78 protein-coding genes (1 of these 78 only partly in view) are annotated in these 54453 nt (G+C 46.7%); 66 read left to right on the top strand and 12 right to left on the bottom strand.

The genetic code is table 11. The annotated features are described in order from the left end of the window. Window positions 1-80, top strand: the end of a protein-coding gene (locus V3851_RS04625) for a GNAT family N-acetyltransferase (RefSeq protein WP_331845350.1). The gene continues 475 nt to the left of window position 1, outside the view; the window shows 80 of its 555 coding nt (coding positions 476-555); its start codon lies off the left edge, out of view; it ends in the stop codon at window positions 78-80. Window positions 81-186: 106 nt separating this feature from the next. Here V3851_RS04625 and V3851_RS04620 read toward each other — a convergent pair whose 3' ends face one another. After that, window positions 187-2253, bottom strand: coding sequence for an ABC transporter ATP-binding protein (locus V3851_RS04620; RefSeq protein WP_331845349.1), 2067 nt, complete (start codon window positions 2251-2253; stop codon window positions 187-189). Between the two features lie 14 nt (window positions 2254-2267). Further along, window positions 2268-4013, bottom strand: coding sequence for an ABC transporter ATP-binding protein (locus V3851_RS04615; RefSeq protein WP_331845348.1), 1746 nt, complete (start codon window positions 4011-4013; stop codon window positions 2268-2270). Between the two features lie 475 nt (window positions 4014-4488). Here V3851_RS04615 and V3851_RS04610 point away from each other — a divergent pair, with 475 nt between their 5' ends. Beyond that, entirely contained in the window at window positions 4489-4782 is a 294-nt protein-coding gene (locus V3851_RS04610; protein ID WP_331845347.1) for a HesB/YadR/YfhF family protein, read from the top strand. 67 nt (window positions 4783-4849) lie between these two features. Here the strand turns inward: V3851_RS04610 and V3851_RS04605 are convergent, their stop codons facing one another. Next, window positions 4850-5365: an ADP-heptose synthase gene (locus V3851_RS04605; protein ID WP_331845346.1), complete on the bottom strand. Its 516-nt coding sequence runs from the start codon at window positions 5363-5365 to the stop codon at window positions 4850-4852. A 117-nt stretch (window positions 5366-5482) separates the two neighbouring features. On the opposite strand from V3851_RS04605, the gene V3851_RS04600 reads away from it, so the two are divergent. From V3851_RS04600 to V3851_RS04590, 3 genes are all read left to right on the top strand, one after another. Further along, on the top strand, window positions 5483-6430 hold the full coding sequence (locus V3851_RS04600; protein WP_331845345.1) for a phosphotransferase family protein: 948 nt from the start codon (window positions 5483-5485) through the stop codon (window positions 6428-6430). A 45-nt stretch (window positions 6431-6475) separates the two neighbouring features. Further along, window positions 6476-8233: an ABC transporter ATP-binding protein gene (locus tag V3851_RS04595; protein WP_331845344.1), complete on the top strand. Its 1758-nt coding sequence runs from the start codon at window positions 6476-6478 to the stop codon at window positions 8231-8233. Between the two features lie 697 nt (window positions 8234-8930). Then, the gene (locus V3851_RS04590) at window positions 8931-11066 is read left to right on the top strand and encodes an S-layer homology domain-containing protein (RefSeq protein ID WP_331845343.1); all 2136 of its coding nucleotides are present in this window, start codon (window positions 8931-8933) and stop codon (window positions 11064-11066) included. 352 nt (window positions 11067-11418) lie between these two features. Here V3851_RS04590 and V3851_RS04585 read toward each other — a convergent pair whose 3' ends face one another. The 5 genes from V3851_RS04585 to V3851_RS04565 form a co-directional block, all read right to left on the bottom strand. Next, window positions 11419-12027, bottom strand: a complete 609-nt coding sequence (locus tag V3851_RS04585; protein ID WP_331845342.1) for a hypothetical protein — start codon at window positions 12025-12027, stop codon at window positions 11419-11421. 32 nt (window positions 12028-12059) lie between these two features. After that, window positions 12060-12326: a hypothetical protein gene (locus V3851_RS04580; RefSeq protein ID WP_331845341.1), complete on the bottom strand. Its 267-nt coding sequence runs from the start codon at window positions 12324-12326 to the stop codon at window positions 12060-12062. Then, the gene (locus V3851_RS04575) at window positions 12304-13050 is read right to left on the bottom strand and encodes a hypothetical protein (protein ID WP_331845340.1); all 747 of its coding nucleotides are present in this window, start codon (window positions 13048-13050) and stop codon (window positions 12304-12306) included. The genes V3851_RS04580 and V3851_RS04575 overlap by 23 nt, the downstream gene beginning before the upstream one ends. A 327-nt stretch (window positions 13051-13377) precedes the next feature. Next, a complete protein-coding gene (locus V3851_RS04570; RefSeq protein WP_331845339.1) occupies window positions 13378-13830 on the bottom strand; it encodes a DUF441 domain-containing protein in 453 nt (150 codons plus the stop codon). A 14-nt stretch (window positions 13831-13844) separates the two neighbouring features. Further along, window positions 13845-14861, bottom strand: a complete 1017-nt coding sequence (locus tag V3851_RS04565; protein WP_331845338.1) for a YpdA family putative bacillithiol disulfide reductase — start codon at window positions 14859-14861, stop codon at window positions 13845-13847. Window positions 14862-15091: 230 nt separating this feature from the next. Here V3851_RS04565 and V3851_RS04560 point away from each other — a divergent pair, with 230 nt between their 5' ends. From V3851_RS04560 to V3851_RS04545, 4 genes are all read left to right on the top strand, one after another. Continuing rightward, on the top strand, window positions 15092-15565 hold the full coding sequence (locus tag V3851_RS04560) for a DUF3939 domain-containing protein (RefSeq protein WP_331845337.1): 474 nt from the start codon (window positions 15092-15094) through the stop codon (window positions 15563-15565). Window positions 15566-15749: 184 nt separating this feature from the next. Then, a complete protein-coding gene (locus V3851_RS04555) occupies window positions 15750-16448 on the top strand; it encodes an HAD family hydrolase (protein WP_331845336.1) in 699 nt (232 codons plus the stop codon). Between the two features lie 436 nt (window positions 16449-16884). Further along, window positions 16885-17979, top strand: a complete 1095-nt coding sequence (gene rsgA, locus V3851_RS04550) for a ribosome small subunit-dependent GTPase A (protein WP_414859267.1) — start codon at window positions 16885-16887, stop codon at window positions 17977-17979. 120 nt (window positions 17980-18099) lie between these two features. Then, window positions 18100-18240, top strand: coding sequence for a hypothetical protein (locus V3851_RS04545; protein WP_331845334.1), 141 nt, complete (start codon window positions 18100-18102; stop codon window positions 18238-18240). Between the two features lie 178 nt (window positions 18241-18418). Here the strand turns inward: V3851_RS04545 and V3851_RS04540 are convergent, their stop codons facing one another. From V3851_RS04540 to V3851_RS04530, 3 genes are all read right to left on the bottom strand, one after another. After that, window positions 18419-18658, bottom strand: a complete 240-nt coding sequence (locus V3851_RS04540; RefSeq protein WP_331845333.1) for a hypothetical protein — start codon at window positions 18656-18658, stop codon at window positions 18419-18421. 142 nt (window positions 18659-18800) lie between these two features. Continuing rightward, window positions 18801-20054, bottom strand: a complete 1254-nt coding sequence (locus tag V3851_RS04535; protein WP_331845332.1) for a tyrosine-type recombinase/integrase — start codon at window positions 20052-20054, stop codon at window positions 18801-18803. A 17-nt stretch (window positions 20055-20071) separates the two neighbouring features. Continuing rightward, window positions 20072-20413: a helix-turn-helix transcriptional regulator gene (locus V3851_RS04530; RefSeq protein WP_331845331.1), complete on the bottom strand. Its 342-nt coding sequence runs from the start codon at window positions 20411-20413 to the stop codon at window positions 20072-20074. 154 nt (window positions 20414-20567) lie between these two features. On the opposite strand from V3851_RS04530, the gene V3851_RS04525 reads away from it, so the two are divergent. Further along, entirely contained in the window at window positions 20568-20783 is a 216-nt protein-coding gene (locus V3851_RS04525; protein WP_331845330.1) for a helix-turn-helix domain-containing protein, read from the top strand. Window positions 20784-20841: 58 nt separating this feature from the next. Further along, a complete protein-coding gene (locus V3851_RS04520) occupies window positions 20842-21027 on the top strand; it encodes a helix-turn-helix domain-containing protein (protein WP_331845329.1) in 186 nt (61 codons plus the stop codon). Between the two features lie 207 nt (window positions 21028-21234). Here the strand turns inward: V3851_RS04520 and V3851_RS04515 are convergent, their stop codons facing one another. After that, window positions 21235-21612: a DUF2513 domain-containing protein gene (locus V3851_RS04515; protein WP_331845328.1), complete on the bottom strand. Its 378-nt coding sequence runs from the start codon at window positions 21610-21612 to the stop codon at window positions 21235-21237. A gap of 71 nt (window positions 21613-21683) precedes the next feature. On the opposite strand from V3851_RS04515, the gene V3851_RS04510 reads away from it, so the two are divergent. From V3851_RS04510 to V3851_RS04240, 55 genes are all read left to right on the top strand, one after another. Beyond that, window positions 21684-22478 (top strand): phage antirepressor KilAC domain-containing protein, encoded by a 795-nt coding sequence (locus tag V3851_RS04510; protein ID WP_331845327.1) that lies wholly within the window; start codon window positions 21684-21686, stop codon window positions 22476-22478. 13 nt (window positions 22479-22491) lie between these two features. Beyond that, window positions 22492-23061, top strand: coding sequence for a hypothetical protein (locus tag V3851_RS04505; protein WP_331845326.1), 570 nt, complete (start codon window positions 22492-22494; stop codon window positions 23059-23061). A 19-nt stretch (window positions 23062-23080) separates the two neighbouring features. Then, window positions 23081-23338, top strand: a complete 258-nt coding sequence (locus V3851_RS04500; RefSeq protein WP_331845325.1) for a DUF7667 family protein — start codon at window positions 23081-23083, stop codon at window positions 23336-23338. 45 nt (window positions 23339-23383) lie between these two features. After that, window positions 23384-24256: a DUF7666 domain-containing protein gene (locus V3851_RS04495; protein ID WP_331845324.1), complete on the top strand. Its 873-nt coding sequence runs from the start codon at window positions 23384-23386 to the stop codon at window positions 24254-24256. A gap of 1 nt (window position 24257) precedes the next feature. Beyond that, a complete protein-coding gene (locus tag V3851_RS04490) occupies window positions 24258-24419 on the top strand; it encodes a hypothetical protein (RefSeq protein ID WP_331845323.1) in 162 nt (53 codons plus the stop codon). A gap of 260 nt (window positions 24420-24679) precedes the next feature. Continuing rightward, entirely contained in the window at window positions 24680-24868 is a 189-nt protein-coding gene (locus V3851_RS04485) for a hypothetical protein (RefSeq protein WP_331845322.1), read from the top strand. Window positions 24869-24930: 62 nt separating this feature from the next. Then, window positions 24931-25419: a siphovirus Gp157 family protein gene (locus tag V3851_RS04480; RefSeq protein ID WP_331845321.1), complete on the top strand. Its 489-nt coding sequence runs from the start codon at window positions 24931-24933 to the stop codon at window positions 25417-25419. Between the two features lie 4 nt (window positions 25420-25423). Beyond that, a complete protein-coding gene (locus V3851_RS04475) occupies window positions 25424-26071 on the top strand; it encodes an ERF family protein (RefSeq protein ID WP_331845320.1) in 648 nt (215 codons plus the stop codon). Beyond that, window positions 26061-26453: a single-stranded DNA-binding protein gene (gene ssb, locus V3851_RS04470; RefSeq protein ID WP_331845319.1), complete on the top strand. Its 393-nt coding sequence runs from the start codon at window positions 26061-26063 to the stop codon at window positions 26451-26453. Before V3851_RS04475 ends, ssb begins: the two co-directional genes overlap by 11 nt. A gap of 12 nt (window positions 26454-26465) precedes the next feature. Beyond that, window positions 26466-26852 carry a hypothetical protein gene (locus V3851_RS04465; RefSeq protein WP_331845318.1) on the top strand — a complete coding sequence of 129 codons (387 nt, stop codon included), beginning with the start codon at window positions 26466-26468 and terminating at the stop codon, window positions 26850-26852. 382 nt (window positions 26853-27234) lie between these two features. Then, on the top strand, window positions 27235-28008 hold the full coding sequence (locus V3851_RS04460; protein ID WP_331845317.1) for a DnaD domain-containing protein: 774 nt from the start codon (window positions 27235-27237) through the stop codon (window positions 28006-28008). Then, window positions 27905-28705 (top strand): ATP-binding protein, encoded by an 801-nt coding sequence (locus V3851_RS04455; protein WP_331845316.1) that lies wholly within the window; start codon window positions 27905-27907, stop codon window positions 28703-28705. Before V3851_RS04460 ends, V3851_RS04455 begins: the two co-directional genes overlap by 104 nt. A 3-nt stretch (window positions 28706-28708) precedes the next feature. After that, a complete protein-coding gene (locus V3851_RS04450; RefSeq protein ID WP_331845315.1) occupies window positions 28709-29164 on the top strand; it encodes a hypothetical protein in 456 nt (151 codons plus the stop codon). Window positions 29165-29332: 168 nt separating this feature from the next. After that, window positions 29333-29707: a RusA family crossover junction endodeoxyribonuclease gene (locus V3851_RS04445; RefSeq protein WP_331845314.1), complete on the top strand. Its 375-nt coding sequence runs from the start codon at window positions 29333-29335 to the stop codon at window positions 29705-29707. Window position 29708: 1 nt separating this feature from the next. Beyond that, window positions 29709-29933, top strand: a complete 225-nt coding sequence (locus tag V3851_RS04440; protein ID WP_331845313.1) for a LexA family protein — start codon at window positions 29709-29711, stop codon at window positions 29931-29933. Window positions 29934-30224: 291 nt separating this feature from the next. Continuing rightward, window positions 30225-30428, top strand: a complete 204-nt coding sequence (locus V3851_RS04435) for a hypothetical protein (protein ID WP_331845312.1) — start codon at window positions 30225-30227, stop codon at window positions 30426-30428. Continuing rightward, entirely contained in the window at window positions 30421-30648 is a 228-nt protein-coding gene (locus tag V3851_RS04430) for a hypothetical protein (protein ID WP_331845311.1), read from the top strand. The genes V3851_RS04435 and V3851_RS04430 overlap by 8 nt, the downstream gene beginning before the upstream one ends. Continuing rightward, on the top strand, window positions 30641-30904 hold the full coding sequence (locus tag V3851_RS04425; RefSeq protein ID WP_331845310.1) for a hypothetical protein: 264 nt from the start codon (window positions 30641-30643) through the stop codon (window positions 30902-30904). The genes V3851_RS04430 and V3851_RS04425 overlap by 8 nt, the downstream gene beginning before the upstream one ends. Next, on the top strand, window positions 30897-31253 hold the full coding sequence (locus V3851_RS04420) for a hypothetical protein (RefSeq protein ID WP_331845309.1): 357 nt from the start codon (window positions 30897-30899) through the stop codon (window positions 31251-31253). Before V3851_RS04425 ends, V3851_RS04420 begins: the two co-directional genes overlap by 8 nt. A 273-nt stretch (window positions 31254-31526) precedes the next feature. Next, window positions 31527-32327: an adenine nucleotide alpha hydrolase family protein gene (locus tag V3851_RS04415; protein WP_331845308.1), complete on the top strand. Its 801-nt coding sequence runs from the start codon at window positions 31527-31529 to the stop codon at window positions 32325-32327. Beyond that, entirely contained in the window at window positions 32327-32473 is a 147-nt protein-coding gene (locus tag V3851_RS04410) for a hypothetical protein (protein WP_331845307.1), read from the top strand. Before V3851_RS04415 ends, V3851_RS04410 begins: the two co-directional genes overlap by 1 nt. Before the next feature lie 90 nt (window positions 32474-32563). Next, the gene (locus V3851_RS04405) at window positions 32564-32842 is read left to right on the top strand and encodes a hypothetical protein (protein WP_331845306.1); all 279 of its coding nucleotides are present in this window, start codon (window positions 32564-32566) and stop codon (window positions 32840-32842) included. Then, the gene (locus tag V3851_RS04400) at window positions 32839-33120 is read left to right on the top strand and encodes a hypothetical protein (RefSeq protein ID WP_331845305.1); all 282 of its coding nucleotides are present in this window, start codon (window positions 32839-32841) and stop codon (window positions 33118-33120) included. The genes V3851_RS04405 and V3851_RS04400 overlap by 4 nt, the downstream gene beginning before the upstream one ends. A 57-nt stretch (window positions 33121-33177) precedes the next feature. Further along, window positions 33178-33396, top strand: a complete 219-nt coding sequence (locus V3851_RS04395) for a hypothetical protein (protein WP_331845304.1) — start codon at window positions 33178-33180, stop codon at window positions 33394-33396. 227 nt (window positions 33397-33623) lie between these two features. After that, window positions 33624-33899: a hypothetical protein gene (locus V3851_RS04390; protein ID WP_331845303.1), complete on the top strand. Its 276-nt coding sequence runs from the start codon at window positions 33624-33626 to the stop codon at window positions 33897-33899. Further along, entirely contained in the window at window positions 33892-34329 is a 438-nt protein-coding gene (locus tag V3851_RS04385; protein WP_331845302.1) for a hypothetical protein, read from the top strand. Before V3851_RS04390 ends, V3851_RS04385 begins: the two co-directional genes overlap by 8 nt. After that, complete coding sequence (locus V3851_RS04380) at window positions 34322-34585, top strand: hypothetical protein (protein WP_331845301.1); 264 nt, start codon at window positions 34322-34324, stop codon at window positions 34583-34585. Before V3851_RS04385 ends, V3851_RS04380 begins: the two co-directional genes overlap by 8 nt. Before the next feature lie 3 nt (window positions 34586-34588). Further along, window positions 34589-35227 (top strand): ASCH/PUA domain-containing protein, encoded by a 639-nt coding sequence (locus V3851_RS04375; RefSeq protein WP_331845300.1) that lies wholly within the window; start codon window positions 34589-34591, stop codon window positions 35225-35227. 36 nt (window positions 35228-35263) lie between these two features. Beyond that, window positions 35264-35545: a hypothetical protein gene (locus V3851_RS04370; RefSeq protein ID WP_331845299.1), complete on the top strand. Its 282-nt coding sequence runs from the start codon at window positions 35264-35266 to the stop codon at window positions 35543-35545. A 27-nt stretch (window positions 35546-35572) separates the two neighbouring features. Beyond that, a complete protein-coding gene (locus V3851_RS04365; protein ID WP_331845298.1) occupies window positions 35573-35755 on the top strand; it encodes a DUF7167 family protein in 183 nt (60 codons plus the stop codon). A gap of 459 nt (window positions 35756-36214) precedes the next feature. Next, window positions 36215-36406, top strand: a complete 192-nt coding sequence (locus tag V3851_RS04360) for a hypothetical protein (RefSeq protein WP_331845297.1) — start codon at window positions 36215-36217, stop codon at window positions 36404-36406. Continuing rightward, on the top strand, window positions 36387-36593 hold the full coding sequence (locus V3851_RS04355; RefSeq protein ID WP_331845296.1) for a hypothetical protein: 207 nt from the start codon (window positions 36387-36389) through the stop codon (window positions 36591-36593). Before V3851_RS04360 ends, V3851_RS04355 begins: the two co-directional genes overlap by 20 nt. 5 nt (window positions 36594-36598) lie before the next feature. Continuing rightward, window positions 36599-37075, top strand: a complete 477-nt coding sequence (locus tag V3851_RS04350) for a sigma factor-like helix-turn-helix DNA-binding protein (RefSeq protein WP_331845295.1) — start codon at window positions 36599-36601, stop codon at window positions 37073-37075. Window positions 37076-37166: 91 nt separating this feature from the next. Continuing rightward, a complete protein-coding gene (locus V3851_RS04345; RefSeq protein WP_331845294.1) occupies window positions 37167-37517 on the top strand; it encodes a hypothetical protein in 351 nt (116 codons plus the stop codon). After that, window positions 37518-37982 carry an HNH endonuclease gene (locus V3851_RS04340; RefSeq protein WP_331845293.1) on the top strand — a complete coding sequence of 155 codons (465 nt, stop codon included), beginning with the start codon at window positions 37518-37520 and terminating at the stop codon, window positions 37980-37982. Next, complete coding sequence (locus V3851_RS04335) at window positions 37975-38202, top strand: helix-turn-helix domain-containing protein (RefSeq protein ID WP_331845292.1); 228 nt, start codon at window positions 37975-37977, stop codon at window positions 38200-38202. Before V3851_RS04340 ends, V3851_RS04335 begins: the two co-directional genes overlap by 8 nt. A 103-nt stretch (window positions 38203-38305) precedes the next feature. After that, window positions 38306-38467, top strand: a complete 162-nt coding sequence (locus tag V3851_RS04330) for a hypothetical protein (protein WP_331845291.1) — start codon at window positions 38306-38308, stop codon at window positions 38465-38467. A 711-nt stretch (window positions 38468-39178) separates the two neighbouring features. Continuing rightward, window positions 39179-40372: a hypothetical protein gene (locus V3851_RS04325; RefSeq protein ID WP_331845290.1), complete on the top strand. Its 1194-nt coding sequence runs from the start codon at window positions 39179-39181 to the stop codon at window positions 40370-40372. A 10-nt stretch (window positions 40373-40382) separates the two neighbouring features. Beyond that, window positions 40383-40619 carry a DUF3310 domain-containing protein gene (locus tag V3851_RS04320; RefSeq protein WP_331845289.1) on the top strand — a complete coding sequence of 79 codons (237 nt, stop codon included), beginning with the start codon at window positions 40383-40385 and terminating at the stop codon, window positions 40617-40619. A gap of 56 nt (window positions 40620-40675) precedes the next feature. Then, the gene (locus V3851_RS04315) at window positions 40676-41005 is read left to right on the top strand and encodes an HNH endonuclease (RefSeq protein WP_331845288.1); all 330 of its coding nucleotides are present in this window, start codon (window positions 40676-40678) and stop codon (window positions 41003-41005) included. A gap of 106 nt (window positions 41006-41111) precedes the next feature. After that, the gene (locus V3851_RS04310; protein WP_331845287.1) at window positions 41112-41432 is read left to right on the top strand and encodes a P27 family phage terminase small subunit; all 321 of its coding nucleotides are present in this window, start codon (window positions 41112-41114) and stop codon (window positions 41430-41432) included. Window position 41433: 1 nt separating this feature from the next. After that, a complete protein-coding gene (locus V3851_RS04305; protein ID WP_331845286.1) occupies window positions 41434-43110 on the top strand; it encodes a terminase TerL endonuclease subunit in 1677 nt (558 codons plus the stop codon). 18 nt (window positions 43111-43128) lie between these two features. Further along, entirely contained in the window at window positions 43129-44274 is a 1146-nt protein-coding gene (locus tag V3851_RS04300) for a phage portal protein (protein ID WP_331845285.1), read from the top strand. Next, on the top strand, window positions 44274-45023 hold the full coding sequence (locus V3851_RS04295) for a head maturation protease, ClpP-related (protein ID WP_331845284.1): 750 nt from the start codon (window positions 44274-44276) through the stop codon (window positions 45021-45023). The genes V3851_RS04300 and V3851_RS04295 overlap by 1 nt, the downstream gene beginning before the upstream one ends. Before the next feature lie 24 nt (window positions 45024-45047). Next, on the top strand, window positions 45048-46208 hold the full coding sequence (locus V3851_RS04290; RefSeq protein ID WP_331845283.1) for a phage major capsid family protein: 1161 nt from the start codon (window positions 45048-45050) through the stop codon (window positions 46206-46208). A gap of 35 nt (window positions 46209-46243) precedes the next feature. Next, a complete protein-coding gene (locus tag V3851_RS04285; RefSeq protein WP_331845282.1) occupies window positions 46244-46462 on the top strand; it encodes a termination factor Rho in 219 nt (72 codons plus the stop codon). A gap of 5 nt (window positions 46463-46467) precedes the next feature. Further along, a complete protein-coding gene (locus V3851_RS04280; RefSeq protein WP_331845281.1) occupies window positions 46468-46770 on the top strand; it encodes a hypothetical protein in 303 nt (100 codons plus the stop codon). Further along, window positions 46760-47128, top strand: a complete 369-nt coding sequence (locus V3851_RS04275) for a phage head closure protein (protein ID WP_331845280.1) — start codon at window positions 46760-46762, stop codon at window positions 47126-47128. The genes V3851_RS04280 and V3851_RS04275 overlap by 11 nt, the downstream gene beginning before the upstream one ends. Beyond that, entirely contained in the window at window positions 47129-47506 is a 378-nt protein-coding gene (locus tag V3851_RS04270; protein ID WP_331845279.1) for an HK97 gp10 family phage protein, read from the top strand. It begins immediately after the preceding gene. A 3-nt stretch (window positions 47507-47509) separates the two neighbouring features. Continuing rightward, complete coding sequence (locus V3851_RS04265) at window positions 47510-47830, top strand: hypothetical protein (protein WP_331845278.1); 321 nt, start codon at window positions 47510-47512, stop codon at window positions 47828-47830. Between the two features lie 4 nt (window positions 47831-47834). Beyond that, window positions 47835-48422, top strand: coding sequence for a major tail protein (locus V3851_RS04260; RefSeq protein WP_331845277.1), 588 nt, complete (start codon window positions 47835-47837; stop codon window positions 48420-48422). An 11-nt stretch (window positions 48423-48433) separates the two neighbouring features. Beyond that, complete coding sequence (locus V3851_RS04255) at window positions 48434-48775, top strand: hypothetical protein (protein ID WP_331845276.1); 342 nt, start codon at window positions 48434-48436, stop codon at window positions 48773-48775. A gap of 200 nt (window positions 48776-48975) precedes the next feature. Beyond that, window positions 48976-51345, top strand: coding sequence for a phage tail protein (locus V3851_RS04250; RefSeq protein WP_331845275.1), 2370 nt, complete (start codon window positions 48976-48978; stop codon window positions 51343-51345). Further along, window positions 51346-52158 (top strand): distal tail protein Dit, encoded by an 813-nt coding sequence (locus V3851_RS04245; protein ID WP_331845274.1) that lies wholly within the window; start codon window positions 51346-51348, stop codon window positions 52156-52158. A 14-nt stretch (window positions 52159-52172) separates the two neighbouring features. Further along, a complete protein-coding gene (locus tag V3851_RS04240; RefSeq protein ID WP_331845273.1) occupies window positions 52173-54431 on the top strand; it encodes a metallophosphoesterase family protein in 2259 nt (752 codons plus the stop codon). Window positions 54432-54453: the final 22 nt, after the last annotated feature.

Raw genomic sequence — 54453 nt, 5'->3', positions numbered from 1 at the left:
TAAAAAACGATCGAAGACATTCGGACGGCAAATACTATAACACGGTTATCATGGGGAGATTCAAAGGCTTATTAAATTAGTCTATCCGTCCGATCCGTTTACCTACATAACGAAAAAAAGCCCGGTTGGAGAAACGGAGAGACATATCCGTTTCCAACCGGGCTTCTATATGTGATTGATTCGGCATTAAATCCGGTTCATGGCCGGCTGCATCGCCGAAGCAGCCGGAGCCGGCGCTTCTGTCGCGCCGAGCTGGAGGCGGTACATCTGATAGTAGCGCCCGCCGAGCGCGAGCAGTTCTTCGTGCGTGCCGCGTTCGACGATTTCGCCGCGATGCAGCACGAGGATCTGATCCGCGCTGCGGATCGTCGACAGGCGGTGGGCGATGATGAACGTCGTCCGCCCCCGCTTGAGCACTTCGAGCGCGGATTGGATCAGCGCCTCGGTCTCCGTGTCGATGTTGGCGGTCGCCTCATCGAGGATAAGGATCGCTGGGTCGAAGGCCAGCGCCCGCGCGAACGAGATCAATTGACGTTCGCCCGCAGACAGCGTGCTGCCCTTCTCCACGACCGGCTCATCCAGCCCTTTCGGGAGATGGGAGAGAATCTTCGTTGCGCCGACGTCCTCGAGCGCCTTCGCGATCGTTTCCCGCGAGATACGCTCATCGCCCAGGCTGACATTCGAAGCGATCGTGCCGGTGAACAGGTACGGGTCCTGCAGCACGATCCCCATATGCTGGCGGATCCACTGCTTCGGCAATTCTTTCACCGGCTTCCCGTCGATCGTGATCGTACCCTTCTGTGGGTCGTAGAAACGGAACAGCAGGTTGATGATCGAGCTTTTCCCCGACCCGGTATGGCCGACGAGCGCCACGGTTTGGCCCTGCTTGGCCTCGAAGGAAATGTTCTTCAGCACGTAATCGCGCTTGTAGGCGAACGAGACGTCCTTGAATTCCACATTCCCTTTATAGCGCGGCATCGAACCGTCGGTGACGGGCTCGCCCGGTTCGTCCATCAGGGCGAACACGCGGCCCGCCGATACCATGGAGGTGTCCAAAGCGGCTAGTTGGTTGACCATCCCGGTAATCGGCTGGAACAGCCGGCCGAGTACGTCGACGAAGGCGTACAGCACTCCGAGCGAGATGATGCCGACGCCGCCCAACTGAGCCGAACCGAAGTACCAGAGCACGACCGCGAACGCGAGGTTGCGGATGACATTGACCAGGTTGTGGGTCGTAAACGCGTTCAGATTCAGCATTTTGTTCTGGTGCTTCATATAGTCTTCGTTCAGATTCTCGAATTCTTCCTTCGTTTGCTCTTGGCGGCGGAACACGCGGATGATCGACATCCCCTGAATCGATTCGTTGATAATCGCGTTGATTTCGCTCAAGCGCGAGCGGATGATCGTATTGTATTTGGTGGCGAATTTCCGGTAGAGGACCACCCACGCCCAAATGATCGGCACGACGAACAGACAGATCAGGCCGAGCCGCATATCGAGCAGGAATAACGCCACATAGACGCCGAGCATATTGATGATACCCGAGAAAAAGTTGGAGAGAACGGCGATAAACAAATCCTTCACCGCCTCGGTGTCGTTCGTGACCCGGGACACCACTTTGCCGGCCGGCAGATTATCGAAGAAATTGACCGGCAAGCGCTGGATATGGGCATAGACATCGATCCGCAGCTTCCGGATCACCTGGTTGGCCGAAGATTGCAGCCAGTACGTTTTACCGAATTCCATTACGATCGAAATCGCCAGAAAGACGAAGTACCAGCCGACCAGGGTCATAATTCCGGGAATTTCCGGTTTGTAAAAAGCGAACACCTCGGCAGCGCCGAGCTTCTCGGCCGGATATTCCGCTATCTCGCCGTTATGGGCAAACGTCAGCACGCCGTCCTTGAAGCTGCGGTCGCCGGAGACATCGGCGACGGCGGAGTCCACGAAGACGAACGATTTGCCGACCTGCAGGATGCGGGCCTCGCCGCCGCGTTCCTCGTCCGCGGTAAAGCGGTCGCCGCGTTTGAAATAGCGTCCGTCGTAAGAAACGGCTTCATCATCGGCTTTCGCTGTCTCATAAAACGGCTTTTCGATTGCCAGCATGTGATCGTCGATCATCGACCTGGCGATGAACGGGCCGGCCAGATCGGCGGCTACGCCGACGGCCAGCATGATCAGCGCCAGGATGAATGTTTTCTTTGCCGTAAGCGCGTATTTAAACAGTAATTTACCTGTTTGATTTTTTTGCATGTAAGGGCACCTCCTTAGTCTGTCAGATCCGATTCCACCTGCTGGCGTTCGTATTGTTCGCGGTACCAGCCGCCGTGCTCCAGCAGGGTTTCATGAGTGCCTTGCTCGATAATGCGCCCCTTATCCAGCACGACGATCCAGTCGGCATGCTCCACCGCCGACAGGCGGTGCGTGGAGATAAGCGTCGTCTTGCCGGCGCGCTTGTTCCGGATATTGTCGATAATCCGGGCTTCGGTACGGGCGTCGACGGCCGAGAGGGCATCGTCGAGTATCAGGATGTCCGGGTCGGCGATAAACGCCCGGGCCAGCGAGACGCGCTGCTTCTGACCGCCGGAGAGGGCCACGCCTTTCTCCCCGACCAGCGTGTCGAGACCGTCGGACAGCGTGCCGAGGTCCTGGTCGAAGGCGGCGGTGCGGATCGCTTCCAGGATCGTCTCATCGGGCGCACCCGGCAGCCCGAACTGGATATTTTGCCGGACCGTCTTGGAGAACAGGATCTGCTCTTGCGGCACGTAGCCGATCCAGCCATGGAGGCGGTTCAAGGCGATCTCGCCGATCGGCACGCCGGAAATCGCGAGCGTGCCGGAGCCGGATGGGTACTCGTGCAGCAATTGCTTCAGCAGAGTAGATTTGCCGCTGCCGGTTCTGCCGACGACGCCGAGCGTTTCCCCGCGCTGAACGGTCAGGTCGATGTGCTCCAGATTGTTCACCGACGAAGTCGGGTACCGGAAGGTCACATCTTTGAATTCGATCGTGTCCGGCTTTGCCACCTCCGCCGGATGCGCCGCATCTTCGACATCGGGACGGACGCTCAGCGTTTCGTTGACGCGGTCCAGCGAGGCGCCGCCGCGCTGCATGACATTGATCAGCTCGCCGATGGCGAACATCGGCCAAATCATCATCCCCAGGTACATATTAAAGGATACGAGATCGCCCAGGGTGAGTTCATTGTGAAAGACGAGATAAATGCCGTAGGTCAGGCCGATCGCATAGCTGAGTCCGACGAACAGGCGGATGGTCGGTTCAAAGTAGGCGTCCACTTTGGCCACCGCCAGATTTTTCTTATAAACATCATCCGTAATGTCCGCAAACCGTTTCTCGTCGTTCCGTTCCTGTACATAGGCGCGGATGACGCGGATCCCGCCAACCGATTCCAGCACCTGGTCGTTCATATCGCCAAAGGCGTCTTGGGCGAGCGTATACCGCTCGTGAATGACCTTCCCGTAAATTTTCATCGCGAGCGCGATGAAGGGGAGGGGAATGATCGCGGCCAGGGTCAGCTTCCAGCTGATCAGCGTACTCATGGCGATAAAAATGACCGACAGGTAGGCGGTGGAGTCCGTCAGCGTCAACATCCCGAAGCCGACGGTCGCCGATACCGAGCGCAGATCGTTCGTCGCCCGGGCCATCAGGTCGCCGGTCCGGCTCCGTTCGAAGAACGGCGGCATCATGCCGAGCAGATGGTTCATGAAGCGGGTGCGAAGCAGCCGTTCCACCAGGTTGGATCCGCCGAACAATTTATGCATCCATATGTACGTGATGAAGTAGATGACGGCAAGTACAGCGAGGATGAGCACGATATATTTGGTCAGTGAAGCCCAGGTAACGGTGCCGGCGACGATGCTGTCGATGGCGCTGCCCAGCAGCCGCGGCGGCGCGAGTTCCATAATTCCCGCCAGGATGAGCAGGATCACGCCGACGGTATAGCGTTTTTTCTCTTTTTGGAAAAACCATCCCAAATTTTTAAGCACAGAAAACATAGCTCTTGGTTTCCTCCTTTTTCTCTAATCTCAAGGCAGCCTTAAGGCAAAGGCGTGCGGGTACCCTGAAAACAGCAAAAAAGGCACACCGTCCGTAGACGATATGCCTTCAATTCTTCAACATATGCCGCGTACGTTACTTGACTAACGCAAGTAACCGCTGCGAAAATGGGAAAGCTGCTCTCAAATCATGCCCGGAAATTCAGGGAGCATGAAAGACGATCGATGCAAAATCCGATTCATACCTGCAGGGGTTACTCCGGTATTAAGTTGTGTGCCGTCCGCATCGCGATATGCGGGAACTAGATGAATAAAGCTCTTAAACACCGTGCTCACCCTACCTTTCTTGGGAATTAATTCAAAAATCGATCTCGTATGTTGACGATTTTATCATCGCGTTTAAGGAGGTGTCAATTTATTTTTTGCAATTTACTTGAAATGGGCTAAAATAAGGAACATACAGGAGGGGACGCATATGATAAATATCACGAAGGAAGCCGCCCTTTGGTTCAAGAAGGAGCTTGATTTGAAAGACGGCCAGGCGGTAAGATTGTTCGCCAGATACAGTTCCGGCGGTAAAATTCATCCCGGCTTTTCGCTGGGCATCCAATCCGATGAACCGGTGTCGCCCGGTATTTCCTCGGAAGCGGAAGGGATCACCTTTTTCATGGAGGAATCGGACAAGTGGTATTTGGACGGATATAATCTGAAGGTGACATACAATGCCGCGGAAGACGATATCGAATACGAATACGAAAAGGGCAACTAAAGCCATTGCATAAGCTAGCGTAAAAAACCGTCCGGAATCTCCGGACGGTTTGTCTTTTGGGGAGCGGTCAATTGTGATTAGAGAAGATGCTGTCCTCCATCGCGAAGTCGAAATCACCGATATCGAACACCTGAACGGGCGCTTCGATCTCGATGATGCGGCGGATGAGCTCCAGTTGGTCGGTCAGAATCGGCGCGTTCTCCCGCTGGGCGGACAGGACGATCTCGGTCTCGATCGGATCGAGCGCTTCGCCGTATTGTTCGTTGTCGACCGCATTGACGACCGTCCAGGACACATTATCCCCGAACAAAATGGCCGGGCTTTTGGACCATGGAACGGTAAGCGCCCGCTCCAGCTTCTTGCGGTTCAGCGGCTCCTCCAAATAGGCGATCAGTTCGCCGATCTTGTTCTTGACATGCCGGTCGTCCTCGGGATCGTGCATCAGAGGCTCCGGGCTGTTTTGAAATTCATAGAGTTCCATGACGGTGGTGTAAGGGACTATATATTCGACAGGTGCCGAAGGCACGAGCAATTCACCGTAAATCGCCACCATCACGGCTTCGATCACAAATCGTCGTGACATGGTTTTCCTCCTATTGCAGGCACTAACATGATAATATGGAGTATATCATTATTGCGTTTACAAATACAGTTTTTCGGAAAAAATGAGCGGTTGTCCGATCGGAAGGGGACGAAAGACGTGGGAAGCAATGAACGGGCAGAGGCGGCCGTTTTGCCCCGGCATGTGCTGGCTTGGGCCTCAAGCCAGGCCGGGGAGCGGGCCTGCGTAACGCGGGTGACGCCGCTTCAAGGTGGAATCTCCTCGGCGGTATATGCTTTGGAAGTATGTCGCGAGGCTGAGGAGGAACCGCTCTATTGGGTGATGCGGCAATTCACGGATATGGAATGGCTTAAAGAAGAGCCGGATGTGGCCCGGCACGAAACGGCGGCGCTTAAAGCGGCCCAAGCCGCGGGACAACCGTCTCCGCGGTGGATTGCCGCCGACCCGGACGGCGATAGCTGCGGGCTGCCGACGGTGCTGATGACCCGCCTTCCGGGTCGGGTGGTTTTGCCGCCTAAGGCGCCCTCGGCGTCCTGGATCACCGGGCTCGCGGCGGTGCTCGCCGGTTTGCATCAAGCGAAGACCGAACCGATGGAAAAGAATTATTTCACATATAATCAAGTCGACCGGCTTCAAGTGCCGGGATGGACAAGCAAGCCCTCCGCCTGGGCCAAGGTTATCGAATGTGTTCAGGCGCCGCCTCCGGCTTACGTCCCCCGGCTGATTCACCGCGATTATCACCCGGCCAATGTACTTTGGCAGGAGGATCGGGTCAGCGGCGTCGTCGATTGGGTCAACGCGTGCCGGGGACCGGCGGGGATCGATACGGGCCACTGCCGCGTCAATCTGGTACAATTGTACGGCACGGAAACGGCGGACGCGTTCCTGGAAGCCTATTTGAAGTCGGCCCCCGAACTGGCGGAAACGGCCCATCCATACTGGGATATGCTCACACTGATCGAGTGGCTGCCGGGTCCGCCCGGAATCTACAAAGGCTGGACCGATCTGGGTTTTTCCGGCCTTACCGAGGAACTGGTCGAATCGCGTCTCGATGAATATGCCGAATTGTTGGCGCGGAAGGCCTGACATCATTTTGTCAGTCAAAAGAGAAACGGAGGATGTGGAATCGAATTGAAGCATTGGAAAGCTTATTTTCAATTTGCCAGACCTTATACCAAATGGATTATATTGACCTTGATCATCGGGATCCTGAAATTCGGCATTCCGTCGCTGTTGCCGCTCGTCCAAAAATATGTGGTCGACGATATATTGCTGAACCAGGCGGCCGATCTCGGGGAGAAAGTCAACCGGCTCCTCGTCGTGCTCGGCGGCACCTTTTTCCTGTTCGTGATCGTGCGGGGGCCGGTGGAATACGCCAGACAATATTTCGCCCAGTTCATCACGGCCAAAATTTTGTACGATTTGCGCAACAAGCTGTACGCCCATCTGCAGCGGCTTTCGCTGCGATATTATCAGAACACCAAGGTGGGCGAGGTGATCTCGCGCTTTATCAACGACGCCGAACAGACGAAGAACATCGTCGAGGTCGGGATGATGAACGTCTGGCTGGATTCTTTTACACTGGTGTTCGTGCTTGGCTTCATGTTTTATCTTAACCCGCTGCTGACGGTCGTCTCGATCGCCATCTTTCCGCTCTATGCCATTGCGGTCAAAGTGCTGTACAAACGGCTGAAAAAGCTGACCAAAGACCGCTCCGCCGCGCTCGCCGGTATTCAGGCTTATCTGCATGAGCGGATTCAGGGGATTTCGGTCATCCGCAGCTTTGCCCTGGAGCGCCATGAAGCGAAGCAGTTCGCGGGGATCAACGGGAAATATTTGAGCCGGGCGATGGCGCACAGCCGTTGGAACGCCTGGACATTCGCCATTATCAACACTTTGACGGATATCGCGCCGCTGCTCGTGATCGGGTACGGCGGCTTCCAGGTGATTCAAGGGCATCTTACGCTGGGGACGTTCGTCGCGTTCTTCGGTTATTTGGACCGGTTGTACGCGCCGCTGAAACGGCTGATCAACTCCTCGACGATTTTGACCCAGGCGTCCGCGTCCTGGGAGCGCGTGCTGGAGCTGTTGGAAGAGCCCTACGATATGACCGACGCCAAAGACGGGGCCGTGCTGCCCGCCGGCAGTCACGGGGTGGCGTTTCGCAATGTATGGTTCAAATATCAGGACAACGGCAACTGGGTGCTGAAAAATATTTCGTTGCAAGTAAGCCCGGGGCAGACGGTCGCCTTCGTCGGGATGAGCGGGGGAGGGAAATCGTCGCTGGTCGGACTGATTCCCCGTTTCTATGACATCCAGAAAGGGTCGCTGACCGTCGGGGGCAAGGATGTACGGGAATGGACGATGGAGAGCCTGCGCAGCCGGATCGGCATGGTGCTGCAGGACAATTTCCTGTTCAGCGGCAGCGTGCGCGACAATATCCTGCTCGGCAGCCCGGAAGCGGATGAGGAGGCGGTCATCGCCGCGGCCAAGGCGGCGAACGCCCACGAGTTCATCCTGGCCTTGCCGCAAGGCTATGACACCGAGGTGGGCGAGCGGGGCGTGAAGCTGTCCGGCGGCCAGAAGCAGCGGATCGCGATCGCGCGCGTGTTCCTGAAGGATCCGCCGATCCTAATCTTGGACGAAGCGACCTCGGCGCTCGACCTCGAGTCGGAGCATCTGATCCAGCAGTCGCTTCAGCATTTGTCCAGGAGCCGGACGACGCTGATCGTCGCCCACCGGCTGTCGACGATCACGCACGCCGATCTCATCGTCGTAATGAAGAACGGCTCGATCGTCGAGCGCGGCAAGCATGACGAGCTGATGGCCAAGGAGGATGGCGTGTACGCGCAGCTATACAATATTCAAAATTTAAACCCGCATGAATAGCAGAATACAGAATAAGCCCGTTCCATATCGTCCGAGAGGTTATGTTGCTCCGGCGTTTGGGACGGGTTTTTTTCAAACTAGCTGATTGATTAACGATTAACTGGATAACCTCCTGTTAATTAGGGGTCTCGCGGCTCATTTGCACCTTTAGAAGGAAAACCTACAGCTAATTTGGACGAAAACCTTCGTTTGAGCTGAATTTCGCCCGATTAGCTGGAGGTAATGCAGTTATTTTACCAATATTGGACGATTCAGGGAAAATAGCTGGAGGAAATACAGTTAATTAACATCCAGATATACCATACTACCACCTAACCAATGCCCCGCTGATCCCCCCTCTCAAACCAAAACCTCAGGAATCCGGTGATTCCTAGTTGCCCGAATGAATGATAGGACACATCTAGCGAGTTATACAGCGTGTATCGTGTATTGTTGAACGTTAGAAAAAGAGTAACCCTCTATCAAAGATTACCAATAATGAAGATCAGGACCAAAGTACTATATTTACTCCTGATCCTTCTGTTTCCAATTCGTACTTCCGACATATCAAATAAGACATAAGTTACAGATATAGGAATTGCGATTACTAGATATTGATTCTAAGTAACCAGTCATATAGAAGGAGGGAAGTTGAAGTAAGAGATTACAGTTGCAAACTGTTCTTGTGTCAAAAAAATCATGGAGGAATTACGCGAAGATGAACATGAGAACAACGAAAAAACGGGGCAGGCTCCGTGTTTTGGGCCTCGTTTGGGCTGCCGCTTGCTTGGCGGGAACTTCCGGCTTGCTGGCCGGACCGGCTTCCGCCGTATCCCATGCAGAGCCCTTAAGCGCGGGCAGCGGCAGCGGGGTAAGCCGGTCCGATTACAGTATATCGGGCGACTACGTCGTCTGGCTGAATACGGACGGGAATGGACAAAAGCAGATTTATGTTCAAAACGCTTCGACCGGCGAACAGACAGCCGTAACGAACCGGAATGTGCCCAAAGATGTGCCGGCGATTAACGGATCAACGATCGTCTGGGCGGACAAGGGGGAGCAGGGTCTCGCCTCCGCCGATTGGGACATTTACAGCTATAACTTACGAACCGGGGCCGAACTTAAATTGAACCGAACCGACGGTCCGTACGCTAATCCGACGGTCGACGGCAACGGTGTCGTCTGGTCGGATACCCGGCAGTATGGCAACATGATCTATCACGATCTGAAGACAGGTGCGGAAGCCAATCTCGGCGAAGGACGATATCCCGTGCTGATGAACGGGCGGGTCGTCTACCTTAACGCCCGCGACGGCGGTCTCAGTGTGCTGGAGCTGGACAGCGGGATTAACCGCTCCCTGGTCGCTTTGGGCGGATCCAATTATGTCGACTGGTTTGTTACTAATGGGGAGCATATGCTGTTCAAGCAAAAGAACGGAGACCTGGAAAGCAAGTATGCCATAATTTCACTGGATGATCAGCTTGCCCCGGTCCAAGACTTGACCGAAATGAGCGTCAAAAACGAAGAGTACGCTTTTATGTCGATCGGCGATACGAAGGCTGCCTTTCTGATCAACGAAGGCGGGCAAACGGTATTGAAGGGAGTCAGCCTGGACACGGCAAAAGTGTATGACCTTACCGGGAACGATCCCGGAAAAAAATACATAGGCTTTAGCGGAGACCGTCTGATTTATACATATACGGACGGGTCGCTCGGTTACGTCGCTTTGGGCGGATCGTCCACGGAACCGGGGACGGGCGGGGGAGGACAAGGGTCGAACCCTTCACCTTCGACATCGTCTCCATCTTCATCTGGAGGATCCGCTAACAAAGGGAATGCCGCGGCCCCCTCAGTAACCAAGATCGTTGTCGGCGTGGAGGGCGGAACGGTCGGATCGGCGGATGGACGTGCGCAGCTCGTGATTGTGCCGGGCACCTTTACCGAGGACACCGAGATTTCGCTGACCGAGCTGGATGGAAATGATTTTACGTTGACGGATGAGAAAGGCCGGACGCTGGAAGCGGCAGGCGCGGTATGGCGGATTCAAGCCGCCGCGGATTTCGGCAAGGAAGCCGAGCTTTCGCTTGCATACGGAGACGAGGATTACTGCGAGCAGCTCGGAATCTATCAATATGATGAAGCGGCGGGCTATTGGACTTATGTCGGCGGAATAACGGACAACGCCGAAGGGCGGTATGTGCGAACCGATATTTCATCTTCCGGGATTTACGCCGTACTGCTGCGCAATGTGGCCTTCGACGATGTAGCTTCAAACCACTGGGCATCCAATGAGATCGGAGTGCTTGCCGCCCGCGGCATCGTGGACGGAGTGGGAGCCGACGCGTTTGCGCCAAAAGATACACTGATGCGTGCCCAATTCAGCAAAATGCTGGCCGGCGCGCTGGGGATTAAGCCGGTTTCGCCTGCCGAGCCGACGTTTAAAGATGTCGCGGCGTCCAAATGGAGCTATGGCTGGGTTGAAGCGGCTGCGGCCGCCGGGATTGCCGAAGGAGATCAGGGAAGCTTCAGACCCGACGATGCGCTTACCCGCGAGCAGATGATGGCGATGCTTGTCCGCGCGATTGACGTGAAGGTCGAAGATGAGGCCGCCGCGGTTAAAGAAGCGGGGTTGTCCCGGTTTAAAGACGCGACCGAAGTCAGCGAATGGGCCAAGCCTTTAGTTGTTCTACCTGAACGACATGCTGAGCGGCCCGCTCGCCCTGTTGAACGAAGACGGCGAAGTCGCCTTGCGCTACCACTACGACGAATTCGGCACAGCGAAGATCCGGAGAAATTCGACCTGAACTACCCGGGTCCGGATAACATGTTCGGTTTACACCGGATTAGGTTATGATTTCTCTTACGCACGAGCTAGATATTTCGATTCCGAGCTTGGGCGGTTTGTGTACTGAGGATACGTATGAGGGAGAGACAAATAATCCGCAGAGTTTGAATTTGTATGCGCATGTGGAGAATAACCTGTTAAAGTTAGTTCAAGGCAGTTTTGATTATCTTTTTTATTTTGCAGCTATGGTGGAATGGCAGACAAGCCCTTACCCCTTGAAAAATCCTTGGACGGAAACCGTAAATATCGCCTTTTGGATCATCTAAATTAAACGAAATAATGGAAAATGGAAAAGGGGCTGAACATCATGTCAATCCCATTCATTTTTTTATACGATTGGATTAAGTAATCCCCCCAACCTTTACTGTTGGAACTTCTCGACTCTCACATCAAATTGCAATTCCGTTCCATCTTCAGTAACTAAAGTGAGTACCATATCCTTGTAGTTTTTGATTTCAATTGCCCCTAGTTTATCTGGGGTTTTAATAATACTGCTACCGGTCATAAACCGCTTTTCGTCGTAATGGCGAACTAAAACAACGCCTTGCTCTAAGTCATTTACTAAAGCTCCACCATACACAGAAACTGCTCCACTTTCGGTCGGAGTAATCCACCCATTTGTAAATTTTATGACTTTGTTCCGAAGAGGGTCATCTATAAAATCCAGAATTTCTGTTGTAATTGGAGCCTCTGATTCTTCATTGGTAAGTGATTTTTTTAAATCCTCTGTCCTCTTTAGTTCCGCTTCTTTATTTTTTAGTTCAATTTCTTTCCCGGCAATTTCAGAACGTGCTTCATATTTTTTTCTTTCAATGCTCTCCAGCATTTCTCGCTTTTCTTTGGGGAATTCTTCATACGGAGAGGTTGCTGCACTAACATCGATTAATTCTGAAGAGAAAATTGTGACACCCCCAAAAATTAATACTAGGGTAGAAATTCCGACAAACGCTTTTATTTTTATCGATTTCATAAAAGATCACCCCAATATTTAGTTGAATATCTTTAATACCATGAAATATCTGTCGAATATTCAATATTTGATTGTTTTGTATCTGAATCATCATTCAAACGTTCATTTAGATCTTCCCAAGCTTCCGCGGGGGAGTTGGTACCTGAGCATGTTGCATCATTGGGATTTTGAATACACGCCTCTTCTTGTGTCAATGTACCGGAAATGTACATTTTATCCCCTTTACTAACTGCTCCATACTTTTTTATGTTCTTCCATTGTTTGGCCATTGATGAATTATAAATTTGAGGAAGAACCATAGCTGATGGAACATCCCATGATACATAATATATAATCGCTCATTGACCAAGTATTCTCATAGGCTACGCAATCAAGATCATCTTCTCCGTCATATAGAACACTTGTCGTACAACCAGCAGCATCACCATAATTATAATAAGGATAGTCATTGACATCTTCATATCCATTCGCCCAATTTCTAGTTTTTGTAGCTGTTGCAAAATCAATTTCCATATCATTTCCACCAGCAATTGAAACTTGTGAATCGTATACCTCAGTATCTTCACCAATTTCATTAACCATTTCAGCCCATGCTTCTCCACCTGTACTAGTTACTTGATAGGCTGAATTGTTTGTTCCCACTATAATCAATAATTGTGAATCCAAATCGGATCCAGTACCCACATAATAACCACGAGCAACTTGGACGACAGCATCTCTTATTTGTGCATATGTTGCATCAGGATTAGTTCTAAGAGTTGCACCAGTACCCGTGGAATTCTGCCCGCCATAATCTAAGATAATAGCTTCATCCTTACCACTTCTATTCCTATGGTTAATACCTATTGCATAACCAATGCCATAATGGGTGTCTTCGTCAACCGTTCCCATATAATATGAAGTTGAATTAATAGGGGGGATTGCTGCATAAACATAATTTGGTTTTAGTAGACTTAATGGAGTAAAAACTAAGGCTAACGAAATACAAAACATGAAAGTCTGTTTTAAACTGACAATCATCATATTCATTCTCCTCTCGAATTGATAAAAATAATAGTTCACTTCCTTTCTTTTTTAAATATTGTCATTCTTAAAATGTGATTATTGTAAAATATGGTTATTTTTTTCACTATATGAAATCAATATACAATAAAAGGGTGTTATCTAACAATAAGTTCATGGAAAAATATGTGAAATATTGTGCCATTATTGATATTCCAAAGTTGACTAGATTTAGTCATTTCTATTTTTTGTAATAAAAAAATTTGAAAAGGCGATTCTTTAACTTAAGAAATCATGCAAAAAAGGTTGCCTCCGCAAATGTCACGGGGGCAACCTTTTTGCTTCTTGCTACGCCTTGCCGATCAGCAGCGACAAGATCCCGGCCGCGATCAGCGGGCCGACGGGGACGCCGCGGAAGAAGGCGACGCCGAGCACGGTGCCGATCAACAGGCCGGCCACCACGGTCGGCTGGCTGCCCATCAGCGAGGCGCCGCGGCCGCCGAGCCAGGCGACCAGCATGCCGACGCCGATGGCGAGCAGCGACTTCCAGTGAAAGAACGACGCCCACATCGTCTGCAGCGAGAGTTTGCCGCTGGCGAGGGGGGCCATCACCCCGATCGTCAGGATGATGATCCCTACGGTCAAGCCGTATTTCTCCAGCCAAGGGAAGGCGTAGTGCATATGCAGCACCCGGACCAGCAGCAGAACGATCATCGCGATCGTAATCGGCATATTGCTGCTGAAAATTCCAAGCGCCGCCATAAATAAAAGTACGAGCGACACCATGTCGATTTGATTCATGTTTGCAATTCTCCTTATTCGGCGTCGCCCGGGTGTTGCGCGGCTTCGCCTTGCATGAGGCCGCAAATATGCTCCGCAATCAGCCGCCCGTGCCCGCGGCCGCTTTCGATAAACACTTCGTTCGCGTTGCGGCCGGAGGCGATGACGCCGGACACGTAAATGCCGGGCACATTCGTCTCCATCGTGTCCGGGTTAAACACCGGCTTTTCCATTTCGCCGGACATCTGCACGCCGGCCTCCAGCATCAGCTTGCGGTCCGGCCGGAAGCCGGTCAGCGCAAGCACGAAATCGTTCGGCAGCACCGCGGATTCCCGCCGGTCCGCCGACTCCACGACTATTTCCCGCTCCCTGATTTCGATGACCCGCGATTCCAGCAGCAGCTTGATTCTCCCCTTGCTCACCATGCTTTCGAACACGGGTTTGACCCAAGGCTTGACGGACTCGGACATTTCCTTGCTCCGGCAGACGACCGTGACGTCCGCATCGACGCGGACGAGCTCCATCGCCGCATCGACGGCGGAGTTGCTGCCGCCGATCACCGCCACCTTCATGCCGGCATACGGATGGGCTTCCTGGAAATAGTGGGACACTTTCCCCGTATCTTCTCCAGGAATCCCCAAAATATTAGGATGATCGAAATATCCGGTGGAGATGATGATATACCGGGTAGGATATTCCCACTTTTCCCCGCTGCGGGTCACGGAATGTACGATAAACGTACCGTCAGGTTGGCGTTCGATGCGGGTAGCTTCTTCATAAGCGGCGATTTGCACATTATAATGATTGCTTACCCGGCGGTAATAAGCGAGCGCTTCGTGGCGGAACGGTTTCTCGTTGGGCGAGACGAACGGGATATCCCCGATTTCCAGCATTTCAGGCGTACTGAAAAATTGCATATGCGTAGGATAGGAGTAGATCGAGTGGACGAGGTTGTTTTTTTCGATGACAATCGTATGTAAACCGCGTCGCTGGCACTCTATGGCCGCGGACAGTCCGCAAGGACCCGCTCCGATGATAATGACGTCTTGCATGTGAGTCCTCCCAAATTTGTGAATTTTACAAGCCGAACATTATCATCCTACCGCAATCGCCGGAGAATATCCAGAGATGTGCTAAGGCTTTTCGGATTTAAAAAGCCTTCCCGGGTTTGTCAATTTCATGAAGATTTGACCAAAGTACGTTCAAATTTGAACTTTCAGGATACAATAATAGTGTGAAAACGCTTCCTGTCTTTGATAAACCAAGTTAGGAGGTATTTGATATGTTATTCTGGATGAAAAATAGCCGCAAGCGCCGTATTTCTGCCGGATCTCCTCCTGCCGTGCAGGTGACGCTGGACGAGGTCAAAAAGGCTGTGCTTCAATATGAAGCCGAAATGCCGGACGGCATTAACCGCAAGTCGCTGCTGATGTCCGACGGAAGTTTGGATATGCCCCGGTTGACGCGTTACTTGGGCGGGGTCAGCGAACAGAAATTTTATTTGTCGCGTGAAACCTACGAGATTTTTGAAGAGGCGGACCGCGAGATTCCCTATTACCTCGACCTCGTGCAAGTGGCGGTGGATGTATATGTGGAAGAGAAAGGGAAATTGCCGGTTTTAAAACCGCATCAGCCGTATCAAGTCGATTTCTATCTGCTGAAAAGAGAGCATTACCTGAAGGAGATTCCTCCTTTCCCGCTGTACATTACGGATCAGGAAATGCTGCTGACCCATCGGCCGGAGCAAGTCATTTAGCAGGTTCATCTAGATAAATTGCAGACGAATCAAGCATAGAGCGCGAAGCGCCTTCCGAACGGAAGGTCCTCCGCGCTTTTTTGCATGGATTTCTCGCAAGTTGCGGTGAATTTTGCCGGAGACTCCGGTTGACAGGCTGTTTTACAATAAAGAAAGAGATCAATACAGAAATTGAGGGATAGGCATGGAACGGATTAAAGCGGTTTTATTTGACTTGGATAATACACTGATGGACCGGGATTGGACGTTTTCGCAATTCGCGCGTCAGCTGGTTAGCGAGCGTTTGAGCGTCGGCAGTCCGGAGGAGATGGAGAAGCTCGTCGCATATATGATCGAGAGCGATGCGGACGGATACCGGCCGAAAGAGGGCTTTTTCCGGGAAATGATCGAGAATTTGTCTTGGACGGCCAAGCCCGATTTAACCGAACTCAAGGCTTATTACGATAAAAATTACATGACCCACGCGCGCGTGATGAATCATGCGGTGGAGGCGCTGGAAGCCTGCCGAGGCCTCGGCCTGAAGCTAGGCGTCATAACGAACGGATTCAGCCATCTGCAGCACGGCAAAATCGATCTGCTCAACCTGCGCGCTCATTTTGACGCGATCGTCGTCTCCGGCGATATCGGCATCAAGAAGCCGGACGAGCGGATATACCGGATCGCGCTGGAGAAGCTCGGCACCGCTCCGGAGGAGACGATCATCGTCGGCGATCATCCCCGCAACGATATATGGGGAGCCTCCCGCGTCGGAATCCGCGGGGTCTGGCTGCTGCGCAAGCACGCCTGGTCCGACGATCTGGCGGGCGGGGAGCCTTGGCGCACGATCAATGAGCTGAATGAATTGGCTCCTCTGCTTGAGAACTGGTGCCGGACGGCCGAATGATCATTTGGATAACTTTGGTTGACAACGACCGGTGATTCGAATATGATGTAGACAAATCTTTTCAAGGAGGCTGGTAAATATGTACGGAGTAAACAATACGTTGTTCGCTGCGATGAAGCATATGGTTACGGTCTCCGGACAGGATAAGTTATTGGTTTAAAGTGAGCGGTATAGTCTGTTGTCTTTGATGACGGAATATTGCCTTGACCATGCATAACTGCCGCAGGACCGTATAGGTCCTGCGGTTTTTTCGTGTCCGGAGATGTTCTTTGACATTCCTGGGAATGAAGCGAGACGACGCGGGAGAAGTGGCCGCGTCTTTTTTGCGTTTAACCGGAATCTAAAGCCTCTAAGCAGGAGATGGGGCTAACTTTCAACAAAATCGGAGGAATTCAATTTGAATTTAACGGAAAACTTGAACCGTCTGAACGACAGCATGAACCGCCAATTGATCAAGCTGGGCTGGGGACCGAAGTGGGAGGAGGCCTTTGCCGGGCTCGGGCTCGCAGGGGCGGTCCCCGGCCGGATCGTGGCCGACCACGGGCACAAGTACCGCGTAACCACGGAGCGCGGTGAAGGCTGGGCCGAACTGTCCGGCAGGCTGCAGCACGAGCTTACGGACAGGGGGACCTACCCGGCCGTGGGCGATTGGATCGCGCTGCGCCATATGGCGGCAGGCGAGAAGGACGGCATCATCCACGGCATATTGCCCAGAGTGAGCCGGATTTCCCGCCGGGCCGCCGGTTCGGTGCCCACCGAGCAGCTGATTGCCGCGAATGTCGATGTGCTGCTGCTCGTGGCCGCGCTGAACCACGATTTCAATCTCCGGCGCCTGGAGCGTTATCTCGTCATGGCCTGGAACAGCGGGGCGAGTCCGGTAATCTTGCTCAGCAAAGCGGATCTGTGCGAAGATCCGGACCAGTACGTAAGAGAGACGGAAAATATCGCCCCCGGCGTCCCGGTGATCGCGGTCAGCGCCATGGAGGATCGGGGCAGGGACCGGCTGGAGGCTCTGCTTCGCCCGGGCCTGACGGTCGCCCTGACCGGCTCCTCGGGCGCCGGCAAATCGACGATCCTCAACTGGCTCGCCGGCGAAGAGATCCAGCTCACCCAGGACGTCCGTGAAGGCGACAGCCGCGGCCGCCATACGACCACGCACCGTGAGCTGTTCGCGCTGCCGCAGGGCGCGGTCATGATCGACACGCCGGGCATGCGCGAGCTGCAGCTTTGGGACGATGCCGGAGGAGGCTGGTCGGAAGCCTTCACGGACATCGAGGAGCTTGCCGCACGCTGCCGGTTCGGGGATTGCCGCCACGAGCGGGAAGCCGGATGCGCGGTGAAGGCGGCGCTGCGAAGCGGGGAACTCGACCCAAAGCGGCTCGACAATTACCGGAAAACTCAGCGCGAATTGAAGTTCCAGGCCGCCAAAGAACGGTCCCGGCAGCGCAGCGACCGTAAAACAAGCGGGAAGAAAAACGCTCCCCGGGGAAAAGGGGAGCAGCGGAGACGCTTCGAGCAAGAGTTGGATTAATTCGTCAGGCCTCTTGCAAATCCGTTTAATCCGTGAATAACGGGTTAATGTAGGAGTAAGAACGCTGCAGGAAAAATGTTCCTGCGCCGGGCTCTATCATTGAATGGAGGCGGAGGAGGCATGGCCATAGACCGGTTTATCATCAAAAAGATCCAAACCTGTACCTATGAACCGATGCGTTTGAACCTGCTGCGCTTGTTCCTGATTCGGATCGAGAAAGCGCTGCACGAAGAAGAGGCCCACAAAGCGGCAGTTTTTTAACCGCCGCGAGGGCCTCTTAATCTCGATTGTGATACGCTCCCGGACTGTTCATTACATAGGGGAGAACAAGAAAATGCCAACGGTTTAACCCGGTTAACATAGAAACAGCGGCAGTCTAAGACTTTTTCAAGTCCTAGGCCGCCGCTGTTTCATTTGGGGGTGGGTCTAAACCTTATTTTTAGTAGAGCGACAATGCCAATGAGTCGAATTCGCTTTTGCTGTGCAGGATCGCTTCGGAGCCTTCGATCTCAATGCTGATCAGCGAGTTCAGACATTTCTTCAGTGCTCTTTTCCCGTTGCTGAATTTATTTTCAAGCGCGCTGGTCAACAGCTTCAAAGTACGTTGGACAGGTTGCTTGGTATCGGTGTTGAAATATACGGGAACTTGATTGTTTTGGAATGTAATTAGAATTCTCATAGTTAATCACCTCTATACAGTGGTCTCATACTACACATTGTAAATGACATTTCTTAAAGATAGATTAAGATTATATTAATAAACCCTTAAAAATTATGACATTTACGGGTTTTTACCCACATTCAACCCACAAACCACAAACTTATTCCACACTACTCATTAATTCCTCAAGTTTTTCTATATCGCTCTTTCGTTTAGCTTTGGTTACGTGTAGATAAATAGTCTTAGTTATTTCGTCGTCTGCATGTCCTAACTGCCTCTGAATGGATGACAAGTCAATTCCGGCCTCGGCGCTCAAAGAAGTATAAGTATGCCGCAATTTGTGTGGTGTCAGGTTTGTAGGAAGCTTGGCTTTTTTTAATACAGTCTTCATATAAGCGTTAATAGAATACGGAGACAAGGGATACCCAGGCTTTCGTATCCCATTCATAAAAACAAAATCATGACTCTTATATATAACGTCTAAACCCAACATAAGTTTCAACTTCTTTAGTTCGAACTCTTGTTCTTTGAAAAGTTGAACGACCTTATTTGTCATATCAACTTCTCTAACGGACGTTTCATTTTTGGGTGGCCCCAACGTAAAAGATTCGATGCCGTCCTGATAGTATAGGTTTTTTATCACATTAATTTGTTTGTTTTCATAGTCAATATCCTCTTTTTCAAGAGCGCATAGTTCGCCAATTCTTAAACCAGTAAAAGCCAATATATGTAACGCCCTTGCGTTTTGTCTCAATACAAGACGATCCTTTTCAGTCTCGGCATATTCTGGATTATCAGGAAGTTCATAAGCCGTCTTAATAAATATGGCCAGTTCTTCTTTTTCTAGATAATTGGCTTTCTTGTTTTTCTTGCTTTTCAATTCAGTCAATGTTTCTTTATATTCAGGGAATACTATTCCTTTGGTAAAATCCTCTGCAATGATTTTATATGGTGGGTTAGCAGCGGCCTTAACAACTGATCTCATGGCACTGTGCATACCTAACAATGTGTTTTTTTTCTTTCCATCTTTTTTTAGACGGAACAGATACTCTTGATATTGCAAAGAAGTTATATCCTTTAATTTGATCCCGCCGAACTCTTTCTTTAATACACTCAATTTGCTTTCCAATGTTTTTACAGTATTATCTGCTCTTCCTAAATTACGATAAATTTCTACCCACTTATCAACCCATTCACTAAAAGTGAAGTTTTTCTCATCTACGTATGTACCAGTAATTTGTTGAGCTTTGATGAGTACGCCGGCTTCATATGCTTCTTCGGGAGTGGCGAAGGATGGGGTTTCTTTTTGTTTTCGACGGTTCTTGCCATTTTCGACTTCATAAACATCATATCTGTATGTATATCTGCCATTCTTCTCTCTTACACCAGTAGGAAGTTTTTTTCTTCTTGCCATGCGTATCACCGCCCAATTCACTTAAGATTTTTTTCCATTAATTGAACAATTAATTCTAAATCATCATCAGACATTTCGAGGATTGCTTTAATTCCACGCTTTTTTATTTCTGAAAGCTCGTCCATGTTAGGTAATTTCCCTTGTTCAGTAGGCGGCTCACTGAAAAGTAAATCATCAACACCAACATCGAGAACACCGGCGATCAATTGCACCTTTCCCATGCGCGGTTCGTTCTTTTTACTTTCCCATAAACCGACTGTTGCGCCAGTTACACCGATTCTGCTTCCTAACTCCTCTTTTGTAAGACCTTTAGCCTCGCGAAACCTTTTTAAATTTTCAGCAAAGAAAATGTCTTTCACACCGATATCCTCCATCGCAATAAATTCTTTCAATAGCTTATCACAACACATCTAAAATTACCACAAAAAATTAAAGTTATACTTAAAATTCTAAAAAAAACAGTTGACATCAAAGTTAAACTTTAATATTATCTAGACAACGGGAGGTGATTACATGGTTCCGAACGCTACGCCAAGTACCGTTAAAACCCTCCGTGAATGGAGGGCTTACAGAAGATTGCCAAAAGCCCAAATTGCAAAAATTCTATCGGTACATCCTTCGACTTATGCGAAAATGGAGGATCGTCCAGGTGATGTTTCGATGAATGATGCAAGAATCTTGGCAGAAATCTTCGAATGCAGGCTTGAAGAAATAAATTTTTTTGACTAATAATTAAAGTTAAACTTTAATTCTTCAAGCGAAATCAAAATTTAAAGGAGGAATTAAAATGTCCCATATTCCACACATCATGAGTTTGAAGCAAGCGGCGCATCACTTGGGGATCAGCGAACAAACGCTGAAACGCCGCATCCTTTCCAAAAAAATCAAAGCTTACAAAGACGGAGGATGCTGGAAGATCAAACGTGAATGGATTGAGGAATACCAACAAGCACTCATTCAAAAATCAAGTTAGTAAGAACCTACTAACCCATAAGGAGGTGTAGAAGGAAAGATGATTAATGAAAAAATCAAGGTAGGAGTTCAAGGATACGAGATCAAACAGGGATTGGAAAGTGGCGAGATGTCCTTGAAATTAGTTTTTTCCAATCCCAGCGGATCATGTGAAACATACGATGCTTTTCTAAAGAAATTGCATGAATTTCTTAACCAAGAGGGATTCTCATTCAAGTCCTAAAGTTTTCTTCATTACGCCGGCGGCGACATCGGAAAGAACAGTCAGTGATGCGCTAGCAACTTTGGAAGCAATACTTTTAGTTTCTCTCCATATTGCTGGATCGCGGATAGTATCCAGGAATTGATGCCCTTCCCAAGTGATACTTTGAAGAAAAAACGGATTTTCACCGCCAAGAACTGGCATGAACTTTACGTTCACAAAACCCGCTTCATCCAGCTTTTCGACAGTGTAAAGTATAGTGCTTTCACCGTAGTTGTTTAACGCCTGGAGATTCAATAATTCATCGGATGTAATTACTTGTTCGCGATCAAAGGATTCAATTAACAACAAAACATCTCTTACACATTCGCGGTCGAGTTTCAAACTTAACACCTCCCTTCTAATTCCATTATTCGACAGGGAGAGCAAAAGTCCTATTAGAAAGGAGTAAGAAAATGAACAGACAAATCATCGCTAACGATTTAATCCCGGTTTATCAAACAGATACTGGCGAACGGATCGTAGATGGCCGGGAGTTACATGAGGGATTGAAAGTCGGGACTAAGTATACCGATTGGATCAAGGAACGTATCCGAAAATACGGATTCGTTGAAAACGAAGACTTTGTAATAACACTCACCAAAACGGGGGAACGTCAAAATGTTATCCAGCACGATTATATTCTCAAACTTGATATGGCAAAAGAACTGGCAATGGTAGAGAACAACGAACAAGGACGTCGAGCACGGAGATATTTCATTGAGGTGGAAAAGAAACTTGAATCTCTTTCGGTGCCATCTTACATGATCGACAACCCTATCAAACGCGCCGAACGTTGGATACAGGAACAAAAGGAACGCCAAGCCTTAGAAACCAAGTCACTCATGCTGGAACAGCGAGTAGCCGAGTATGAGCCTAAAATCAGCTACTTAGATCGTATCTTGCAATCCAAAGGCACAATGACCATTACTCAAATTGCAAAAGATTACGGCATGAGCGGTCAACAACTCAACAAGATACTTCACGCTGAACGTGTTCAATTTAAACAAAACAAGCAATGGCTTTTATACCGCAATCATCACGATAAGGGATATACGAAGTCAGAAACGATTGATATTACACGTAGCAATGGCGACCCGGATGTGACAATGAATACAAGATGGACGCAAAAAGGAAGATTGTTCATTCATGAAATTCTGAAAAACCGCGGAATCGTTCCGTTAATGGACAGAAAGTCTGAGGCAGTTTAACAAGGAGGCGCTTATGACCAAATATGAAGACCTGTACTTTCGCCAGTATCAAAACGAACTAATAAACAATTTTTTCTTTGACGAAGTTGAGTTCGATTTTGAAACCCACAAGAAACTCATTTATTGGGGAGTAAGGGTTATGGGCAGAGAGAGAACGAAGCCACAGACGATAGAAGAGGCTTATATCCGATTTAATGCAAGGTCGGTATTGCTTGATTGGATAGGATTACTAACACCAAGGCAACTAATGATTTTGTTTCCTATCGAAAAAGACTATGACGGTCATAAGTATCAAACTAAAGATTACTTTTACACAATGGATGTGTGTATCAAACACGGACTTGATACAAAGATCGGGGACGCTTTTGAGTTCCTTTGGGATTATCAGAATTGGGATATTGCTGACCTGATAATTGAGTACATGTCTGATATAAGCAATGTTAGGAAGTTTGAAGGGCATCCAGGATTGATGGAAGAATTCGCTGCTAAAAACGGATTGAAAACATATCGAGAGAGAGAGATTAACGGATCGTCCGTGTTTATCGAAGACTTGGTGATTACAGATGACGGTAAAGTTCTCTAATTGAAAGGAGTGATAACCCTTGATCGGCATACATCCAATACACCGCAAGATGGCGTGGATAACTTGGATGTCTATGAATCAAGACGGAAAAATCAATTTAGATGAAGTCGCTGTTAATCTGCTGAAACCTTTGCTCAAACAAAACTTGATGATGATTCGACGGCTAGACGAGTTAAAAAGCCTCTCATTCCTTGCATATGAGGCACAAGAGCATGAATGGCAGCATGATATTCGCGGACGTATAGAGGCGCTGGAACATGATTTGTTTGAAGTTTAGACCAAGTTTTTTGATAGAAAAACTAAAATTTTAGGAGGAAAAACAATGACAGTAAAAGGTTGGAAAGGGTTTGACAATGATTTGAAATGTCGGGGAATGCAGTACGAAGTAGGCAAAACATTTGAAGAACCGGAAGCTAAAGCTTGCAGCAAAGGCCTCCACTTTTGCGAGAATCCACTTGATGTATTTGGTTATTACGATCCTGCGAATAGCCGTTTTGCCGAAGTTGAAGCAGATGGAGAACTTGATCGTGATGGCGATGACAGCAAAGTAGCCGCCACGCGCTTGCATATCAAGGCCGAAATTGGTTTGCCCGGACTTATCAAGGCTGGCGTTGATTATATCAAATCAAGGGTAGATTGGGATAACGCTAAAGAGTCCAATACAGGCGACCGGAGCGCAGCAACCAATACAGGCGACCAGAGCGCAGCAACCAATACAGGCGACCAGAGCGCAGCAACCAATACAGGCGACCAGAGCGCAGCAACCAATACAGGCTACCGGAGCGCAGCAACCAATACAGGCGACCAGAGCGCAGCAACCAATACAGGCTACCGGAGCGCAGCAACCAATACAGGCTACCGGAGCGCAGCAACCAATACAGGCGACCAGAGCGCAGCAACCAATACAGGCGACCAGAGCGCAGCAACCAATACAGGCTACCAGAGCGCAGCAACCAATACAGGCTACCGGAGCGCAGCGGCTGTATCTGGTAAAGATAGTGTAGCAATTGCAACCGGATATGACAGCAAAGCAAAAGGCTCATTGGGATGCGCCATTGTCGTTCTGGAGCGCGGTGAATGGGACGGGGATACTTACCCGCTATTGGCTATCAAAGCCGCCATGGTAGACGGTGAAATCATCAAGGCCGATACGTTTTACAAACTGCAAAATGGCGAATTTGTGGAGGCCGAGTGATATGGGATATGAATCCAAACACAAAGGAAAATTCGTTCAACGGTTAAACAGTCTGCACCGCGAATCCCCGGGAGTAAATCTACCAAGTGATTATCTGACGCCGCAGCAAATCAAGGAACTTTCCGGTCCGGTACACATTTATTACATTCCGAAAGGAGCATGAACATGTTTACCACAAAAGCAGAATGGAACTCCTTTACCAAGGGGGAAAAAGAAGCAATCCTCAAATTTGCTGCATGGCAAACACAAATGCGATGGCTACGAATCAATCTTGGTGCACGGAAATGACCGAATGTGCCGGATGCCCTCGGGAGGCTGAATATGAAGTTTTTACCGGGAAGGTATGGCAGCCACATTGTAAGCCTTGCGCAGATGAAGCTATGGACTGTAAAGAAGGAGCGCTAATAAGGAGGTTAGACGAATTTGACTATTCGAATAAAATTTAGCGAAAGCCTTGATGATCAGGCGGCAATGACGAAAGCCGGGGGAAACATCGTGGTCCCGGCAGGCAAGAAGCCTATGTTTTCGTTCCCTAGCGAATATCATTATCGGCAGTACCTAACATACCAACGGGAAATGAAAAACGCCCTTGGAGGCAACCAAGGACGTTAAAAAGCACTTATCAAAATTTTCTACGGCAACAATAACACATTTTTTAGGAGGTTGTAAAGCCTATGCGTTTATATGAATTGTCTGAACAGTATCAAACACTGCTGGATATGGCGTGTGACGATCCAACTAATGAGCAACTTCAAGAGATGATTAACGGCTTGGAGGGCAAGATCGAAGAGAAGATTGAGAACACGATTAAGGTCGTGCGTTCTTTGGATGTGGAGGCCAAAGCGATCAAAGACGAAGAGGATCGGCTTAAAGCGCGACGTACATCCATCGAGAACAATGCCACCAGACTAAAAGAGAATGTCGAAACACTCATGAAGCGGATGGAATTGGATAAGGTGAAGGGGCAACTCTTTACCATCTCCTTGCAATCGAATCCGCCGAAGGTTGTCGTATTGGATGAATTTTATATCCCGCAGAAGTATTTCGTTACGCCGCAGCCAGTTCCCCAACTCCAGAAGAAAGACATCATAGAGGCGTGGAAGCAAGGGAAAGAAATACCTGGCGTGCAAGTTGTACAAGAAAAGTCTTTGAGAGTGCGGTGATTATATGAACGATCTTAATTTATGGCAAAAGCTTGTTAAAGTGCGAGAAGTGGCTGGAGGATTCTCCAAAGATACCAAGAGTTACGGATACTCGTATGTATCGGGTAATCAGGTTCTTTCGAAAATCAAAGACAAAATGAACGAACTGAACCTCTTGCTTCTGCCTTCAACTCAAGTTGGTGAACACCATACCCACGCCTACAAAACGGCAAAGGGCAAGGACGCACTTGATTTTGTGGTCAAAGGGGAAATGTCATACACGTGGATTAATGGCGATAACCCGACCGAAAGAGAAACGGTGACCTGGGCTTATTACGGACAACAAGATGAAATTTCCAAAGCCTACGGTTCGGCGTTGACCTATAGTGAGCGGTATTATCTCTTAAAAAGTCTTGGTCTACCAACTGACGAGGACGATCCAGACGGCAAGGAAAGCGGAGGCAATGAACCTGTAACAACAGAACAACCCAAACAGCCACCTTCCGCCCTTAAGTCGAAGTGGAAGCTGCTCAATAACAATAGTCTCCAAGGGTTTAATGAATGGGTTGCTAAAAAGACCGGGGAAAAGTGGAACTATTCCGATATGGAGCAAGCTTTGACTAAGAAGATCCAAGAGAAGAAAGCCAAGGAGGAAGAATCTAATGCTCAATAAAGTCATTATTATTGGACGCCTTACACGCGATCCTGAATTGAGATATAGCGGCAACGGAACAGCGGTAACAAAATTCACGGTTGCTTGTGATCGGAGAGGGAGCGACGAAGCTGATTTTATCCCTGTCATTACTTTTAAGCAAACGGCCGAAGCGTGCGCTAACTATCTTCGCAAAGGTCGTCTGGTAGCTGTTGAGGGCCGCTGGCAAACCGGGAGTTATGAGAATAACGAAGGTAAGCGAATTTACACAAATGATTGTTTAGCCGATAACGTTCGGTTCTTGGAACGTGGTGAGTCTCAACAAAGCAATAGCGGTTCAGGTGATCCATTCCACGATGATGGCAAACCTATCGATATTTCAGATGATGACTTGCCGTTTTAAGGCGGTGTAACTATGGCGGATATCGATTACTACCTGGAGCAAATCATTAAATTACGTCAGGAGGCCGACGCGCTTCCTGATGACAACCCCGGCGCTTTAATGTCCAAGATCAACCTTTTATCAAATTGCGTGATGTACATCGGGCGCGTATCGAGCCAAGTGGACGGAGATTATAAACGACACTATGCAGAGCGCAAGTATCAATATGCCCTTGCTTATAAAGCGGCAACAGGGGGCAAAGCGGCCGCCGCAGAAATCGCCATACATGATATGCGGATTAAAGAGGCCGAACTATATCAAGACATGATGCGCTGGAGAAATGCCCTTGTATCTACAACTGAGGAATTGCACGCCTTGAAACTGAGATTAAGGATTGACTATCAGCAAGGGGTGAACTAGATGGACTTAGGCTTTAATCCCGTTGCCAAACCTTCATATCGCCGCCGTAAGCCCACTAGTAAGATGCGGGGACGAATTACCCCAGAAGTCTATCAAGCGGCAATGGAGCGGTCAGGAGGGAGCTGCGAACGATGCGGTAAGGGTGGATACTTGGAGGCAGCACACTTAATCCGGCGGTGGAAGATCGAGGGCAGTACAACTGTAAATGACATTGCCATGCTATGCGGTCCAGCAGTTAATACAGGGACCTGCCATAATTGGATTGATTATACGGCAGAAGGTCGAGAGTGGGCGGAAGGGTATAGGCAAAGGCTTTACTATAATAATTCGGAAATTCCGGGAAATTCCGGGAAAATGCCGGAACAGAAAGGGAGCGTAGACGATGGCTGAGAAGCGAATGGTCTCCAAAGTTATCTCTATCTCAGAGAAAGTAAATATGCTTCCGGACATTTTCGACATGCTCCTGTTCACATGGATGATTCCTCACACTGATGACTTTGGCAGGTTGGCTGGATCGCCTGCCAAAGTTAAAGCTTTAGTCGTGCCAATGCTTGATAAAACGCTATCCGATGTAGAGGCTTCATTGGCGCGGTTATGCGAAAAACGGCTGATTTTATGGTACGAAGTGAACGGAGAAAAGATAATCCAAATCGAAAATTTCGAGAAGCACCAACAAGGATTACACAAGCGAACAAAATCCAAATTCCCTGACTTTCCGGGAAATTCCGGGAAGTTCCCGGAGATTCCCTCTGAACAGAACAGAACAGAACAGAAGGGAACAGAAGAGAACAGAACAGAATATGAACAGATTTTTGGTGGTGGTGATTCATTTAACCCCTATCGGATTTTTGAACAAGAAGGATTCGGAACTATCAGCCCCGTTATCAAAGATCAAATAGACGACCTTGTTGAAACATATGGCGATCGGTGGTATCAGGAGGCAATGAAAACAGCGGTAGTCGCAGGGAAAAGGTCCATCGCATATGTAAACGGCATTTTGAAACGATGGAAAACCACCGGGATAGACGAACCGTGGAAGGAGGATAAACAACGTGAAGAGCCTCAAGGAAACGATGAAGGGGTTCGATCTGGAAGAGATTCGAAAAAGAGCGAATTCGCTTTCCTCGACGAGCAAAACAGAACCGGCCCAAGATAAACAATACCGTTGTTCCAAGTGCAAAGATGATGAATTTATCATTGTCCGCAAAGAAGATGGAACGGAGTTCGCCATCCCTTGCGAGTGTCGAAATGAAAAGGCGGCAGAGCGGCTATTGAAGTCAAGCAAGATAACGCCGGAATTTCAAAGCAAAGGATTTAAGAACTTCCGGCGAGAAGGGCGACCCAAAGCCGTATTGGACGCATTTCAAGCGGCGTGGAACTATGTTCAAGATTTGGACGATAGAAACACCCCTAATAAAAGTATCGCACTTCTCGGGCGTCCTGGGTGTGGAAAAACACATTTGCTTATGGCGATCTCAAACAATCTACTAGCTAAAGGGACGCAGGTTCTATATTTCCCATTCGTCGAGGGGTTTAACGAAATCAAAGCCAATCTGGACTCTCTGGAGCAAAGGATATATCAACTTCAACAGGCACAGGTTCTCTATATCGACGACCTATTTAAAGGCCGGAAGGAAATCACGGATTTTGTGATAGAGCAGACATTCGCAATTATTAATTACCGCTATCTCGAAAAGAAGCCGATCCTAATCAGTTCTGAAAAGACAATCGCCGAATTGTGCCAAATTGACGAAGCTATCGGCAGCCGGATTAATGAGATGTGTTGGGATTACCTCGTGATCCTAAAAGGCGGAATTGAACTAAACTACAGGCTTAGAAGCAAGGAGGGATAAGACGTGGCGAACATTGACGATTACGACATGATAGACAAAGACATAGAGGGATCAATGCAATACGGAAGGGAATGTTTCGAAGCCGAGGCAATCATGAACGACGAGAGCAAAGATTGGCCGGACCGGATTCGGGCAGCAGCAGAACTGGAACATGTGAAACTGACAAAGGCCGAGAAACGCAAAGAGTATCAACGGAGGACCTGGAACAAAGAGATAAAGGAAATCTTTCAATCATTCGAGTTGCCCCTTTTTGAAAAGCTAGATGAAGTTGACGGAATCATGGCTCAAATTTTCAAAGAAGCAAGCATGTTTAACATCCCCGCAAGCATCTATAGACCCTATGTCGTGGAGCAAGTGACGGATATGATCGATCAAATAGCCGAGCAACGAGAAAGCCAAAGAGGGCCTATTTTAAAACGATCACAGTACAGAGGGCGAGGGGAACAAAATGCAATGTAAGATGCCAGGATGCACAAAGGTAGCAAGTACAACATGGGCGCTCGTAGACGTTTGTTGCCATTGCTATGACGATATCAAAGCGGAGCAGTTGAAATATTACTGTAAACGGATAGGCGCGGAGGAAAGGGTTTTGAACAAGCAAATAAAACGGATTAAAGAGGCGAGACGATGACACGACTAATTTTGCCCGGAACGGCCCCGAGTGTAAACCACATGTATATAAACGCCTACGTTAAAGGGCGACAAATGAAAATTTTAAAGCCCGAAGCAAAAGCGTGGTTGGAGGATACGGTTTACAGAGCAACCCAATGGCGGCAAATGAATGAGTGGTCTACGGCCTCGTGTAAGGTCATTGTACGGCTTTGGTTCTACTTCCCGGACAAACGGAGGCGTGACACTCACAACGGCTTTAAAGTCCTGCTAGACGCCTTAGAAGATGGGGGCATATACGAGGACGACAAGCTTGCATTGCCAAGGGTCATGGATTGGGAAGTTGATAGGCAGAATCCGCGAATCGAAATCGAATTTGAAAGGGTTGGTTGAAATGGGCGAACGTCAACAAGCTATCATAAAATTTATCGCTAAATATAAAACTGAGCATGGATATCCACCATCAAACCGGGAAATTCAGGCCGCTGTCGGGCTTGCATCTGTATCGACAGTAAACGGGCACATCGATCGTCTTGAAAAGAACGGATTTATAACAAGAAAAACTGATTCTCCCCGAACAATAACACTTACCGACAAAGGCCTAACAGCAGCCCAGTAACCCCTAACACCATAGATACAGATACGGCTTAACCATTAAACAAAGTTTTCAGATAGATAAACTAAAATTTGAGAGGATGTTGAACATTGGCACGAATGGACGAGTGGAAGTGTCCGGTTTGTGGGCACGAGACATTTGATATCGACTACACGATTTTAGACTACGGAATCTCGGTAGAGATATATTGCGGAATCTGCACTTTTCAAGCGGATGCAGACGTTCAGATTAATCAATTTGAATACGACGAAGAAGGGGTTTAATCACCCCTCATCATCTAAAGGAGGAATACCCATGATAGGCAAAGCCAGTGAGATCAAATTCCAACATGTTTACGATCGTCAAACCAGATTTGAGGAACAAATGGAATTGTGGAATTTGAGTAATCCGAACGCCGAAGTCATTAGGGTTGAATTCAGTACAAATTACGATCATTCAGATAGTGCGACACTTGTTCATGCCCTCATCATCTATAAGGAGGCTAATACCCATGAGTAACATAACCGAGAGCCAACAAAAAAAGATGCGTCATGCATTAGGACTCAACTATAAGAAGAAGCCGTACAGAAATTACTACTACCTTAGCACCGAAGATCAGGAGTGGAACGATCTAGCGAAAAAAGGCTATGCAGTTAAGCGCCCGGGATGGAACGAAGGTTCTGTTTTATATCACGTAACGGATGAAGGTAAAAAACTATTGGGGGTGTCCCATGAATAACAAACTGGACATTTTAAACAGCATGAAAGTGCTGGAATATGACGCTGACGGAAGCACTCTTTATTACTGCTTAGTGGCAAATACGGCAGAAAACAAGCAAAAACTTACAAGTATCGGCGTCCCAACAGAAGAGATCGAGGAATTTATAGGTATAGACAAAGAGGACATTGATATTAGCGGATTTGGATTTAGCTATGGTGGCGCTGAATGGTTCGACGGTAAACACGGTTGGTTAAAGGAGGCTCCCCATGAATGACCGGATACAAGAGATAAAAGACCGACTTGATAAAGCAACGGAAGGTGAATGGAACTTGGAAGGTAAAGAAATTTGGCGGCGTGGTGATGGATACGGCGGAGAATACCCAGAAGGCCATGTATGGATAACTGATTTTACCGGATCAAACAAAAACAACGCCGTGCTAATTGCTAATGCACCAATGGATATAGCCTATCTCCTATCTGAATATGACCGTATGAGAGAAGCACTGGAATGGACGAAGCGGAAGTTTGAGAAGGAATGGACATATGAAATGGGTATTGGTGAAGTTGTGGACGATATTATTCGGAGGTTTGAGAATGCAGCAGAAGCGAACCGGGGCCTTTAGAGATAAGGAATGCACTTGCTGGTGTGGAAACAAGCATGAGATTTACGGTGGCAAAGGATACACCACTATCGAGTGCCAGGGCCATTCAGACGGCAAGGGTGGCGGCTATTACAAACACGTGGTGCTTTGTAAGAAATGCGGAAAGAAAAGCGAATTTGTGGAGTGATCCCACCTTAAAGGATAACCCTTATACACCCTTATACGGCCCGGGATTATTCGGTCGATACGATGGCGGCATATGCCGCAAAAAAACAACATTGGGAGCGTGGCACGATGAATGTAATATCGCTTGGTGTTGGTGTTCAGTCTTCCTGTATGGCTCTTATGGCCTGCCGGGGCGAGATTGAACCCAAACCGGATTTAATAGTTTTCTCTGATCCCGGTTGGGAAGAGGAAGAAACATATGAATATTCCAAATGGCTTAAGCAAGAAATTGAGAAGTATGGAATCCTTGTTGAATTTACATCAAACGGAAACATTCGGGAGGACTTGTTAAAGGCAGCAGAGGACGGTTCCAGAGTGGCTTCCTTGCCGTTCTTCACCCTTGACGATGAAGGAAACACAGGGATGGTAATGCGACAGTGTACGGACGAATACAAGATACAACCGGTTCGCAGAGCCGTGAAACGATTCCTGGGAGTAAAAACAGCCCGTGAGATTAAAGAACCCATAACAATGTGGATGGGCATCAGCACGGACGAGATCGAGCGTGTGAAAACTTCTCGGGAGCGTTGGATCATAAATCGTTATCCCTTAATCGAAAAGATGATGAATCGTCTAGATTGCACGAACTGGCTATCCCGAAATGGATATCCCGTACCTCCAAAGTCGTCGTGTATCGGATGCCCCTTTCATTCAGACGCCACGTGGCTGGATATGAAGCGAAATAAACCAAAGGCTTGGGAAGATGCTGTAATGGTCGATAAGGCGATCCGCAACATGCCAAGGATGAAAGGACAGGTCTTCTTGCACCGGAGCTGCGTGCCGTTGGATGAAGTTGATTTAAACGAGGACCAGCTAGAATTCGACTTTAATGGATTTGGTAACGAGTGCGAGGGGATGTGCGGCGTCTAATGAGCAAAGAGCAATTATATTTCAAAATCCTACAGGAAGTATCTGATCGTCTGCACGTGGCCGTGGAGCAATACGACAAAACCAATGACGGCGAACAATTAAAGGCTGCTGTAATAGCGATCCTAAAGGGAGAAAGCAAACAGTAGTCATTTGGCCGAAGGCCTCCGAGTCCGACCGAATAAGCTTAGGGCAAAGCCCGGAGGCCGTATAAGGTCTAGAGGGGAGAAGTAAAAGGGATGAAAGAACGAATCTATAAGATGCTTGATGGATATGAATTGATAGTCAGTGAAGAAGCATTGTTTGTCAGAGTAGCAGAGGGACGCATGCCAATTACAACGAGCGAGGAAGTGGAGTTTGACCGTGTACTTGCGCTTGTCGATCACTTGCAGCAACAGCTTACCGAGAAGGACGCAACCATAGATATACTTCGTCAAGCGCTTATGGCTACGAGACATACTTTAGGCTCTGCACAAATCATTGTTAATGCTGCTTTAAGGGAAGGTGATAAGGAATGAACATACTGGACAATTTATCATTTCGACCTGGAGATAAATTAATGCTTAAGGATTGGCATGAATTTGACTGGTATTGGGACGGAGACGACACAACAGAGCATGCTCCTGTATGGATTGAGCCGGGAATGATTTTTGAAGTGTACGCCATCGGGCAATTAAACCTGGATGAACCCTATTATACTTTTGAACTATCTCATCACATCCACGGAGACATAACAATTGATGTAGCGGCAAGCGAGGCTGAAAAGATATTTGTACTCAATGAACGTGCTGGTTAGCCCCTATACGGCTATAGAAGTGTAGACACAAATAACGTTGCAAGGGAAGGTGATTGAATGGCTACTAAAGAACAGAAGATCAAAGCAATACAAGAAATGCGAAACGACCTAATAGTCAAATTAGAATACGATGAACTAGATCAAGCTGAAACCGAACTTATCGGCTCTTATGGCTTTCTGGCGTGTCTTAATCATAAGGGACTCGATCAATATTTGACGTTGCTGGAAGGATGCGTAAGGGCGACGGGAAGCGTTAATAGGAAAGATTATCTATGACACAGTACGACACAAAGAGCGAAGGAGAGAAAATGTGAAAAATTATTTTAAATATAGGTTTGGATATGACGTTGAAGCTTTGATAATGCTGGTTCTACTTGGGCTTCCGCTGTGGACTTTGCTATTAGGACTCTGGATTGGAATTAGATTTTTCTAATGCACATTCCGAAAATATAACGCACCTTACGGCCTCCATACCGGGGGCCTAAGGTTAGGGAGGGAAAGGTATGAAATTGGTAATAACAGATATACAACTAGGCAGGGCGGTAATTACAGCGGTTGGTGAAAAGCATCAATCTAGGGTAGTTGATATGCTCCGAAGTTTGACTTACTACCCTTCCGAATCCCCATTTGATAGGGATGCTCAAAAGGTAATTAGCAATATGGAGAAAGAGTACGTTTTGGAGGTGGCTAATGTGCTCTGGGTGGAAAAATTTGATGAAATACCAGAGTACATTAAGAACTACTCCAGCGTAATAGGGGAGGTAAGAGGCAATGGATAAACAATGGGTAGTATTCTCGCATGAAGAAGGGCTAATCGGTATTTTTGATAACTACGATGAAGCATTAAAAGAATATAAGGATTCAAAAGACGCATACGAAAATTATGTGTATGAAAATGGAGAGCATGATCCGAACGAGGACATAATTTTAGCTGCAATCAACAAGCGATTTTATTCATATGACACAAAAAATCCGACCGAAGATAGTGCTACAACAACTTATTGGGACTTTAAAGAAGATTGCTTCTCTCTCAATCCCATCCCCTTACCAACCATAAAGCCGGGAGATAAGGTATATTCCGTCGGCTGGTACTGTTCGATATGCAATGTCAATGTATCGCCACAGCATGTGACATATCAAGAGGAGCACGATGTACGCGCCGGAGGTTGTGGAGGACATGTTGAATGGATGGAGGTATCCCATGACTAAACAGGTTAAACCATCGTTTGAAGAAATCGTAATCAAGCTTGAACCGGAACAACGATTTTTTTATCAACGCGAATGTGACGGCGACATAGTTTTGGTGGATGAAATCAACATATTCGCATATGCAAAGCAAATCACTTTGAACGGAACACAATTTTATGTGGATTACGAAGATAAGAATATTAGAAAGGCCGAAGATCGGAGTTATATGAACTTTGAATTGAATCTTTTAGGAGAATATTCAGAAGGGGATGTGTAGGGTATGACAGAGGTTAGAGACTGGAACAAGGATATGGAACTATGTGAAAGATACGCCGAGGAAAAATGGGCGGCGCTTCCCGATGGAAGTTTATACAATCGAAGAGGAAATCAACTCACAACATACTGGGATTCCTGTAGAGAATCAGCAATTAATGAATATCGTCAAGCCCTCCCGCACTGGCTCCAACAATACGCAGCAGAGAAAGAACGTGCTGAAAGACTTTTAACCATGCTAGTACGCATTAAGAGGCACATAGACGAGTTTAGAGCCTTAACAGGTATTGGCGAAGAAGAAACCGTAGAGGAGCAAGCAGAGGCGTTTAATCGCGTACTAAGCATCCCTTTATCCAAAGGAGGAAGAAGCAAAGTGAACAAACACGAGCTTAAAATATGGCCTCAATACTTCCAAGCTGTGTGGGATGGAACCAAGACATTCGAGATACGGAGCAACGACAGGGATTTTCAACTTGGCGACATGCTGGTATTAAGAGAGTTTGACCCGGACAAGAACAATTATACTGGTTCAGGCATTTGCAAGAAGGTATCGTACATCCTTGATGATCCAGCATTTGTGAAAGAAGGATATGTGGTTATGGGTTTGGCTGAATGGACATCTATTAACCTACCAGGGAAGGAATAAACCCCTAAACAACCTTAAATCCAAAGGAGAATGAAAATGAAACTTAGAGTATGGTGGATTCCTCAAATTCCTATGAAATCGTTCAATGTTGATGTCGAATCCGTAGAAGAAGCAGAGAAAATTTTGAATGTTCTGGCCGACTATGATCTATTCCAATATGAGAATCGAGTTAAAGGCGACTATGCTAACGCTGGTGGGCTGCAATATTGGGATGAAGAAGAAAACGAATGGCTTGAATGGTATTGTACTGACGCCGGTAACGACTACGAGGGTATGGACATAAACGAAATTATGATGGAAAAACTAAAGTCCGCATAAGGATGGTCAAAGGGAGAGATAAAGAGTATGGCAAAGTTCAAGTTTACGTTAGGTATCGGATTCGTTAGTGGTCATGAAACAACCATAGAGATTCCAGATGAAGAACTAGAAGGGCTTAGTAAAGAAGAAAGGGACAAGGTAATTGAAGAATACTGGAACGAATGGGCAAATGACAAAATTGACGGAGGATGGGAAGAAGTAGAAGAATAGGCCGAATGGTATATGTCGTTAAAGACACAAACTGTGACGAGAGGAGAGTAGATCATGGCCCAATGCAAGAGCTGTTATTACAACCGGGAGATGGTGGCAAATGGAGTAAAGATCACGGCCTGTTACTACAGGCTGGAAACAGGGATGCCTTTGTACGGACGAGCGGACGATCCGGAATATTGTAGTGGATACGAACCATCGGAAAATGCAGGAGGGGGAAAGAGTGAAAAACTATTTTAAATATAGGTTTGTATATGACATTGAAGCCTTGATAATGCTGGTTCTACTTGGGCTTCCGCTGTGGACTTTGCTATTGGGGATTTGGATTGGTATTAGATTTTTTTAATGTATAGTTCGAAAATTTAACGTAACTCATAGGCCGGAGGCCTCCGACACCGACCGAATAAGCTTAGGCGAAGCCGGGGGCCGAAGGGTATTTGGGTTAGGGAGGGATAAGACATGATCCAAAAGATTAAAACGCGAATACGTAAATCAGGTACCAAAGGAATATTCCACGATTCTAGAACTGATGTAGCAATCCTATCTAAAGTCTGCAATGAATTGATTGATAAAGTAAACGAACTTGTAGATAAGGTAAACCAAACGGAGGATGCAAGGGGAGGCAACGAACATGTCGCTAAAACGAGCTAAAACACATTGGGTGTGGTCTGAGATAGCACAAGAAATAAACCCGGAGCAGATAGCAGGACGGCCCGTAACAGACTTATACCCTAAATATGGACGGGAAGCACCAGAAGAATGGTATACCCGAGGTTACATCGTAGATAAAGAGGATTATGTAGGGCAAACCGACTTATTTGATTATGTAGAGGGGTGATTAACATGGAGAAAATGCTAAAAGAGTACCGACAAGCAAGAAGTGCGCTAATGGGGTATAAGCTAAACTGCCCGGAAGAAGAAAAACAAGTCGTCGGCTCCATGATATCCGATTTACAACTAGGCATTGAGTGGATGCAAAAAGGCATACCACCGGGCCGTAGGAGAGGTATCCATAGACTATCCTACCAACAAAGGACAACATACCTTGACCCTCAATATCTCCAGTCCTACGCACAGCCTGCGGCTTGTGGAAGCCCCACAACATTATCAGATAGCGAAAGGTTCCGAATAGACGAGGCGCTAAATGATTTGAGCGAGAGAGAAAAACAAGCGTATATTCTGCATAAAGGGCTTGGATTCAGCCTTTATCAAACGGCTCAAGAAATGGGAGTTTCAAAGAGTACGGTACAAAAGTATGTTGAACGAGCGGGCGTAAAAGTTGAAGAGGCAAAAGCATCAAACCTATTCCTTGTGGGATAGGTTTTTTTATTAATTTTAACCTTGCAAGGGTTGACATGTAACCTTATAGAGTTTATAATAAAGACATAAGATAACAAGGGAGGAACAAATAATGAAAAACGTTATGGTAAGAGCTTGGGAGATTGCAAGAGCGGCGGTTGTGAAGTTCGGTGGTAAAGTTAAAGAATACTTCGCGCAGGCTCTTGTCATGGCGTGGGCGGAAATCAAGGCAGCCACAAAATTAACAGAAAGAGTAATTCTTACAGCAAACCACGATACAAAATATTATACTGTAGCTGGCGAGATTAACGGACGGATCGTTAAAACATTCGAAAACCTCAGCCATGAGCAAATGATCGAAAAATACAACTACTTTATCCATAACTTCGGAATTAAAACAGCCTCCTACTATGTAATTAAGGGCGGCACTAGAAAATTTCTTGAAACTAAGGCGGTTGCGTAAATGCCAAGGAAACGAATTGATTTAACGGGGCAAACGTTTGGGGATCTGAAAGTCGTGGGACTGAGCGACAAAAGAGGAACCAATAATACCAGACTATGGGAATGTAAATGCACGTGCGAAAACACTACATATGTATTAGGCATAAGTTTAAGAGCTGGCTATTACACAAGTTGCGGTTGTAAGCACGATGCAAAGCGCGATAAAGGTCTTGTTGAACATATCGCCCGGGATCGTGTTGACGGTACGCGCAAATCCGCTTTAAAAGCAAAATTGCATAAGGGTAATAAAAGCGGCCATAAAGGTGTCCGCTGGGTTGAGTCTCGTCAAAAATGGAATGCAAATATTGGGTTTAAAGGCAAGCAGATAAATCTAGGTTACTACACGACCAAAGAGGACGCTATAGCTTCGCGTCAGGCCGGGGAAGAAAAGTATCACAGACCATATTTGGAGGATGAAAATGAATAAAATAGATGATTACATGACTCCAGCAGAAGCGGCCTTTCGATGGGGAATCCCGCAAGAGACCGTTAAAAGTAGGCTTAAACCATCGTTATACAAAAAGCAGATTGAAGAAATGCTCAAAAAAGGTCTAATTAAGTATTTCCAGCATCCAGACGGCAAGCGTCGGGAATGGATTCTAAGTGTAGAAGCAATGAAAAAATGGTTTGGAGAAGAACAAAAATAACAGTTGACAATAAACCTTACAAGGTTTATAATTAAGGTAACGACAAGGGAGACAGGAGCCAATAAGCCGGATAAACCGGATGAGGACGAAAAGGAGAATGAACATGAAAGTAATGTACGAGGACATTGAAGTTGGAGAAGTAATTACAAATCGGAGCCTAACGGTTGAGGAAGCGCTGGAACTGATCGGATTTGATGAAGAAAAGTTTATCCAAGAGAACGGCTTCGATGATATCGACTACAATGATTTTAGAATGGAATATTAAAAACCAAGAACCTGACGGTAAAACGTTGGGTTCTTTTTTTGTCGTACGACTGCCAACTATATATAGAGGGACAAAACGCGATCCCTTAGGTATAGATCATGTAACTCACAACATGTTGTGTGCAAACTGTATGAGTGAGGGGATGATCAGAAATGCGGAGCGGACTGGGCCAACCTCAGGCCGCTCCGAATAAAAGCCAAGAGAGGACATAACAGAGCGCATCCACATCGGAAGCAGGGAGTTAAATTTCGCAGCACCAGAGGGGTAATCCAGAAAGCGATATACGGCGAGTATGGGAAGGATCGGGCATACTCGGTCGGCGCGGCTGCTGGGAGGAAAGGCTCTGCCTTGAGGCTTCAAAAGAGTGCATGACGGTGCTGTGTGTGCAGATCACACCGCCGTGCTTATATATCGACTGAACCTATGCGAGTCATAGTAGTAGGCCGACACAGGCCAACCGGGGTCGTATACCGGAGTGATGTGGTGGCGGAATAGGTAGACGCTTATACCATAAGGTCACGTAGTGGTCGAGGTTGCAATGATCAGAGGACGCTTGCCGGAATGGTGACCATGCAAGGTGCAAATCCTTGCTCACATCGAACCGCTGCGCTCACGGTTAAATGAGCGCTTTTATATTGGCTTTCATAACCTTAATCATATATGTGCCGCTCCTTCACGGGGCGGTAATTTTGTTTGCAAGGGGGTGTATAGATGCATACATGGACGCAAGAAGAAACAGAACGACTCATAGAGTTAGCGGGCACGGGTACATACGAAGAGGTTGCCGCACGGATGAACGATGATTTTGGTATCGTGGTATCGGGCGAATCTGTAAGGAAACGACTAAAGCGAATAGAAAAGGCGGACGATGGCATTAATGCACCTGCCGGATTTGAAGAGTCATTTGAGATATTACCTAATGGCGCGCATAGATCGAAACGGCTGCTTGAAATGGCAAAGCAGAAGTTAAAGGACAAAGACTATCTCCTTAAAGTACATGGTTACGATCCGAAAGAATGGGATTTAACCGAATCCAAATGGAGCGAGTGGGGCCAACACAACAAACAAGATGGAACGGTCACGCTATACGCTAGTAAGATCACAGTAAAACCGAAACAGAGCGGATTTAACATAGGCGACTTAATAACAGCTATTCAAAACATAAAGCCGATTACAATCACATTAGATCCGACTGAACCAACAGAAAAGCGAATGTTGGAAATCCCTATATTCGATGCTCACTTTGGTATCTCGGATTACGATTACTATAAACCAACACAACAGAAGATTATCGAAAAGCTTTCTCTCTACAAATGGGAGGAAGTTTTATTTATTTTGGGCCAAGACATGCTTCACAATGACAATTTTAAAGGGACCACATCAAACGGGACGGTCATCGAAAACGTGGATATGGTGAAAGCCTGGGAAGATGCACGAAAGTTCTTTGAGCCACTCATAGAGTTGGCAATAACGCAGGCCGGGAAAGTAAACATCATCTATTCATCAGGAAATCACGATGAGGCTTTAGGGTGGGCCTTTATCCAAATGATTAAGGCGAGATATCCGCAAGCAAACATAGATGATCGGATGCAGCAAAGGAAAGCATACGTCTTTGGAGATAACTTCATAGGAATTACGCACGGAGATAAAGCGAGGAAGAACTTACACAATATATTCCCGATAGAGTTCCCGATGGAATGGAGCCGAGCGAAGAATAGGGAGATCCACACAGGACATTTACATGTTGAGGAAACGAAAGACGTTTTCGGCATGGCAGTAAGGACATTAGCAACACGGAACATCACGGATAAATGGCATCGGGACAACGGCTTTGTAGGGGCGCATAAACGCTTCATGCTGTTTGAATACAGCGATAAAGAGCTTGAATCAATTCATTACGTGTGAGGTGAATAAGATGGCTGATAACGTAAATCATCCTTGTCACTATACATCGGGTAAGGTTGAATGCATAGACGCCATAGAAGCAGCCACAGAGGGACTTAACGGATTTGAAGCATATACAACCGGAAACATTTTAAAATATCTTTGGCGCTGGAAACGCAAGAACGGCACAGAGGACTTGAAAAAGGCTCAATGGTATCTAAATAGATTAATCGAAACGGTAGGTGAAAACAATGGAACAACAAAATGAACCGATCATAACCGAAGAACAAGCATACGGCAATGACTGTCCCGGTGGTCAATGTGATGTATAAAACACAAGAGCAGAAACGAAAGTTCTATGATAGTGGATCATGGAAACAGATAAGAGAAGTGGTGAAGAAGCGAGACAATTACGAATGCCAAGGGTGCAAGCGTAATGGAACGGTAAGCATAGATTCTAACGAATACAGCGAAAGCGCTAAGCGAAAGAAAATAGCTCTGGTAGTAGACCACATCAAAGAACTGGAAGATTACCCCGAATTGGCGCTAGAAATAGACAATCTCGAAACGTTATGTGTTGCGTGTCATAATGCGAAACATGATCGAGCGTTTGAAGTGAACCTGAACAAGTGGCAGTACGACGAGAAATGGTAGATACCCCCGGGGTCAAAAGTTTTGCAATTTTATGGTCCTTGGGCACCGGGGAGGGGACTCGACTGGCGAGTTTTTTTGCAGATTACGCGCGATAGGGGGGGTAAGGTTGAATAACAAAGAAGTGAAGGCGCTAAGAGAGGAATTGTTGGGTCGTGTGGATCCCAAAAGCAAGATACAACTTGAAAAGGTTGAACGCTATGTGAACCTAGTTGAAATATACTATCAGTTGGACAAGGCGATTAAAGACCACGGCATTATGATCACCACAATTAACGGATCGCAGGAATTCACCAAACCGAACCCAGCTATCGCGGAAAAGAATAAAATCAACACTTCGTTGATCGCTCTCGGTAAAGATTTGGGTTTGGATACTCCGGTGAAGCCCGCTGGAGAATCAGAAGACGATAGTAAGAATGACTTGATATAGTGTGTTAAAACAAAAGTACGTTGATGAATATATCGCTCTTTATCGAGAGGGCAAAATCAAGTTTAACGAAGAACGGGAACAACTAATTGAATATTTGGAACGGGATGTTCTTTCCCGGGGTGATCTATATTTCGATGACGAAATGATTGAGGACTGTATCAAGTTTGGTGAAAAGTGGTATTTCCCGCTTCAACCATTCCAAAAGTTCTTAATTGCTTTCGTTTTTTTATTTTTCAAAGATACTGACAGAGTGTTTTATCGCAAGTTCCTTTGGATGATGGGGCGCGGCGGTGGCAAAAACGGACTAATTACAGTCTTGTGCCATTTCCTTATAAGCCAGCTTCACGGCATACGGGAATATAACATTTCCGTAATTGCTAACTCCGAAGAGCAAGCGAAAACATCAGTGGAAGAAGCAGCGAACACAATCAAGCAGCATGAAAAGCTAAAAGAACACTTCAAACAAACAGCCACACAGGTTCTTGCTAAAAAGACGAACAGCATATTCAAGTTCCGAACGTCCAATGGTAACACCAAGGATGGCTTGCGAGACGGAGCGGTCGTGTTTGACGAGATCCATTATTTCGAAACGAACAAAGATGTTCGGGTGCATATCTCGGGCCTTGGAAAGAAAAAGAATCCAAGGGAGTTTTACATTGGAACAGATGGTTATGTCCGGGAAGGCTTCTTAGACAAATTTAAGGATAAGGCTAAAAAGGTTCTGAAAGGTGAAGCGAGGCCCAATTCTGTTTTTCCGTTTATCTGCAAACTTAACGACGAAAACGAAGTAGATGAACCGGATAATTGGGAACTGGCTAATCCAATGTTTAGCAAACCGCGAAACGAGTATGCACAAGGGCTTTTCGATACGGTTATGGAGGAATACGAAGACCTGGCTGACGATCCATCAAACCGTGAAGAATTCATGACAAAGCGCATGAACTTACCTCTTACAGATTTGGAACGTTCGGTAGCCAAATGGGAGGAAATCGCCGGGACGAATCAACCATTACCCAACCTTGAAGGGAGAGAGTGTATTGGGTGTATTGACTTTGCTCAGATTCGAGATTTTGCCGCTGTCGGACTGGTATTTAAACATGACGGAAAAGTCCCTTTTATTACTCACTCGTTTACGAGAAAAGAGTTTGTCGATAAATACTACGGCTATTCGATGCGAGAGGTTGAAACGACTCAAAAGTTCGCCCCCATAAAGGAATGGGAATCAAAAGGACTGCTTACTGTTCTAAACGAAGAAATGATCAACCTGGAACACATTGTGAATTGGTTTGTAACAGCACGTATGAAATACAGCATAAAAAAGGTGATCGGCGATAACTACCGGATGGAAATGCTCAAGCCGATGCTTGAAGCTGTCGGGTTCGAGGTGGAAGTTATTCGCCGGCCCGAAGCAATTCACGGACTCCTAGCGCCCCGTGTAGAGATGTATTTTTCGAAGGGGATGTTTGTATGGGGAGATAATCCTTTAATGCGCTGGTACACCAACAACGTGCTTGTAACAATTAAAAAAGACGGAAATAAGGTGTACGGGAAGAAAGAGCAGATCCGCAGGAAGACTGACGGATTTCAGGCTCTTATTTGCGGTTTGTACCGAATTGAAGAATTAACTGAGATAAGCATTTCGGATTCGCTGGATATGCTCGAAGCGCTGAATTTTTAAAAGGGGGTGATTAAGAGAATGGGATTTCTTGATAGTATCCTACGGCGCAACAAAGAACTAGAATCCCTGTTTGATCTGGATTTCGTCGATGACACGACGACACGGACCTACTTGAAAAAGATGGCGCTTGAGACGTGCATCAATTTTATTGGTCGTACCATTAGCCAGTGCGAATTCCGAATCATGAAAGATGGTAAGCGCCAGTACAACGATTGGGATTACTTGCTTAATGTCCGTCCAAATACCGACCAATCAGCAGCGGAGTTTTGGCAAAGCTTCATTTACAAATTGATCCATGAAAATGAAGTATTGGCTGTTTTATCTGACACAAACGACTTGCTGATAGCTGATGATTTCAGCCGGGATGAATACGCCATTTACCCGGATGTGTTTCGAGATGTGACGGTGAAGGGCTACACCTTTAAACGGACTTTTCGGATGGATGAAGTAATCCATATCACTTATAACAACGAAAAAATATCAAAGTTCATGCAAGGCATGTTCGATGATTACGCAGATTTGTTTACCCGTATGATCGAGACAAACAAACACAGCAATCAAATTCGCGGAACAGTGAGTTTAGATGCGACTCAATCACTGGATGAAGAAACTCAAACAAAACTGCAAAAATTCATCGATCGGTTATTTAATGCGATCCGGAAAAACGCTGTCGCTATCATCCCAAGGTTAAAGGGATTTGAGTACAACGAGGTTGCAGGCGGCGATAAGAATGGTAGGTCTGTCGAGGAACTTGCTAAGTTGAAACGCGATTTAACAAACGACGTGGCAAACATCCTCGGGATTCCGACATCTCTCATCCACGGCGATTTGGCAGAGTATGATACGGGGATAAAGGCGTATGTAAGATTCTGTGCAGGACCATTGGTCAAAAAACTAAATGATGAGCTTAACGCCAAGATAATACCGAAAAAAGACTACATGAACGGAACTAAACTTAAGGTATATGGCATTGCTGAGTTGAATCCGCTTGAGGTTGCAAACGCCGTGGATAAATTGCGTGCGAGCGGCACCTATAGCGGCAATGAAATCCGGGTTAAGTTGGGAGATGAACCAGTGGATAATCCAGCATTGGATGAATACGTACTTACTAAAAACTATCAAAGGGCTGCAGAGCAGTCGGGGGAAGGGGGTGAGGAGGGATAATGCGGATGATTACAAAGCAGGACTATTTTAAAACATTTAAAAACCAATCTTATGTTGAGCAGTTACAGAAGGTTGAACGGAAGTTTGAGACGTTCCGAAACGAAGCTGCTGGAACAACGGAACTAACGATTTATGGTATCATCGGTAATTCGTATTGGGAGGATTCAGTTTCCGCTTCCGATATCGACAGCGCATTGAAAAGCATCAGCGGTGATATAGTCATTCACTTGAATAGCCCGGGCGGTGATGCTTTTGATGGGATCGCCATCCATAACCGGCTCAAGAAGCACGATGGTAAAGTCACTATCAACGTTGATGGGTGGGCTTGCTCGGCAGCGTCGGTAATCGCTATGGCGGCTGATGAATTGATTATGGGCTTGGGCTCTATGATCATGATTCACGAGGCTAGCTCTTTGGTTTGGGGCACCAAAACTGAAATGAGAAAAGAAGCTGACGTGCTTGATGAACTGGAAGAAGGGATTATCGACATTTACATGACGAAGGCGAGTGTGAGCCGTGAAGAAATTAGAAGCATGGTTGACGCCGAAACATGGTTTGGCGCTCAAAAGGCGGTTGATATTGGATTTGCTACTTCGACCGCAGCAACTGACGCTAAAGACAAGGAAATCACACAACTTAGAACACAACTAACAACAATGCAAGGCGAACTTGAACAATTGAAAAACCAATCTCAAAGTAATGAACCGAACCCAGCGCCAGCGGCCAAGGGAACAAGGTTCATTTTTTAATTTAAATTACGGAGGGTATCCAATATGACAATGAAGTTGAAAGGCAAGATGGAGAACTTTGAGGCTAAGAAAGAAGCCTACATGAACCTGGTTAAAGATGGCGCGGACGCTGAAAAACAAGCCACAGCATGGAACGAAATGCAGGATGCGCTTGTTACCGACCTGACAGAGAAAATTTCTGCTCAAGTACGAGACGAAAACATCGACAGTCAAATTTTGAGCGCACGTGGGCAAAACGTACTCACTTCCAAAGAACGCAAATTCTTCAACGAAGTAATCTTGACAGGTGGATTTGCTGAGGACACAATCCTGCCTATTACCACTCAAGAACGGGTATTTGAAGATTTGGTTACAGAACATCCTTTGCTTGAAGTGATTGGCCTGCAGGATCTTGGAGCGGTTACACGGTTCATTTATTCCGATCCAACAAAAACGTATGCATGGGGCAACCTGTTCGGTGAAATCAAAGGGCAAGTCGGCGCGGCATTCCGAGAAGAACAGATTGGACAATTGAAACTAACCGCATTCGCTGCAATTCCGAAAGACATGCTGGAACTTGGGCCGGAATGGGTTGAACGTTATGTTCGCACACTTCTTGTCGAAAGTTACTCGGTTGGTCTCGAATACGGATTGATCAATGGGCGCGGGCCGACACAAAGCGAGCCTATTGGATTGATTAAAAACGTAGACAGTTCCACTGGAGCGGTAACAGATAAAACATCTTCGGGTACGCTGACTTTTGCGCCGTCTCAATTTGGTGAAGTAGTTTCTGGTGAACTTCACGATGTGATCAAGGAACTTTCTACCGACGCAAAAGGTAAAGCGCGTAAAGTGCTGAATAAAGTTGCTATGGTTGTAAACCCCGTAGATGCAATTAGTGTGCAAGCGAGGAACACTATCCAGACGGCAAATGGTCAGTGGGTAACTGCATTGCCATACAATATCCAAGTTGTCGAGTCTGAAGAAGTGCCGGAAAAGAAAGCGATATTTTTTGTAAAGGGCCAATACCTTGCGGCCTTGGCTGGCGGTTACAAACTGAACAAATATGACCAGACTCTTGCAATTGAAGACGCAATGCTTTATACGATCAAACAATTCGCTAATGGTAAGCCGAAAGACAATAAAGCAGCGCTGCTATATGATCTTGATATTAAATTTAATACAGAAACCGTAGAGACTCCTTAATTGGGGTCTCTATTTAATTTCAAGGAGGGGTTAAGGTGTACAAAGTAGTGCGAAAATTCAAGGAAACCAAGCACGAGGGTCATATTTACGAAGTCGGCGACATTTATCCCAGGGACGGAGCGGAAGCAACTAAAGCCCGCCTCAAGGAATTGTCGTCCACTAAAAACAAGTATAAAAAAGTATTCATCGAGGAAGTTACAGAGGGAGCTGCAGAGGAAATCGAAGAGGAAGTTGAAGAAGCGGATAAGGAGTGATTTAGATGGCTGATGTAATCACTCCTGCGATCCTAAAGGAATTTAAGGATCGTATGCACCTTGACGATGGAGAGGACGAAAACTTGCTGCGGATCCTAAGGGCGTCAAACGAGGATTTGGTAAAGATATGCGGCGAACATGATATCGTAAATGAAAGATTCAAGGAATTGGTATTCGAGCGTTCCCGATATGCTTATAACGATGCGCTTGAATATTTTTATACTAACTTTCTAACACAAATCAATAACCTTAACCTTGATAAAGTACTAGAGGCCATCGTGATAGAGGGTGATTCAAATGCAGGATAATAAGTACAATCCGAACAGTCACAGTGGTAGATTCAACAAACGGATCACCCTCTATGGCCCGGTCGTCACTCAAGACGAAATTGGCAATGAAATCGAGACGTTTGGAGAAATCTGCACCCTATGGTCAATGGTCAAAACAACAAAAGGGACAGAATACTTTGCGGCAGCGCAAACAAATTCAGTAAATACAGTTCGTTTCGTTGTAAGGTATTCAAAATACTTGGAAGAGATATTCAAAAAGGAAAAGTCAAAATTTGAGGTTGAATACAAAAGTGTAAGGTACGACGTTCAAGGGTATCCGATTAACGACGATGAATTAAACAAAACCTTTACAATCATTGCTGAGGGGCGGATGTAAATGAATGTATCTATTGACGATCTCGCTAGTGAAATTACATCCGCCGTAAGACAGTACACGGAGGATGTAACCGAAGGTGTGGAAAAAGAACTAGATCAAACGTCCAGGCGAGTTACAAAGATGATTTCTTTAAGTTCGCCTAAAGAAAGTGGCGATTATGCCAGGGGGTGGACACGAAAAAAGATTGTTGTAGGCGGTGAAATTCGTTACATCGTTTATAACAAGAAAAAAGGAAGTATAGCCCATTTGCTAGAGTTTGGACATGCTAAGCGTGGCGGCGGTCGGGTTTCGGGAAAACCACACATTAGGCCATCATATGATCAAGAAGTTCCGAGCATGGAACAACGAATAAAGGCCGTCATCCAAACTGGAGGGTGATGTATGACTCAAACCGAATTTTTTAATGCTCTCAAGGCTATTGGTTATCCAGTAGTCTATTCGCATTTTTCTACGGATCCTGCCCCACCTTATTTGGTTTATGTTTTTGCCTATTCCGACGACATGATGGCTGACAATTTAAACTATTTGGGAATCAACAATTTCCAAGTGGAGCTTTACACCACGAAAAAGGACTTGGCGGCTGAAAAGTTAGTTAAGGACAAGTTAAAAGAATTGGAACTGCCATATACCCAAACGGAAGCTTGGATTGAGGACGACAAGCTTTTCCAAAACATATTTGAAATTCAACTTATAGGAGAGTGAGAACATGTCCAAAAATAAAGTTACTTTTGGATTGGATAAAGTCCATATCGCATTTGTAGACACAACAGCGACCGAACAGCCTGCTTGGAAAGCTCCAGTTGCTGTTCCGGGGGCAGTACGATGGACGCCTGAAGCGCAAGGCGAATCGTCACCTTTCTATGCCGATAACATGACCTATTATGTTGCAACGAGCAACAATGGTTATACCGGAGAGTTGGAAATGGCTAATATCCCGGATGAAATACTCTCTGAGTTGTTAGGATGGGTGATCGACGACAATGGAATGCTTGTTGAAGTAGCTGATGCCCAACCCAAAAAGTTTGCTTTGCTCGGGCAAGTTCAAGGCGACCAACGAAACCGCAGATTTGTTTACTATGATTGCCAAGCCACTCGTCCGGCGAAAGAGCGTACTACAAAGGGAGATACCGTTGAACCCAACACGGATGTACTGAATATTACGATATCCCCTATTGAAGTGGATAATCGAATGATTGTAAAAGGCGACATGGAACTGAGCGACACCAACGCAACAGCATTCAACGGTTTCTTCACCACGGTATACACTCCAGTAATTACTCCGGCAGGGGCGTAGGGGGATAAAATATGCGCGAATTGAATATCGGCGATCAAAAAGTAAGAGTCAGAGCTACCCCTCTGGCTCTTTTATATTACAAACAAGAATTTAGAACAGACTTAATCGGAGACTTGACCATTATGGAAAAGGTAAAGGATGACCCGACCAAACTGGATACTCTTGCAATCTTACAGATGGTATGGGCGATGGCTAAAGCGGATAACTTCGGCAAAGAGTTCCCCTCCTTTGAAACCTGGCTCGGTTCCTTTGAATCAATCGATATTGCCGATCCCGCCTTTATGATTTCCGCTTTGGAGGAAGCCGCAAACGGCTTTTTTCGTTCCGGAGTCAAAGGAGCAACCAAAAAATAAAGCCAAAGATGACGAGAGGTTAGAAATCTCACTACTGGCACTCGGAAAGAAAATAGGTCTTAGTTTTGCGGAATTAAACGAACTTAGGAATATTGACTTGATCGATCTAGCAAAAAGCTTTTCGGGGGCAGAGAAAGACACAGTGAGAGAAGCCTCACAGGATGATATAGACGCATTTTACAGCAGATAGAGGTGAGTAGATGGCAGAGACAATAAGAGGCATAAACGTAGTAATTGGAGCCGAAACAACGGGGCTATCGAAAGCCCTATCGGATGTGAATAAAAAGAGCCGGGATATACAAAGTGAGCTGCGCGAAGTCGAAAAGCTTCTGAAACTGGATCCGGGCAATACGGAGCTATTAGCACAGAAACAAAAATTACTTGGCGATGCAGTTGAAAATACAAGCGAGAAACTTAACAGGCTGCGTGCGGCACAGCAACAGGTAAACGAACAGTTTGCCAAAGGTGAAATATCCGAGGGCCAATACCGAGCGTTCCAGCGTGAAATAGCAAAGACAGAACAGCAGTTAAGTGGGTTCGAAGGAAAGTTAAAGAAAACGGGGCCAGCCTTTAAAGAACTTGGTAAAGAAGCTGAGTCGGCAGCAAGTAAAATTAAAAAGGCTGGCGAAGGGATAAAGAGCGCCGGGGAAAAGATGTCCGTTGGTATTACCGCTCCCCTTGCCGGAATAGCCGCACTCGCAACCGAAGGGACAAAAGAACTTCGCGAGGACATGGCGAAGCTTGAAACAAACGCCATTGCTGCCGGGGCGGGCCTGGATACAACAAAGGATGCTTTACGTGACCTCAACGCCATAACCGGGGAAACAGATTCAAACGTCGAAGCCTTATCCAATATACTCCAAGCGGGCTTTAAAGATTCGCAAATGGAGCAAGTTCTTGAATCACTCTCGGGCGCTGTAATTAAATTTCCTGATACGCTAAAAATTGAGGGCTTGGCCGATGGTCTACAGGAAACTTTGGCAACTGGCAAGGCAATAGGTCCGTTTGCGGAACTGTTAGAACGTATGGGGCTTAACCTAGATACTTTTAACGTTGGACTTGCAGAAGCCAATAAGAACGGTACCACACAGCAATATGTTCTGGATACGTTAGCGAAAACGGGCCTTGCCGAAGTCAATCGGTTATACCAAGAGAACAACAAGGAACTGGTCGAAAACGCTAATGCCCAATGGGATCTACAACAAGCGCTAGCTGAATTGGGAAAACTGATTCAACCGATCCTATCCGCTGTTACCCAGAAAATTGCCGATTTACTAAACTGGTTTAACAGCTTAGACGCCGGGACAAAAAATGTGATCCTTACTATCGCGGGTATTGCCGCAGCCATCGGTCCGTTACTAGTTATAATTGGACAGGTTGTAAGCTCTGTATCTGCTCTAGCCCCTGTCTTTAGCGCCTTGGCAAGTCCAATAGGCCTTATAATCGCAGCAATAGCCGCCCTTGCCGCTGGACTTATTTATCTTTACAACAACAACGAAACCGTAAGAAATGCTCTCAATGCCGCTTGGGAATGGCTCAAGTCGGCGGCTGAGGGCATTTTTAATGCAATAAAGGAATTTTGGGCACAGTGGGGCGACGAAATCATGGCGTTTTTCAAAACGACATGGGAAGTCATAAAAACTGTGTTCAAAACCGTGTTTGAAGTTATCTCTACCATTGTAACAACTGTATTCGAGGGTATTAAGGCCTTTTGGGACAAGTGGGGCGCAACAATCACAGAGACCTTCAAAAACGTATTTGAAATACTAAAAATCGTCTTTTCGACCGTTTTTGATGTGATCTTTACGGTTGTTAAAACTATTTTCAACGCCATCAAAGCATTTTGGGATACCTGGGGCGACACGATCATAACCCAATTCAAAGCTGCTTTTGGGATTGTTAAGGCTGTTTTTGAGGGTGCTTGGAACTCGATAAAAATTGTCGTGGAAACCGTGATTGGCGTTATCTCTGGTATCGTCAAAACATGGCTAGCCATCTTTAAAGGCGATTGGGAAGGAGCCTGGGAAGGTGTAAAAGAAACCGTAAAAGCAATCTGGGATGGCATCACTGGACTATTCAGTAATGCCTTTGAAACCATGAAAAATATCGGTAAAAACATAATTGATGGCCTTATAAACGGTATCAAGAGCATGAAGGACGCTGTGGTAAACACGGCAAAAGATATTGCCAATGGCATCGGAGATTCCGTTAAAGATTTCTTTGGGATCCATTCGCCATCCCGGCTTATGCTTGGGTACGGTAAAAACATTGTACAGGGGCTAGCGAACGGTATTTCCCAAACCGCAAGTCAGGCTGTTAGATCCGCTTCGGCTATATCAGCCGCCGTGTCTGATGCAATGACCTTTAATGTTGGTGGCATATCGTCAGCGGCGAATTCAGCGTTAAGCGGATCGGGGACGGTCTCCGGGACAAACCAAACAAATGTAAGCCTCGCGGATATGTTCCGAGGGGCTAATTTTGTTGTGCGCAGCGACAATGATATTAAACTGATAGCCCAGGGAATCGGCGGTATGTTTACACAAAAATCAAGAGCGTTAGGAGGGGCGTAAATGGCTTCTGATTCGGTTTTAACGTTAGATGGACGAACACCAATGGAGTTGGGTATGGGGGTGTTTCAGAAGACGCAGCGCCCCATTCTATCGCCTACGGTTGATAATGTGGTGACGGTACCATATATGCATGGAGCGTATGACTTTGGGGCAACAATAGGGCCGCGCCAATTTACTTTGGAATGCGCATTTATTGCTAAAAACTATTTGGAATTACAGCAACGTGTTTCGGCACTAGCTGCCTTTTTGTTGGATGCAGACGGTAGGCCGCGAACAATGCCTATCGTCTTTGCAAACCAACCGGACAGACAATATACAGTCAGATATTCGGGAGATTTACAAATAGAACGGATAGCTGGATTGGGGACGTTTACCCTTCCGTTTGTCGCCTATGATCCGTTTGCATACAGTCTAGAATCCACATCTGATCTACTTACCTGGGACACCGATTACACATGGGATGATGACTTTTCTTGGGATGACGGATATTCATATAGTTTCACAGGTCCCGGGACGGTGGAGGTTAATAATCTAGGCAATCAAAACGCACTGCCTAAAATCCGTATCACTGGCAACTTCACCACGTTATCTTTAATGGTTGGTGGAGTTGTTTTCACATATAACACGCCATTGAACGGAACTTTAGAATTGGATTTCAAGCGCAAAACCGCAAAGGTCGGTACAACAAATGTCCTCCAAAATTCCAATGCTCAATTTGGTAAGTTGCCTCCCGGATCATCTAACGTGGTTGTGGGTGGTTCTGGACTAAACATTACCATGGACATCATCTTTAACTTTAAATACGCAGCCTAAAGGGGGCGAACATATTGGCTAATATTCAGAACATACCAATTGGAGAACAGTTAAGAGCTAGTAATCCTAAGATAAACCAAAATTTTCAAAACCTAAATAACGAAACAACGGCGAATAAAAATAACCTTGAAGCTCATAAATCATCAACCACGGCCCATGCCGCCCAAAATATCACGTATTCGGGTGAGGCGGTGGGTGCGAATGTAAAAGCAGCAATCGACTATACCAATGATCGCATTGACAATTTAATTATAACTAGCGGTGATAGCAGCCCAGAAGTAGCGGACGCGCGTGGCGGTTATCCTGTTTTGGGTGATCGTCTGAACGCCTTTGATGAACAGTTGGCGGATTTGGAGCAAGAGATAGACCAACAAATCACCTCCGCAATATCTGATTTACAGAATGAAATTGATGACGCAAACACTCAGATATCCGCCAACACATCGGCTATAGCATTAACACAGCGCTATAAACTTACTCAGGACGACGGTACAGCACACCCTACTAACGGATCAACAGCGACATCAGGTGGAACCTACACTGGAGATATTTTGGAATTACCTCCTGGGTACCACAACTTTAATGTTACAGGTGGTCAGACAGCTAACTTGCCGCCGGCTGTTGGGGATGGACAGACTGTCAATGTTCAAATTCACGTAAGGCCAGGCGTTTTCGGGCGAAAAACGATCGACTTTATATTTGGATACGACAACCGGCAGTTTCGCGGGGTAGTACATGGCGCAGACGGCAGCAATTTTAGAGGTTGGGTCGAGGTAGGAGGAACAACAGGAACAATAACGAATGACGACATCGTTGTACAGCTCCAATCAGATATGGCATTGAGACTAACCAAAACGGAAGCCCAAACTAATTATCAGACGATCCTTACTCAAAATGACGGAAAAGGCAGACGGATATCGTCGTTGAATCCTGTACCAACATCGTTCTTGCAACTAAATAAGGTAGGATTTTGGTATCTTACAACAGCTGAAAACAACGCAATGACTGATGCGAGCACATTACCGCCCCGATTGCAAAATAGAGGTATTTGGGTTATTATCCCGGCTTATGATCATTCGTCGGGGTTTGTACAGATTATCATGGTTAGCAGTGCTGCAAACCCTTGTATCGCGTGGCGAAACATCTTCACTGATGGAACATACGGGCAATTCACCGAAATTGCCGATGCAACTCAGTTGCGCAAACTATTGGTTGCACCTGATCACTTCAGCAACTCCTTCTTATCGTTTTCCGAGGGAGTTAAAGAATTGCAAACACCGGACACTCTGACGTTTGGTTATATCACAGATACGCACTATGCCACATATGCAACTAATCGTCTCACTCAAAAACAAGCATCTTTACAGCACTTAAAAAACATCAGTGATCTGCAAAAATATATATCGTTTGATTTTAAAGTGCATGGTGGAGATATCGTTGACGGCGACCAAGCAAAAGCAGGAAATGCCGCAGATATCACGAACGCTATGCGCTTATTTTTTGACGATAGTTGCCCGTCTTTTGTCTGCAAAGGTAACCACGACGATGGAAGCTGGTATGCAAGCGAGCACGGCAACTTATTGTCGGATGTTATTAATCCTAACGAGATGTATGCGCGTATTGTAAAACCGACAGAAAAATATGACATAGAGCAAGATGGTAGCAATCGATCACTAGGGTATTATTACTATGATATTGCAAGACATAAAGCGAGGGTGATCATTCTTAATTCATCAGATAATCCGTATATCGCCAATCCAGATGGTACGAACAAATATGTATCTCAAAACAAGTCAGCATTCCGTCAGGATCAAATAAGTTGGTTTGCAAACGAGGCATTAGCGACTCCCGCGGGATGGAGGGTTATTATTTTTATGCACCATCCGATCAACGGTATTTTTGGGAGCGTTGATCAAATTAACGGCGAGGCCATCAAGGGGCTAATCGAGGCTTATAAAAATGGTTCGAGTTATCAAGGTAGCGGAACAATTACGGATTACGTGTACAATATCAACAAAACATTTTCCACTCCTGGTGATGTGATCGCAGTCATAAGCGGTCATATACACTATGACGCATCGATAACAATTAACGGTGTTTTGTATGTAAGTTGCTTATGTTCGGCAGCATTTAAAGACAACGATCAAAGCCCTACGCGAACGGTAAATACATTGTCCGAAGAAGCTCTCGACGTGTTCGTAGTTGACTTTAACAGCAGAACGTTATACGATAAGCGATTTGGAGCGGGTAGTGATCGTCAATTCTCCTTTTAGCTATGAGCAATAGGACGATACT

Source organism: Paenibacillus haidiansis, assembly GCF_036553665.1.
Lineage (GTDB): Bacteria > Bacillota > Bacilli > Paenibacillales > Paenibacillaceae > Fontibacillus > Fontibacillus haidiansis.
Note: the sequence above shows the minus strand (reverse complement) of the source record. Positions and strands in the feature narration are given on the sequence as shown.

Bases quoted from the DNA above. Each gene is read 5' to 3' on its own strand.
- V3851_RS04320 (WP_331845289.1), top strand. From the start codon at position 40,383: ATGGCTGATAACGTAAATCATCCTTGTCACTATACATCGGGTAAGGTT.
- V3851_RS04290 (WP_331845283.1), top strand. From the start codon at position 45,048: ATGACAATGAAGTTGAAAGGCAAGATGGAGAACTTTGAGGCTAAGAAA.
- V3851_RS04480 (WP_331845321.1), top strand. From the start codon at position 24,931: ATGCGTTTATATGAATTGTCTGAACAGTATCAAACACTGCTGGATATG.
- V3851_RS04380 (WP_331845301.1), top strand. From the start codon at position 34,322: ATGACTAAACAGGTTAAACCATCGTTTGAAGAAATCGTAATCAAGCTT.
- V3851_RS04580 (WP_331845341.1), bottom strand. From the start codon at position 12,326: ATGGTTCTTCCTCAAATTTATAATTCATCAATGGCCAAACAATGGAAG.
- V3851_RS04410 (WP_331845307.1), top strand. From the start codon at position 32,327: ATGAGCAAAGAGCAATTATATTTCAAAATCCTACAGGAAGTATCTGAT.
- ssb (WP_331845319.1), top strand. From the start codon at position 26,061: ATGCTCAATAAAGTCATTATTATTGGACGCCTTACACGCGATCCTGAA.
- V3851_RS04570 (WP_331845339.1), bottom strand. From the start codon at position 13,830: ATGAATCAAATCGACATGGTGTCGCTCGTACTTTTATTTATGGCGGCG.
- V3851_RS04620 (WP_331845349.1), bottom strand. From the start codon at position 2,253: ATGCAAAAAAATCAAACAGGTAAATTACTGTTTAAATACGCGCTTACG.
- V3851_RS04520 (WP_331845329.1), top strand. From the start codon at position 20,842: ATGTCCCATATTCCACACATCATGAGTTTGAAGCAAGCGGCGCATCAC.
- V3851_RS04545 (WP_331845334.1), top strand. From the start codon at position 18,100: ATGGCCATAGACCGGTTTATCATCAAAAAGATCCAAACCTGTACCTAT.
- V3851_RS04395 (WP_331845304.1), top strand. From the start codon at position 33,178: ATGGCTACTAAAGAACAGAAGATCAAAGCAATACAAGAAATGCGAAAC.
- V3851_RS04265 (WP_331845278.1), top strand. From the start codon at position 47,510: ATGACTCAAACCGAATTTTTTAATGCTCTCAAGGCTATTGGTTATCCA.
- V3851_RS04385 (WP_331845302.1), top strand. From the start codon at position 33,892: ATGGATAAACAATGGGTAGTATTCTCGCATGAAGAAGGGCTAATCGGT.
- V3851_RS04575 (WP_331845340.1), bottom strand. From the start codon at position 13,050: ATGATGATTGTCAGTTTAAAACAGACTTTCATGTTTTGTATTTCGTTA.
- V3851_RS04245 (WP_331845274.1), top strand. From the start codon at position 51,346: ATGGCTTCTGATTCGGTTTTAACGTTAGATGGACGAACACCAATGGAG.
- V3851_RS04525 (WP_331845330.1), top strand. From the start codon at position 20,568: ATGGTTCCGAACGCTACGCCAAGTACCGTTAAAACCCTCCGTGAATGG.
- V3851_RS04315 (WP_331845288.1), top strand. From the start codon at position 40,676: ATGTATAAAACACAAGAGCAGAAACGAAAGTTCTATGATAGTGGATCA.
- V3851_RS04350 (WP_331845295.1), top strand. From the start codon at position 36,599: ATGGAGAAAATGCTAAAAGAGTACCGACAAGCAAGAAGTGCGCTAATG.
- V3851_RS04390 (WP_331845303.1), top strand. From the start codon at position 33,624: ATGAAATTGGTAATAACAGATATACAACTAGGCAGGGCGGTAATTACA.
- V3851_RS04505 (WP_331845326.1), top strand. From the start codon at position 22,492: ATGACCAAATATGAAGACCTGTACTTTCGCCAGTATCAAAACGAACTA.
- V3851_RS04610 (WP_331845347.1), top strand. From the start codon at position 4,489: ATGATAAATATCACGAAGGAAGCCGCCCTTTGGTTCAAGAAGGAGCTT.
- V3851_RS04465 (WP_331845318.1), top strand. From the start codon at position 26,466: ATGGCGGATATCGATTACTACCTGGAGCAAATCATTAAATTACGTCAG.
- V3851_RS04605 (WP_331845346.1), bottom strand. From the start codon at position 5,365: ATGTCACGACGATTTGTGATCGAAGCCGTGATGGTGGCGATTTACGGT.
- V3851_RS04475 (WP_331845320.1), top strand. From the start codon at position 25,424: ATGAACGATCTTAATTTATGGCAAAAGCTTGTTAAAGTGCGAGAAGTG.
- V3851_RS04430 (WP_331845311.1), top strand. From the start codon at position 30,421: ATGAGTAACATAACCGAGAGCCAACAAAAAAAGATGCGTCATGCATTA.
- V3851_RS04365 (WP_331845298.1), top strand. From the start codon at position 35,573: ATGGCAAAGTTCAAGTTTACGTTAGGTATCGGATTCGTTAGTGGTCAT.
- V3851_RS04490 (WP_331845323.1), top strand. From the start codon at position 24,258: ATGGGATATGAATCCAAACACAAAGGAAAATTCGTTCAACGGTTAAAC.
- V3851_RS04370 (WP_331845299.1), top strand. From the start codon at position 35,264: ATGAAACTTAGAGTATGGTGGATTCCTCAAATTCCTATGAAATCGTTC.
- V3851_RS04405 (WP_331845306.1), top strand. From the start codon at position 32,564: ATGAAAGAACGAATCTATAAGATGCTTGATGGATATGAATTGATAGTC.
- V3851_RS04300 (WP_331845285.1), top strand. From the start codon at position 43,129: ATGGGATTTCTTGATAGTATCCTACGGCGCAACAAAGAACTAGAATCC.
- V3851_RS04495 (WP_331845324.1), top strand. From the start codon at position 23,384: ATGACAGTAAAAGGTTGGAAAGGGTTTGACAATGATTTGAAATGTCGG.
- V3851_RS04510 (WP_331845327.1), top strand. From the start codon at position 21,684: ATGAACAGACAAATCATCGCTAACGATTTAATCCCGGTTTATCAAACA.
- V3851_RS04400 (WP_331845305.1), top strand. From the start codon at position 32,839: ATGAACATACTGGACAATTTATCATTTCGACCTGGAGATAAATTAATG.
- V3851_RS04375 (WP_331845300.1), top strand. From the start codon at position 34,589: ATGACAGAGGTTAGAGACTGGAACAAGGATATGGAACTATGTGAAAGA.
- V3851_RS04325 (WP_331845290.1), top strand. From the start codon at position 39,179: ATGCATACATGGACGCAAGAAGAAACAGAACGACTCATAGAGTTAGCG.
- V3851_RS04440 (WP_331845313.1), top strand. From the start codon at position 29,709: ATGGGCGAACGTCAACAAGCTATCATAAAATTTATCGCTAAATATAAA.
- V3851_RS04360 (WP_331845297.1), top strand. From the start codon at position 36,215: ATGATCCAAAAGATTAAAACGCGAATACGTAAATCAGGTACCAAAGGA.
- V3851_RS04295 (WP_331845284.1), top strand. From the start codon at position 44,274: ATGCGGATGATTACAAAGCAGGACTATTTTAAAACATTTAAAAACCAA.
- V3851_RS04535 (WP_331845332.1), bottom strand. From the start codon at position 20,054: ATGGCAAGAAGAAAAAAACTTCCTACTGGTGTAAGAGAGAAGAATGGC.
- V3851_RS04340 (WP_331845293.1), top strand. From the start codon at position 37,518: ATGCCAAGGAAACGAATTGATTTAACGGGGCAAACGTTTGGGGATCTG.
- V3851_RS04275 (WP_331845280.1), top strand. From the start codon at position 46,760: ATGCAGGATAATAAGTACAATCCGAACAGTCACAGTGGTAGATTCAAC.
- V3851_RS04565 (WP_331845338.1), bottom strand. From the start codon at position 14,861: ATGCAAGACGTCATTATCATCGGAGCGGGTCCTTGCGGACTGTCCGCG.
- V3851_RS04445 (WP_331845314.1), top strand. From the start codon at position 29,333: ATGACACGACTAATTTTGCCCGGAACGGCCCCGAGTGTAAACCACATG.
- V3851_RS04270 (WP_331845279.1), top strand. From the start codon at position 47,129: ATGAATGTATCTATTGACGATCTCGCTAGTGAAATTACATCCGCCGTA.
- V3851_RS04280 (WP_331845281.1), top strand. From the start codon at position 46,468: ATGGCTGATGTAATCACTCCTGCGATCCTAAAGGAATTTAAGGATCGT.
- V3851_RS04250 (WP_331845275.1), top strand. From the start codon at position 48,976: ATGGCAGAGACAATAAGAGGCATAAACGTAGTAATTGGAGCCGAAACA.
- V3851_RS04415 (WP_331845308.1), top strand. From the start codon at position 31,527: ATGAATGTAATATCGCTTGGTGTTGGTGTTCAGTCTTCCTGTATGGCT.
- V3851_RS04560 (WP_331845337.1), top strand. From the start codon at position 15,092: ATGTTATTCTGGATGAAAAATAGCCGCAAGCGCCGTATTTCTGCCGGA.
- V3851_RS04615 (WP_331845348.1), bottom strand. From the start codon at position 4,013: ATGTTTTCTGTGCTTAAAAATTTGGGATGGTTTTTCCAAAAAGAGAAA.
- V3851_RS04260 (WP_331845277.1), top strand. From the start codon at position 47,835: ATGTCCAAAAATAAAGTTACTTTTGGATTGGATAAAGTCCATATCGCA.
- V3851_RS04355 (WP_331845296.1), top strand. From the start codon at position 36,387: ATGTCGCTAAAACGAGCTAAAACACATTGGGTGTGGTCTGAGATAGCA.
- V3851_RS04345 (WP_331845294.1), top strand. From the start codon at position 37,167: ATGAAAAACGTTATGGTAAGAGCTTGGGAGATTGCAAGAGCGGCGGTT.
- V3851_RS04585 (WP_331845342.1), bottom strand. From the start codon at position 12,027: ATGAAATCGATAAAAATAAAAGCGTTTGTCGGAATTTCTACCCTAGTA.
- rsgA (WP_414859267.1), top strand. From the start codon at position 16,885: ATGAACCGCCAATTGATCAAGCTGGGCTGGGGACCGAAGTGGGAGGAG.
- V3851_RS04330 (WP_331845291.1), top strand. From the start codon at position 38,306: ATGAAAGTAATGTACGAGGACATTGAAGTTGGAGAAGTAATTACAAAT.
- V3851_RS04460 (WP_331845317.1), top strand. From the start codon at position 27,235: ATGGCTGAGAAGCGAATGGTCTCCAAAGTTATCTCTATCTCAGAGAAA.
- V3851_RS04255 (WP_331845276.1), top strand. From the start codon at position 48,434: ATGCGCGAATTGAATATCGGCGATCAAAAAGTAAGAGTCAGAGCTACC.
- V3851_RS04420 (WP_331845309.1), top strand. From the start codon at position 30,897: ATGAATGACCGGATACAAGAGATAAAAGACCGACTTGATAAAGCAACG.
- V3851_RS04435 (WP_331845312.1), top strand. From the start codon at position 30,225: ATGATAGGCAAAGCCAGTGAGATCAAATTCCAACATGTTTACGATCGT.
- V3851_RS04540 (WP_331845333.1), bottom strand. From the start codon at position 18,658: ATGAGAATTCTAATTACATTCCAAAACAATCAAGTTCCCGTATATTTC.
- V3851_RS04555 (WP_331845336.1), top strand. From the start codon at position 15,750: ATGGAACGGATTAAAGCGGTTTTATTTGACTTGGATAATACACTGATG.
- V3851_RS04590 (WP_331845343.1), top strand. From the start codon at position 8,931: ATGAACATGAGAACAACGAAAAAACGGGGCAGGCTCCGTGTTTTGGGC.
- V3851_RS04425 (WP_331845310.1), top strand. From the start codon at position 30,641: ATGAATAACAAACTGGACATTTTAAACAGCATGAAAGTGCTGGAATAT.
- V3851_RS04335 (WP_331845292.1), top strand. From the start codon at position 37,975: ATGAATAAAATAGATGATTACATGACTCCAGCAGAAGCGGCCTTTCGA.